The sequence below is a fragment of the Paludibaculum fermentans genome, from assembly GCF_051172195.1.
GTDB lineage: Bacteria > Acidobacteriota > Terriglobia > Bryobacterales > Bryobacteraceae > Paludibaculum > Paludibaculum fermentans_A.
Map to the genome: position 1 here is coordinate 1,215,421 of NZ_JBPJAQ010000001.1, position 57,208 is coordinate 1,272,628.

52 protein-coding genes (2 of these 52 running past the window's edge) are annotated in these 57,208 nt (G+C 62.4%); 27 read left to right on the forward strand and 25 right to left on the reverse strand.

All coding sequences use genetic code 11. The features are described 5' to 3' along the window. The 3 genes in view from ACR9Y2_RS04965 to ACR9Y2_RS04975 are tightly spaced (at most 10 nt apart) and all read right to left on the reverse strand, a layout consistent with a single transcriptional unit that may run on beyond the window. Positions 1–227: the 5' portion of a hypothetical protein gene (locus ACR9Y2_RS04965; RefSeq protein WP_435039952.1), read on the reverse strand. 46 nt of this gene lie to the left of the window's left edge; only the first 227 of its 273 coding nucleotides appear in the window; it begins with the start codon at positions 225–227; the stop codon falls past the left edge of the window. A gap of 10 nt (positions 228–237) precedes the next feature. Then, positions 238–927 carry a ferredoxin--NADP reductase gene (locus ACR9Y2_RS04970; RefSeq protein WP_435039953.1) on the reverse strand — a complete coding sequence of 230 codons (690 nt, stop codon included), beginning with the start codon at positions 925–927 and terminating at the stop codon, positions 238–240. Beyond that, positions 924–1,484, reverse strand: coding sequence for a hypothetical protein (locus tag ACR9Y2_RS04975; RefSeq protein WP_435039954.1), 561 nt, complete (start codon positions 1,482–1,484; stop codon positions 924–926). Before ACR9Y2_RS04975 ends, ACR9Y2_RS04970 begins: the two co-directional genes overlap by 4 nt. Between ACR9Y2_RS04975 and ACR9Y2_RS04980 the strand changes: the two genes are divergently transcribed. Together ACR9Y2_RS04980 and ACR9Y2_RS04985 are read left to right on the forward strand one after the other, a co-directional pair. After that, positions 1,474–1,731 carry a hypothetical protein gene (locus ACR9Y2_RS04980; protein WP_435039955.1) on the forward strand — a complete coding sequence of 86 codons (258 nt, stop codon included), beginning with the start codon at positions 1,474–1,476 and terminating at the stop codon, positions 1,729–1,731. The two genes, ACR9Y2_RS04975 and ACR9Y2_RS04980, sit on opposite strands and share 11 nt — an antisense overlap. Further along, positions 1,728–2,489, forward strand: coding sequence for an aldo/keto reductase (locus ACR9Y2_RS04985; protein ID WP_435039956.1), 762 nt, complete (start codon positions 1,728–1,730; stop codon positions 2,487–2,489). The genes ACR9Y2_RS04980 and ACR9Y2_RS04985 overlap by 4 nt, the downstream gene beginning before the upstream one ends. 28 nt (positions 2,490–2,517) lie before the next feature. Here ACR9Y2_RS04985 and ACR9Y2_RS04990 read toward each other — a convergent pair whose 3' ends face one another. From ACR9Y2_RS04990 to ACR9Y2_RS05025, 8 genes are all read right to left on the reverse strand, one after another. Next, positions 2,518–4,332 carry an ABC transporter ATP-binding protein gene (locus ACR9Y2_RS04990; protein WP_435039957.1) on the reverse strand — a complete coding sequence of 605 codons (1,815 nt, stop codon included), beginning with the start codon at positions 4,330–4,332 and terminating at the stop codon, positions 2,518–2,520. Positions 4,333–4,461: 129 nt separating this feature from the next. Beyond that, a complete protein-coding gene (locus ACR9Y2_RS04995) occupies positions 4,462–5,514 on the reverse strand; it encodes a sensor histidine kinase (RefSeq protein WP_435039958.1) in 1,053 nt (350 codons plus the stop codon). After that, a complete protein-coding gene (locus ACR9Y2_RS05000; RefSeq protein ID WP_435039959.1) occupies positions 5,511–6,185 on the reverse strand; it encodes a response regulator transcription factor in 675 nt (224 codons plus the stop codon). Before ACR9Y2_RS05000 ends, ACR9Y2_RS04995 begins: the two co-directional genes overlap by 4 nt. A gap of 103 nt (positions 6,186–6,288) precedes the next feature. Then, positions 6,289–7,404, reverse strand: coding sequence for a deoxyguanosinetriphosphate triphosphohydrolase family protein (locus tag ACR9Y2_RS05005; RefSeq protein WP_435039960.1), 1,116 nt, complete (start codon positions 7,402–7,404; stop codon positions 6,289–6,291). Positions 7,405–7,413: 9 nt separating this feature from the next. Then, a complete protein-coding gene (locus ACR9Y2_RS05010; protein ID WP_435039961.1) occupies positions 7,414–8,118 on the reverse strand; it encodes a tetratricopeptide repeat protein in 705 nt (234 codons plus the stop codon). An 87-nt stretch (positions 8,119–8,205) separates the two neighbouring features. Further along, positions 8,206–8,874, reverse strand: a complete 669-nt coding sequence (locus ACR9Y2_RS05015) for a response regulator (RefSeq protein ID WP_435039962.1) — start codon at positions 8,872–8,874, stop codon at positions 8,206–8,208. A 35-nt stretch (positions 8,875–8,909) separates the two neighbouring features. Further along, positions 8,910–9,254, reverse strand: a complete 345-nt coding sequence (locus ACR9Y2_RS05020; RefSeq protein ID WP_194447676.1) for an STAS domain-containing protein — start codon at positions 9,252–9,254, stop codon at positions 8,910–8,912. Positions 9,255–9,295: 41 nt separating this feature from the next. Next, entirely contained in the window at positions 9,296–9,739 is a 444-nt protein-coding gene (locus tag ACR9Y2_RS05025; protein ID WP_435039963.1) for an ATP-binding protein, read from the reverse strand. A gap of 350 nt (positions 9,740–10,089) precedes the next feature. Between ACR9Y2_RS05025 and ACR9Y2_RS05030 the strand changes: the two genes are divergently transcribed. The 7 genes from ACR9Y2_RS05030 to ACR9Y2_RS05060 all read left to right on the forward strand — a co-directional run bounded on the left by ACR9Y2_RS05030 (position 10,090) and on the right by ACR9Y2_RS05060 (position 22,469). Continuing rightward, on the forward strand, positions 10,090–13,515 hold the full coding sequence (locus tag ACR9Y2_RS05030; protein ID WP_435039964.1) for a carboxypeptidase regulatory-like domain-containing protein: 3,426 nt from the start codon (positions 10,090–10,092) through the stop codon (positions 13,513–13,515). A 1,615-nt stretch (positions 13,516–15,130) separates the two neighbouring features. Beyond that, positions 15,131–18,565, forward strand: a complete 3,435-nt coding sequence (locus ACR9Y2_RS05035) for a carboxypeptidase regulatory-like domain-containing protein (protein WP_435039965.1) — start codon at positions 15,131–15,133, stop codon at positions 18,563–18,565. 131 nt (positions 18,566–18,696) lie between these two features. Next, positions 18,697–19,578 (forward strand): ATP-binding cassette domain-containing protein, encoded by an 882-nt coding sequence (locus ACR9Y2_RS05040; RefSeq protein ID WP_435039966.1) that lies wholly within the window; start codon positions 18,697–18,699, stop codon positions 19,576–19,578. Beyond that, positions 19,575–20,315, forward strand: coding sequence for an ABC transporter permease (locus tag ACR9Y2_RS05045; protein WP_435039967.1), 741 nt, complete (start codon positions 19,575–19,577; stop codon positions 20,313–20,315). The genes ACR9Y2_RS05040 and ACR9Y2_RS05045 overlap by 4 nt, the downstream gene beginning before the upstream one ends. A 6-nt stretch (positions 20,316–20,321) precedes the next feature. Continuing rightward, the gene (locus ACR9Y2_RS05050) at positions 20,322–21,410 is read left to right on the forward strand and encodes a sensor histidine kinase (protein ID WP_435039968.1); all 1,089 of its coding nucleotides are present in this window, start codon (positions 20,322–20,324) and stop codon (positions 21,408–21,410) included. Beyond that, positions 21,407–22,012: a response regulator gene (locus ACR9Y2_RS05055; RefSeq protein WP_435039969.1), complete on the forward strand. Its 606-nt coding sequence runs from the start codon at positions 21,407–21,409 to the stop codon at positions 22,010–22,012. Before ACR9Y2_RS05050 ends, ACR9Y2_RS05055 begins: the two co-directional genes overlap by 4 nt. A gap of 31 nt (positions 22,013–22,043) precedes the next feature. Beyond that, a complete protein-coding gene (locus ACR9Y2_RS05060; protein WP_435039970.1) occupies positions 22,044–22,469 on the forward strand; it encodes a YybH family protein in 426 nt (141 codons plus the stop codon). Here ACR9Y2_RS05060 and ACR9Y2_RS05065 read toward each other — a convergent pair. Continuing rightward, complete coding sequence (locus ACR9Y2_RS05065; protein WP_435039971.1) at positions 22,466–22,939, reverse strand: hypothetical protein; 474 nt, start codon at positions 22,937–22,939, stop codon at positions 22,466–22,468. The genes ACR9Y2_RS05060 and ACR9Y2_RS05065 overlap by 4 nt on opposite strands. Next, entirely contained in the window at positions 22,936–24,963 is a 2,028-nt protein-coding gene (locus tag ACR9Y2_RS05070; RefSeq protein ID WP_435039972.1) for a M3 family metallopeptidase, read from the reverse strand. The genes ACR9Y2_RS05065 and ACR9Y2_RS05070 overlap by 4 nt, the downstream gene beginning before the upstream one ends. 18 nt (positions 24,964–24,981) lie before the next feature. Here ACR9Y2_RS05070 and ACR9Y2_RS05075 point away from each other — a divergent pair, with 18 nt between their 5' ends. The 4 genes from ACR9Y2_RS05075 (at position 24,982) to ACR9Y2_RS05090 (ending at position 30,155) form a co-directional block, all read left to right on the forward strand. Continuing rightward, positions 24,982–26,307, forward strand: coding sequence for a sensor histidine kinase (locus ACR9Y2_RS05075; protein WP_435039973.1), 1,326 nt, complete (start codon positions 24,982–24,984; stop codon positions 26,305–26,307). Next, positions 26,300–26,947, forward strand: a complete 648-nt coding sequence (locus tag ACR9Y2_RS05080) for a response regulator (RefSeq protein WP_194447665.1) — start codon at positions 26,300–26,302, stop codon at positions 26,945–26,947. Before ACR9Y2_RS05075 ends, ACR9Y2_RS05080 begins: the two co-directional genes overlap by 8 nt. 7 nt (positions 26,948–26,954) lie before the next feature. Further along, positions 26,955–28,613 carry a CRTAC1 family protein gene (locus tag ACR9Y2_RS05085; RefSeq protein WP_435039974.1) on the forward strand — a complete coding sequence of 553 codons (1,659 nt, stop codon included), beginning with the start codon at positions 26,955–26,957 and terminating at the stop codon, positions 28,611–28,613. 408 nt (positions 28,614–29,021) lie between these two features. Then, positions 29,022–30,155, forward strand: a complete 1,134-nt coding sequence (locus tag ACR9Y2_RS05090; protein WP_435039975.1) for a PEP-CTERM sorting domain-containing protein — start codon at positions 29,022–29,024, stop codon at positions 30,153–30,155. A gap of 36 nt (positions 30,156–30,191) precedes the next feature. On the opposite strand, the gene ACR9Y2_RS05095 is transcribed toward ACR9Y2_RS05090, so the two are convergent. Then, positions 30,192–31,109 carry a hypothetical protein gene (locus ACR9Y2_RS05095; protein WP_435039976.1) on the reverse strand — a complete coding sequence of 306 codons (918 nt, stop codon included), beginning with the start codon at positions 31,107–31,109 and terminating at the stop codon, positions 30,192–30,194. Between the two features lie 30 nt (positions 31,110–31,139). Here ACR9Y2_RS05095 and ACR9Y2_RS05100 point away from each other — a divergent pair, with 30 nt between their 5' ends. Beyond that, positions 31,140–32,402, forward strand: coding sequence for a Gfo/Idh/MocA family protein (locus ACR9Y2_RS05100; protein ID WP_435039977.1), 1,263 nt, complete (start codon positions 31,140–31,142; stop codon positions 32,400–32,402). On the opposite strand, the gene holA is transcribed toward ACR9Y2_RS05100, so the two are convergent. Genes holA through ACR9Y2_RS05130 form a run of 6 tightly spaced genes read right to left on the reverse strand, consistent with a single transcriptional unit; the run spans position 32,399 to position 37,710 of the window. Beyond that, positions 32,399–33,472, reverse strand: a complete 1,074-nt coding sequence (gene holA, locus ACR9Y2_RS05105) for a DNA polymerase III subunit delta (RefSeq protein ID WP_435039978.1) — start codon at positions 33,470–33,472, stop codon at positions 32,399–32,401. The genes ACR9Y2_RS05100 and holA overlap by 4 nt on opposite strands. Positions 33,473–33,479: 7 nt before the next feature. Further along, entirely contained in the window at positions 33,480–33,995 is a 516-nt protein-coding gene (gene lptE / locus ACR9Y2_RS05110) for an LPS assembly lipoprotein LptE (RefSeq protein WP_435039979.1), read from the reverse strand. Beyond that, positions 33,992–35,002, reverse strand: coding sequence for an Asd/ArgC dimerization domain-containing protein (locus ACR9Y2_RS05115; RefSeq protein ID WP_435039980.1), 1,011 nt, complete (start codon positions 35,000–35,002; stop codon positions 33,992–33,994). The genes lptE and ACR9Y2_RS05115 overlap by 4 nt, the downstream gene beginning before the upstream one ends. Positions 35,003–35,011: 9 nt before the next feature. Continuing rightward, positions 35,012–35,914, reverse strand: a complete 903-nt coding sequence (pssA, locus tag ACR9Y2_RS05120; RefSeq protein WP_435039981.1) for a CDP-diacylglycerol--serine O-phosphatidyltransferase — start codon at positions 35,912–35,914, stop codon at positions 35,012–35,014. Then, positions 35,911–36,537: a phosphatidylserine decarboxylase gene (locus ACR9Y2_RS05125; protein WP_435039982.1), complete on the reverse strand. Its 627-nt coding sequence runs from the start codon at positions 36,535–36,537 to the stop codon at positions 35,911–35,913. Before ACR9Y2_RS05125 ends, pssA begins: the two co-directional genes overlap by 4 nt. A gap of 18 nt (positions 36,538–36,555) precedes the next feature. Continuing rightward, a complete protein-coding gene (locus ACR9Y2_RS05130) occupies positions 36,556–37,710 on the reverse strand; it encodes a M20 family metallopeptidase (protein WP_435039983.1) in 1,155 nt (384 codons plus the stop codon). 24 nt (positions 37,711–37,734) lie between these two features. Between ACR9Y2_RS05130 and fabZ the strand changes: the two genes are divergently transcribed. From fabZ to ACR9Y2_RS05165, 7 genes are all read left to right on the forward strand, one after another. Continuing rightward, a complete protein-coding gene (gene fabZ / locus ACR9Y2_RS05135) occupies positions 37,735–38,196 on the forward strand; it encodes a 3-hydroxyacyl-ACP dehydratase FabZ (RefSeq protein WP_435039984.1) in 462 nt (153 codons plus the stop codon). A gap of 4 nt (positions 38,197–38,200) precedes the next feature. Beyond that, positions 38,201–38,977 carry an acyl-ACP--UDP-N-acetylglucosamine O-acyltransferase gene (gene lpxA, locus ACR9Y2_RS05140; RefSeq protein WP_435039985.1) on the forward strand — a complete coding sequence of 259 codons (777 nt, stop codon included), beginning with the start codon at positions 38,201–38,203 and terminating at the stop codon, positions 38,975–38,977. Beyond that, positions 38,974–39,789 (forward strand): LpxI family protein, encoded by an 816-nt coding sequence (locus tag ACR9Y2_RS05145; protein WP_435039986.1) that lies wholly within the window; start codon positions 38,974–38,976, stop codon positions 39,787–39,789. Before lpxA ends, ACR9Y2_RS05145 begins: the two co-directional genes overlap by 4 nt. Next, positions 39,786–40,751, forward strand: coding sequence for a Gfo/Idh/MocA family protein (locus ACR9Y2_RS05150; protein WP_435039987.1), 966 nt, complete (start codon positions 39,786–39,788; stop codon positions 40,749–40,751). The genes ACR9Y2_RS05145 and ACR9Y2_RS05150 overlap by 4 nt, the downstream gene beginning before the upstream one ends. A 22-nt stretch (positions 40,752–40,773) precedes the next feature. Then, positions 40,774–41,856, forward strand: coding sequence for an energy transducer TonB family protein (locus ACR9Y2_RS05155; protein WP_435039988.1), 1,083 nt, complete (start codon positions 40,774–40,776; stop codon positions 41,854–41,856). 83 nt (positions 41,857–41,939) lie between these two features. Beyond that, positions 41,940–42,107: a hypothetical protein gene (locus ACR9Y2_RS05160; RefSeq protein WP_435039989.1), complete on the forward strand. Its 168-nt coding sequence runs from the start codon at positions 41,940–41,942 to the stop codon at positions 42,105–42,107. Positions 42,108–42,634: 527 nt separating this feature from the next. After that, on the forward strand, positions 42,635–43,450 hold the full coding sequence (locus tag ACR9Y2_RS05165) for a sigma-70 family RNA polymerase sigma factor (protein WP_435039990.1): 816 nt from the start codon (positions 42,635–42,637) through the stop codon (positions 43,448–43,450). Between the two features lie 76 nt (positions 43,451–43,526). Here the strand turns inward: ACR9Y2_RS05165 and sppA are convergent, their stop codons facing one another. The 4 genes from sppA to ACR9Y2_RS05185 all read right to left on the reverse strand — a co-directional run bounded on the left by sppA (position 43,527) and on the right by ACR9Y2_RS05185 (position 48,736). After that, positions 43,527–45,269, reverse strand: a complete 1,743-nt coding sequence (sppA, locus tag ACR9Y2_RS05170) for a signal peptide peptidase SppA (protein WP_435039991.1) — start codon at positions 45,267–45,269, stop codon at positions 43,527–43,529. Then, positions 45,266–46,135, reverse strand: coding sequence for a sugar phosphate isomerase/epimerase family protein (locus ACR9Y2_RS05175; protein WP_435039992.1), 870 nt, complete (start codon positions 46,133–46,135; stop codon positions 45,266–45,268). The genes sppA and ACR9Y2_RS05175 overlap by 4 nt, the downstream gene beginning before the upstream one ends. A 152-nt stretch (positions 46,136–46,287) precedes the next feature. Beyond that, on the reverse strand, positions 46,288–46,953 hold the full coding sequence (locus ACR9Y2_RS05180) for a response regulator (RefSeq protein ID WP_435039993.1): 666 nt from the start codon (positions 46,951–46,953) through the stop codon (positions 46,288–46,290). 64 nt (positions 46,954–47,017) lie between these two features. Next, complete coding sequence (locus tag ACR9Y2_RS05185; protein ID WP_435039994.1) at positions 47,018–48,736, reverse strand: GAF domain-containing sensor histidine kinase; 1,719 nt, start codon at positions 48,734–48,736, stop codon at positions 47,018–47,020. A 409-nt stretch (positions 48,737–49,145) separates the two neighbouring features. Here ACR9Y2_RS05185 and ACR9Y2_RS05190 point away from each other — a divergent pair, with 409 nt between their 5' ends. Beyond that, positions 49,146–50,567 (forward strand): efflux RND transporter periplasmic adaptor subunit, encoded by a 1,422-nt coding sequence (locus ACR9Y2_RS05190; protein WP_435039995.1) that lies wholly within the window; start codon positions 49,146–49,148, stop codon positions 50,565–50,567. 45 nt (positions 50,568–50,612) lie between these two features. Beyond that, positions 50,613–51,377 carry an ABC transporter ATP-binding protein gene (locus tag ACR9Y2_RS05195; RefSeq protein ID WP_435039996.1) on the forward strand — a complete coding sequence of 255 codons (765 nt, stop codon included), beginning with the start codon at positions 50,613–50,615 and terminating at the stop codon, positions 51,375–51,377. A gap of 31 nt (positions 51,378–51,408) precedes the next feature. Here the strand turns inward: ACR9Y2_RS05195 and ACR9Y2_RS05200 are convergent, their stop codons facing one another. Beyond that, entirely contained in the window at positions 51,409–52,104 is a 696-nt protein-coding gene (locus ACR9Y2_RS05200; RefSeq protein WP_435039997.1) for an arylesterase, read from the reverse strand. A gap of 64 nt (positions 52,105–52,168) precedes the next feature. Here ACR9Y2_RS05200 and ACR9Y2_RS05205 point away from each other — a divergent pair, with 64 nt between their 5' ends. The 4 genes from ACR9Y2_RS05205 to ACR9Y2_RS05220 all read left to right on the forward strand — a co-directional run. Beyond that, positions 52,169–52,867, forward strand: coding sequence for an ABC transporter ATP-binding protein (locus ACR9Y2_RS05205; protein WP_435039998.1), 699 nt, complete (start codon positions 52,169–52,171; stop codon positions 52,865–52,867). Further along, entirely contained in the window at positions 52,867–55,437 is a 2,571-nt protein-coding gene (locus ACR9Y2_RS05210) for an ABC transporter permease (RefSeq protein ID WP_435039999.1), read from the forward strand. Before ACR9Y2_RS05205 ends, ACR9Y2_RS05210 begins: the two co-directional genes overlap by 1 nt. A 112-nt stretch (positions 55,438–55,549) precedes the next feature. Further along, complete coding sequence (locus ACR9Y2_RS05215; protein ID WP_435040000.1) at positions 55,550–56,947, forward strand: aspartate aminotransferase family protein; 1,398 nt, start codon at positions 55,550–55,552, stop codon at positions 56,945–56,947. Between the two features lie 19 nt (positions 56,948–56,966). Then, positions 56,967–57,208: the beginning of a Gfo/Idh/MocA family protein gene (locus tag ACR9Y2_RS05220; RefSeq protein WP_435040001.1), read on the forward strand. Its footprint extends 946 nt past the window's final position; only the first 242 of its 1,188 coding nucleotides appear in the window; it begins with the start codon at positions 56,967–56,969; the stop codon falls past the right edge of the window.

Genomic DNA, 57,208 nt, shown 5'->3' on the forward strand with positions numbered 1-57,208 from the left:
TCCTTTTTGCGGCGTTTGAAGAAGATCTCAGGCGACTTGACCCAGGTGGCGATGAGGACGGCGAAGAGTACGCCGAGGGAGACAAAAGTGGCGATGGAGCCTACGACGAGGTAGTCGGTCTCCGAGTGCGGCTCGGGCAGCAAACGCAGACCGATTGCGACCGTGACTCCGAAGACGATGGCCGCGCCGGTCAGCAGCATCGCCCACCTGGTTGCAGGGGATTCCATGAGATTGATTTTAATCGTATTTCTCGACGATGATCTGCTTCCGGTCAAATCCTTTCGATTTGAGGGCGGCGCGGACGTCGTCGACCATGGCTTTGAGGCCGCAAACGTAGACATCGAGATCGGTGCGTCCGGCGAGTGCTTCGTCGAGATGCGCCTGGACGCGGCCGGTGCGCCCTTCCCAGCCCGGCGCGGGCCGGGTGAGAGTCGGCAAGTATAGGAATCCAGGGCGGTTGGCGGTGAGTTCCTCGAACTCCAGGCGATAAAGGACACCCTCTTCCGAACGGGTGCCGAAGAGGAGCGTGAGGCTGGTGGAGGCGGCGAGCACGGGCGCCCAGCGAAGGAACGAGCGGAAGGGGGCGACGCCGGTACCGGTGGCGACAAAAACAGCGTCACGCAGCGGGGCTTTGGGGACGAAGTAGCCCAGCGGGCCGCTCATCTCAATGGTGTCGTCGGGCTTCATCTCGAACAGCCAGGGCGACAGGCGGCCGTCCTGGACCCGGTTCAGACAGAGTTCAAAGCGGTTGCCTGAGGGGGCGGAGGCGATGGAATAGGCTCGCGTAATGGACTTGCCCAGGACGTCGCGGCTGAAGCTGACGAACTGGCCGGGGGTGAAGTCCAGCGTTTCCAACGGATCGACGGCGAAGGTGAAGTGGCGGACCTCGGGCGCGATCTCAACGGACTCGACGAGACGGGCTTTCAAGCTTGCGCTTCCTCCGGGGGAGGGGGCAGCAGGCCGTAGAGCGATTCGATGAACGCACGGCTTTTGCGGCGCCCGTTATTGGTTTGCCACTCGGTGCGCTGCCAGAAGACCAGGACGCCCAGCAGGTCCTTGTCTCGAACGGTGTGCGAGCCGCCGCGCTCGGCTACATGTTCACGGAACTGGTGCACTTCATTCTGGAAGCGATCGGACAAAGCGGCGGCGATGCCGTTGACGGGCCGGGTCTCGTAGACAAGGCCGCTATCGGCGATCTTGTAGGTGCGGACAAGGGCGTCGAGGGCGTCGCGCATGTCGAAGTCGTTGGCGCCGGGGGTTTCGAGGGCAGAAACGAGCAGGAGCCGGCCGGTGACAATCGCCAGCGGCTGCTGTTCTTCCATGAACTTGGCGGTGAGTTCAATCTCAGGGTGAGGCAGAGTCTTGGGATCGACCTCTGGCGGTTTCTCATGGCTGCGCGCCTCGCGCAGATACTCGCAATCCAGGGGGCAATCGATCGTCTGCTCCCGCTCAGTCCCACAGCAGACCGCGCAGATGTCTTTCATCAAAGCGGGGCAGGACCGGCGCGGGGGCCGCGACTCGCACAAGTGGCAGGTTACGCGTTCCATCCGTCCGATTTATCGTACCATCCGAATGATGAAGAACATCGATGTCTACATCAAGGTCGAAGTCGACCTGGACGAAAGCGAACACCCGCAGCGATTTGCCGAGGAGCTGTGCCGCGTGCTGAAGCGGGTGTATGGCGTTAGGAAAGCGGAAGTCTCGAATCTGCTGGAGCATACAGCCGAATGAGTGTGCCGTGGACAGGGTTGCAGTTCGGGCTGGGCCTGCTGGAAATCGGCCGGGCCTGGGGCTTCAAACCCTCGCCTGTACCGGACGATGAACAGGCGAAGGAATTCCTGAATGGCGCGTATGAAGCTGGCGTCCGGATCTTCGATACAGCGCCATCCTACGCCTGGAGCGAGATCCGGTTTGGCGCGTTTCTGCGGCAGTTGACGGCGGAGCAGCGTGATTCGCTGGTGGTGGCCACGAAGTTCGGAGAATCCTGGGACTTCGAGACAAATCAGCCGGTGCTCGACCACAGCTACGACGCGCTGAGGACCAGCCTGGATGAGAGTTTCCGGCGGCTGGGACGGATCGACATCCTGCAGGTGCACCGGAGCACTCCGGAGGTGCTGCGGGCGCCGGGCACGATCAAGGCCCTGGAAGCGGCCAAGGCCGCGGGGGTTCAGGTGGTGGGCGCCAGCGTGAAGGACCTGGAGTCGGTGGAGATCGCCTGCACGAACGAGTTGTTCCAGATCCTGCAGATCCCCTACAACCGGCGGAACCAGGCGATGCGGCCGGCGATTGCACGGGCTCGTGAGACGGGCCGGTTGCTGTTTACCAACCGGCCGTTCGGCGAAGGCGAACTATTGCAGGCGGAGGACCGGAATCAGGCGATTCGCGAATGTTTCGCGGCCATCCAGGCGACTCCGTTTGACGGGGCGATTCTGGCCGGCACGAGGTCGGTGGAGCACCTGAAGCAGAACCTGGCGGGATTTCGAGGGTAGCAGCGGCGATCCGCCGGACGGGCCGCCCTCAATCGGCCGCAACGGGGGCCAGGATGCTGGCTGGCGGCAGCCTGCGGACTTCTGAGTGTTCGGGTGGTATGGCCACGGCACTGTCCGGAAACTGCATCGAATACAGGCGCGCGTAGAGGCCATCGAGGGCCATGAGTTGGCGGTGGGTGCCGAGTTCCACGATGCGGCCGCCATCCATGACGGCGATGCGATGGGCCACCTTGATGGTGCTGAGGCGGTGGGCGATGATCACGGTGGTGCGGCCCTGCATGAGGTGGTTGAGGGCCTGCTGCACGAGGCCTTCCGAATCGTTGTCGAGCGAGCTGGTGGCCTCGTCCAGCAGCAGGATGCGCGGGTTCTTGAGAAGGGCGCGCGCCACGGCGATGCGCTGGCGCTGGCCTCCGCTGAGCTTGGCTCCGCGTTCGCCGACCACCGTTTCGTACTGCCGGGGGAATTCCATGATGAAGCCGTGGGCGTTGGCGGAGCGGGCGGCGGCGATCATCTCCTCTTCCGTGGCGTCGAGCCGTCCGTAGAGAATGTTCTCGCGGATTGTGCCGCCAAAGAGCATGGTCTCCTGCGGCACCAGGGCCATCTGCTCGCGCAGGCTGTGCTGCGTGACGGAGCGCAGGTCCCGGCCATCGAGCTGGACGCTGCCGCCTGCCGGATCGTAGAAGCGCGGGATGAGATTGAACAGCGTGCTCTTGCCGGCTCCGCTGGGGCCGACCAGGGCCAGAATCTCGCCGGGCGGGATGTCGAGGGTGATGCCCTTGATGACGGGCACGTTGGGTTCGTAGTGGAACGTCACGTTGTCGAAGCGGAGGTGGCCTTGCGTGCCGGACAGGGTGACGGCGCCCGGCGCGTCCTGCACGGTGGGGTGGAGATCGAGGATTTCGAAGACGCGCTGGACACCGCCGATGGCGGCGCGGAACTGGGCGTAGAGGCCGGCGAGGCCGCCGAGACTGCCGGCGATCATGAGGCCGTACATCAGGAAGCCGTTGATCATGGCCAGGGAGAGGCGTCCGGCGATCACCTCGCGGCCGCCGTACCACATGATGGCGGCGATGGTGCCGAAGCCGAGGAACATCATCACCGAAGAGAAGGAAGAGTGGAGGAAGGCCATGCGCAGGGAGGCGGATAGAGCTTGCCGGGCAGCGGCCCCGTAGCGTGTGGTCTCGTGTTGTTCGCGGCCGAAGCTCTTCACGACGCGGATGCCCTGCAGTGCCTCTTCGGCCACGGTGGTGGACTCGGCCAGATGATCCTGCAGGCCCGTGCTGGACTTCTGGATTCGCCGTCCAAACACCGCCACGAGCAGGACGAGCGGCGGGACCAGCGCCAGGATGAACAAGGTCAACTGAACGTTGATGGAGAGAACGATGACGAGGGCTCCGATGAGGGAGACGCTTTGGCTGAGCAGCGAGGTGATGTTGCTGGTCAGCACGGTCCGCATCTGGGTCACGTCACTGGAGAGGCGCGAGACGATTTCGCCGACGCGGCGTCCGGCGTAGAAGTCGAGCGACTGGCGGTGCAAGTGGGTGTAGAGCGTGGTGCGCAGGTCGCAGACGATGTTCTCGCCGATGACGGCCAGCATGATGGACTGGAGGAACGAGAGCGCAGCCTGGGTGAGAAAAATGGCCAGCAGCATGAGGGCCAGCCCGTTGAGGGAAGAGAGGTTGTGGGTGCGTGTGGCGGAGTCGAGCAGGCGGACGATCACCATGGGGAACGCGAGGCCCAGCGCGGACGAACCCAGCAGGGCCAGGATCGCCACCGCCATGCGTCCACGGTAGGGTTTCAGGTAAGCGAGCAGGCGTTTCCAGGGCAGTGATGAGAGCTGCACGGGCGGCTCGTTTTCTGGGGAGGCAGCGAAGCGGTGGGAACGGTGTACGCCTGGTGGATGCAGCATGTTGGGTCTCCGCGGACCAGATTAGCGGCGGCACATCAACTGAATTTAAACAAGGCTGGGATGTTACACGGCGGGCAGGGTGACGCTGAATTCCGTGCCGGCGCCGGGCTGGCTGCGCACTGTGATCGCACCGTTGTGAATCTCAACGACGCGTTTGGCGATGGCGAGGCCCAGGCCATTGCCTCCGGCGGAGTGGCGGCGGGAGGGATCGGCTTTGTAGAAGCGCTCGAAGACGCGCGGAAGGTCTTCCTCCGCGATGCCAATCCCGGTGTCGGCGACACGCACTTCCCAGAGACTGCCCTGACGGTGAAGGCCGACGCGCACGGTGCCGCCGGGCGGCGTGAACTTGATGCTGTTGTGGATCAGGTTGATCCAGACCTGGCTGAGCAAGTCCTCGTCGGCTGTGATGGCAGCCTCGTCGAGCGCCACTTCCATCTCGATGTCCTTAGCGGTCCACTGCGTTTCGCAGGCCAGGATCAGGTTCCGGAGCTGTACATCGAGGCGGTAGGACGTAGTGGTCAGGCTGGTCTGCTCCGAATCGAGAGAAGCGAGCTTGAGCAGGTTCTCACTGAGCCTGGACAACCGGAGGCTTTCGGCTTCGATGATCTCGAGGTAGTGGAGACGGTCCTCCGCACTGACATTGTCCCGCTGCAAGGCCGCTGCGAAGCCGCGGATGGAGGTGAGGGGCGACTGGATTTCGTGCGACACGTTGGACACGAACTCCTGCCGCAACTTCTCCATTTCGTCGAGCCGTGTCGCCATGTGGTTCACGCTCTGGACCAACTCGCCGACCACTCCGTGCGAGCGCAGGTTCTCGTCCAGGCGTGTGGTGAAGTCGCCGGTGGCGATTCGCCCCAACGCTTCGGTAATGACAGTCAAGGGGTTCTTCGTCCGGTGGCGCCGATGGATCACCAAGCCGATGAAGGCCACGATGGCCAGCATCAGGATCATGCCGAGGAAGGCATTGATCAGCAAGGCCAGCACCGCGTGCGGCTGCCAGCCGGTGCGGGTATAGACAAAGCCGGTGATGTAGAACGCCAGGCACAGCACGAGCGCAAAGAAGGCCAGGGAGGCGACGCTGCGGAACCAGTGGCGGAGTCCCAGCCGGTTTCTCATGAAGCTGCCTCCAGGCGGTAGCCGAGTCCGCGGATAGTGCGGATGCGGAAGGGGGACCCGGCCTCGGGAAAGCGTTCCCGGAGGCGGTTGATGTGGACGTCGAGGGTGCGTTCATTGCCCTCGAAGTCGTAGCCCCAGATGTCTTCGATCAGTTTCGAGCGGGATAGAGTTTTACCGGCGTAGCTCGCCAGTTCAAACAGGAGCTCGAACTCCTTGAGCGGGAGATTGAGCGGCTGACCCGAGAGTGCCGCCTCGTGGGTCTTGCGGTCCATGGTGAGGCTGCCGATCTGCACGGTCTGGGAGCTGGCGACCCGGTAGCGCTTCAGCAGGGCCTTCACGCGGGCGACGAGTTCGACCGGTTCGAACGGTTTGACGAGGTAGTCGTCGGTGCCGAGCTGGAAGCCTTTGAGCTTCTGGCTGGTTTCCCCCTTCGCCGTGATGATGAGCAGGGGAAAGTCACCGGCCAGACGCAGGCGGCGGCAGAGCTCCCACCCATCCATGTTGGGCATCATAACGTCCAGGATGACCATGTCGGCTTTCACGGTCTCGAGCCTGGCGAGGGCTTCACAGCCATCGGAGGCTTCGAAGACGTCGAGGCCCTCCGGTTCCAGGAAGATCCTGACCAGCTCACGGATATGCGGATCGTCGTCAACAACCAGGATTTTGCTCATCGGAGGGGAACCAGCGGCACAGCCGGGCGCCTGGTATCAGGAATAGCGCAGTCAGGTAAACGGAGTGTAAACAGGGGTCCAGGGCGGGCGCTGCACCGAGGCCTCAGGCCAGCAGGCGGGCTGCGGTGCGGCGGAAGAAGCCATCGGTCATACCGGCGATGTAGTCGCAGACGACGCGGTGGGCTGGCATCAGTCCGATGCGTTCGGCATGACCCTCCGGCATTTCGCAGGGGTGGTCGAGGAAGAACTGGAAAAGACGCTCAATGCCATCGCAGGCGCGGATGCGTTCGTCGACCAGGGCGGGCGTCGAGTAGACGTGGTCGTAGAGGAACTTCTTCAAACCTCGATTGGTGTCGGCGGCGGCCGGGGTCATGGTGACCAGGCGGTGTGGGTGGCGGCGCACGTCCTGGACGGAATCAGCCCCGCTCGACTGCACAGCCTGTGCAGTCCCCTCGATGAGGCCGGAGACAAGGAGGTCGATCAGGCGGCGCAGGACTTCCTGGAAGCGGACTTTTTCCGGGGCGCCCGGGAACTGGAATTGGATCTCCGCGGCCAGTTCAGCATAGTGCGGCAGGGCGGCGCCGATGTCGTCCATGTTGAAGAGCCCGGCGGCGTGGCCGTCATCCAGGTCGGCGCTGTTGTAGGCGACTTCATCGGCCAGATCAATGAGCTGCGCCTCGAGCGGCGGCCGCAAACCGGGGAGATACTCGTCGAATTCAACACGTTCGCCGGGTGCAAAGTCGCGGGAGTGCTTGACCATTCCCTCGCGCACTTCGAAGGTGAGGTTGAGGCCGGGGAAGCGGGCATAGCGGACTTCGAAACTCTCGACGATGTGGAGGGCGTGGACGTTGTGGTCGAAGGAGTCGCCGAACGCGCTCATGCAGCGATCGAGAGCTTCTTCTCCGGCATGGGCAAAGGGGGGATGGCCTATGTCGTGGGCGAGGGCGAGGGCTTCAGTGAAGTCTTCAGCCAAGCCCAGGGAAATGGCCAGCGTACGGGCGATTTGGGAGACTTCGATGGTGTGTGTGAGGCGATTGCGAAAGTGGTCGCTGAGGCGTCCGCCAAAGACCTGGGTTTTGTCTTCCAAGCGGCGGAAGGCCCGGGCGTGGACAATACGGTCGCGGTCGCGCTGGAACTCGTTGCGGTAGCGATGCGGCGCCTCGGGATACCGGCGGCCCCGCAGGGCATCAATCGGGTATCTTAGCCGCTCCAGGCTCACCCTTCCAGCTTACTTCCCCGAAGAGATTTCGGCGATAGCTTGGATGGCGATGCGGCTGATGGGGCCGTTGACGGTGCGCAGCGGCTCAAGCAGTTTCTTGGCCTCTTCCGGTTTGCTCTTCCCGATGATGCGAGCCAGGACCAAAGTGGCCTGATCCTTGGCGACGAACATGGTGGGGTTGTCGATGAGCCCGCGGAGAAGCTTCTCGGCGTCGGCCTGCCGGCCGGTGCCGGCGTACAACTGGGCCAGGGACAGTTTGGCCAGCGAGGCGTATTCGGCGCCGCCCTCATCGGCCGCGCGCTTCAGATACCGCTCAGCTTCGTCGAGTTTGGCCGCGTCCGCGGCATTCAACCCGAGCATATAAATCGCGGCGGCGGCCTCGTCGGAGCCGGAGTACTTGGTCGCGAGATCGTTGAGTTCCTTGCTCAGCGCCTTGTCCTTGTCGGCCTGTGCGGTGAATGACTTCACACCGTCGCGAGGCGTGGGCATAATGGGCGCGTTGTAGGTCTCAACAGCGTGCATCAGGGCAACCTGGCGCTCAGCCTTCCGGCTCTGGTAGAAGAACCAGCCACCCGCCGCGAGCACGATGACAGCCAGCGCGATGCCGCCGTAGCGGATCGCCTCAGAGCGGTGCGCCTCAACGAAATGTACAGTTTGACCGACTTCTTCGACGAACTTGTCGGTCTTCAAATCATGTCTGGTGACGCGGTCCACAGAATACTCCAGTAAGCAAAACTCTTATTTTAGCACGCAGGTCCAAACCCGCTGGGATCTGGGCGGGCAGGCAGAGTCCAAACGAGCTCAGGCGGGGATGATCTGGTGCTGGATTGCAAACTTGACCAAACCGGGGATATCGTGGATATCCAATTTTTTCATCAGGTTAGAGCGATAGGTATCGACGGTCTTCGGACTGAGCTGGAGGCGGGCGGCAATTTCCTTGGCGCGCACGCCTTCCACGAGAAGTGAGAAGACCTGGAATTCCCTGGCGCTCAGGCGGGAGATGGGATCCTCGACCAAGCCGCGTTTCTCGGGGGCGAAGAGGCTCTGGACGTCGACGGCGGGCGACACGTAGATGCCGCCTTCGATGACCTGTTCCAGGCAATCGACGAGTTGGGCGCCGGTACTGGTTTTGAGCAGGTAGCCCTGAGCCCCGGCCCGCAGCACTTCGAGGACGGTTTTGCGGTCGCGGCGCATGGCGAGGATCACGCAGCGGGTGGGCGGGGGCCGGACGCTGTCGCCGGGCTCAGTCAGGCGCTTGGCAATTTCGAGGGAATGCAGTTGAGGGATCTGGAGATCGACCAGGATGGCGTCGGGGGTCTTTTCCTGAACAAGTTTCCAGGCCTGCTCGCCATCCGAGGTGCAGCCAACAACCTGAAAACGGCCGGAGAGCTCGCACAGCGCGGCGATGCCGTCGCGAAACAGCGCGAGCTCCTCGGCGATAATGACACTGCGGATCTTGGCGGCAGGCATTGCCGGATTCGGCTCAGCGAGGGCCTGTGCCTTGGCTAGTTAAAGCTCGCCAATCCCTTTGCTTCGTCGTCGAACACTTCGAAAATCGTATACAGCTTGGTGATCTGCAGCAGATCGTGGATGCGTTTGGTCAGGTTCAGGAGCTTCAGATTTCCACCGGCGTTGGAGACGGTGGTGAAGCCGCTCACGAGTTCGCCGATTCCGGAGCTGTCGATGTAGCTCACGTCCGCGAGGTTGAGCAGCACCTTTTTGTGCCCCTTGGTTGTCAGATCCTTGATGGAGTCACGGAAGGTGGAGGATCCCTCACCCAACGTAATTCGGCCGGCGGCGTCGATGACAGTCACATCACCAACCTGGCGCGTGGTCAGTTTTACACTCACTTCTCTAATACCCCCTCGTCAATTGGAGTCCCAAACAGCAACTAAGTTCCCGGAGGAATCGATTTTCGGAGCACAACCCGGGTACCGCCGTGCTCCCCCTTCTCAATCACGAACTCGTCCACGAAGGAACGGATGATCATGATCCCGCGGCCTGATTGGCTAAGCAAGTTTTCTTCCGCCAGCGGATCGGCCTGACGTTCGGGCTGGAAGCCCGTTCCCTCGTCCTCAATCAGGACCTGGATGGAGGATTCCGTACGGCTGAGTACGAAGTGCACGCGCTTATTCGCGCTGTAACGGTTGCCATGGACAATTGCGTTGACCATGGCCTCCCTGACAGCATAGCCGACCTGATACGCGTCGTCTTCGGGCAAGCCGACCTGCTCGGCGACGACCTTGGCCCGTTCCTCGCTGGAATCGACACTGTCCAGGCTCGATTCGAGGTACTCGTCCACGATCACGGTGTTTGGATTCTCCAGGTTGCTCATAGCGTTCTCGTGGAGTGGCTGGGAAATCGCTAAGGTATGCCAGCGGCGCAGCGAAAGTCAAGCGACACCGGAAAGGGCGAATCGGAAGCGGTTCATAGACGTCCAGATTTGATGGTGAGTTGACGCAGTTGTCTCGATCCACCTGAACGGGCCTACTGGCATGAAGCGGACGGCGCGGCTGAGCGGGCGAACAAACAGAATGAAACGGTCAATTTAGGTTTGAGTTACAGATCTCAGCATATCCTTTGATATCTATCTTTCGATATGATAGCGGTTGCACCTCCCTTATGGAGCGGTGCTCAAGGATATACTAAGCAAGCTTCAATTTCGTCTTCTGGAGGTTAGCTTATATGAACCATGTGCGTTCTGTGGCAGTGGTGACACTGCTTCTTTGCGTTCTCAGTTTGGGCGCATTCGCACAATCGGACAACTCCACCGCAAACGGTGTTGTCCGTGATCCATCTTCGGCAGTAGTACCTAACGCCAAGATCACCCTCAAGAACCAAGCCAACGGCCTGACTCGTGAAGTCAAGACCAACGAGTCCGGCAATTTCGTCATCCCGACCATTCCTTCCGGCATGTACACCCTCACCGTCGAGGCGGCCGGATTCAAGAAGTACGAATCCAAGGACAACAAGGTCGACCCCAACCTGCCCGCCAGTTTTGATGTGGCGTTGCAAGTGGGTCAGGCTTCGGAAGTCGTCGAAGTAACCGCCACGGCGGCTGCCCTGCAGACGGAATCCGGCGCTGTCGGCCGCATTGTGGAAGGCAAGCAGATCAGCGATTTGCAGTTGAATGGCCGCAACCCCGTGTTTCTCGCCCTGTTGAAGCCAGGCGTGCGCGGCGGTTCACTGGCCGGGTTCAGCTTTGCAATGGACACCGCCGGTCTCAGCATCAATGGTTCGCGCACGCAGGACAACCTGATCACCTATGACGGTGCGGTTGCAGTTCGTACGCGTTCCAACGGTACGTCGATCGGTTCCGCCGATCTCGACACCACTGCTGAAGTGCAGATCATGACCGCGTCGTTCACGGCCGAATACGGCCGCGCCGCCGGTGGCCAGATCCGCGTGGTCAGCAAGAGCGGCACGAGCCAGTTCCATGGTTCGGCCTACGAGTATTTCCGCAACTCCGCTTTGGACGCCAACACCTGGTCCCGGAACCGGAACACTGCTACGAACTTCGTGGCTCCGTTCCGCTACAACCAGTTCGGCTACAACGTCGCGGGCCCGGTATTCATTCCCGGGAAGCTGAACAAGGATCGCAGCAAGCTGTTCTTCACCTGGTCGCAGGAATGGACCAAGTACCGCCGCGACGACACGACCCTCAAGGTTGTGCCCACGGCCAAAATGAAAGCTGGGGACTACAGTGAGTTGTTGGCTCCCACTTCGTTCTTCAATACGGCCCAGATCATCAAGGATCCGGCCAACGGGAACGCTCCCTTCGCCGGCAACATCATCCCGAAGAACCGCCAGAGCGTGAACGGAATGGCGCTGCTCGCCGTTTATCCGGCTGCCAATCTTGCCGTGCCCCAGGGCGCGAACAACTGGTTTGGCGTCGGCGGTCACCCGACCGACCAGCGCAAAGACAGCATCGGCATCGACTTCCTGCCCACGCAGAGGGATTCGATCAAGTTCCGCGCCATGCTGTACCACTACCTGGACGTTTCGCCCTTCCCGACCGGTTTCGCCCTCGCCCAGCAGACCTTCGACCGTCCGAATCAGACGTCTTCGCTGAACTGGACACACAGCTTCAGCCCGACCCTGATCAACGAGACCCTGATCACGGCCAGCCGCGACCAGGTGTTCATCCGCATGACGGACACGGCGGCCTTCAACCGTACGACTTACGGCATCAACTATCCGTATGTCTACCCCGCCGGCAAGGATCGTCCGAACAAGCTGCCGGCCGTGGCTATCCCCGGCTTCAGCGAGTACACGGGCACTCCTTACCCCTCGAACTCCACTGGCCCGATCTACTCGATCAGCAACAACATCACGAAGATTCTGAACAACCACACGATCAAAGCGGGTTTCGCGTTTGAGCGTGCGGGTCAGAACGACTACGACCAGATCAACGTCAACGGCGTTCCTGGCGGCACCAACAACCAGAACGGCCGCTTCGAGTTCAGCAACACGCGTACCGGTGGCTCCGGCGTGGGCCTCGGCGACACTGCTCTCGGCCTGTTCAACAACTACGCCGAAATCGGCACCCGCAGCTTCACCCCCTACCGCGGCAACATGTACGAATGGTTCGTTCAGGATTCCTGGAAGGTCACCGACAAGTTGAAGTTGGAACTGGGCGTCCGCCACACGATCGTGCAGCCTTACTACTCTCTGTGGGGCAACATGACCGTGTTCGATCCCAAGTATTACGACAAGACCAAGGCTGTCACTGTTAATACCGCGAACGGCAATCCGATCGCGGGCAGCGGTGATCCTTACAACGGCATCGTGATCCCGGGCAGCAGCTGGCCGGATTCCGCCAAGGGCCGCGTGCCTGCAGCGACCGACCCCTCCCTGCAGTATCTGTTCCGTGGCGGCCAGGAGCCGAAGTACTACTCCAACATCGACTACGGCAACTTCCAGCCCCGCATTGGTATCGCTTACTCGTTGAACCCCAAGACCGTGATCCGCGGCGGCGCCGGCAAGTACACGACGCGCCTCGGCGTCAGCGACTCGGTGTTCCTCGGCGGCAACCCCCCGTTGCAGCCCATCGCTTCGATTCCGACCGGCCTGGTGGACAATCCGGGCGGCGGCTCCCTGGCGAGCTTCCCGATCAGCGTCACGACGCAGGCCAAAGTGTTCCACATGCCGCAGTCCTACACGTGGAACCTGACTGTTGAGCGCGAAATCGGCTTCAATACGGTTGTTGACGCTTCCTATGTTGGCCGTCGCGGCCTCTACGGGCAACGCGAAAAGAACATCAACCAGACGGCGCTCGGCGCGGTGTATGCCAACCCGACCATCAACGTCAACGCCCTGCGTCCCTACCTCGGCTATGGTCCGATTCGCGAGACCTTCAACGACGCCAACATGAAGTACAACAGCCTTCAGTTCGGCATCAACCGCAGGTTCTCGAACGGCCTCAGCTATGGCTTGGGCTACACGCTCAGCAAGTGCATGGACGACGGCAGCGCGCAGCGCGACATCGTGCCCAACGCCTACGACGTCCACAACCTGTGGGGCGCCTGCACCAATGACACGCGTCACATCTGGGTAATCAACTACATCTACCAGCTCCCGTTCTTCAAGAACTCCGGCCGCGCCCTCAAGGCGATCGCCGGCGGCTGGCAGGTTAGCGGCGTGACCCAGTTCCAGACCGGCACTCCCCTGACCGTGGCGACTGGCGACGATTTCGCCGGCGTCGGCCCCGGTTCCGGCAGCCAGATCTGGAACGTTGTGGGTGACCCGCAACTCGGCAACGGCGAGAAGAAGTTCGCCGCCGCGGCCAGCGACTCCTCCTTCTGGTTCCGCACGAAGGACGCCAGCGGCGCTTCGATCTTCGCAAAGCCCGCCAACGGCACGTTTGTGTCCGGCTACTTCCGCAGCCTCATCTACAACCCGGGCTTCCAGAACTGGAACCTCGGCTTGTTCAAGACGTTCGCTGTGACCGAGCACCAGAGCCTGCTGCTCCGGTTTGAAGCGTTCAACTGGATCAACCACCCCAACTGGGGCGGCGCCGACAGCAACCCGAACAGCGGGACCTTCGGTAAGATCACCGGCAAGAACGACGACCGCCGCAATCTGCAGTTGAGCATGCGGTACACCTTCTAACCGGAAGTCAAACCAAACTGAAAGGGCCGGAGCCAACGCTCCGGCCCTTTTTCTCGTGTATGGCTATCCTCTGGTGTACAAGGTGGCTGATTTCAAGGCGAATTGTATTCCTTGAGGCGTCTCAGCGTGGGCTTCGACAGTGGCGAAGCCGTTTTCATTGGAGAGCCCGAGGATGGCCGGCCAAAGCCGAGCTCGTGGGGTGGGGATGGCCGGATCCTGTCGATACTGCTCGGGTGTGGGCGAGCGTTGTCCATAGCAGCGTTGGCGGCCCGGCCCGTGATGGACCTGCTCGGAGGCAGGCAAGGCGTAGAAGCTGGCGTCGTTGCGAATGCGGCCGATGAGAGTTGTCCGACCTGGCAGATTGCGGAAAACCGCACGGCAGGTGAAGGTCCCATCGACACAAACCACCAGTGGGCGTGCATGACCTCCGGGATGAGAATCGAGGTCGCAGCGTAACTAGACACACAGAAACACAAGGGATCGTTCTGAGAGCGGCGATCGAAGAGCGGGTCAGCAAGAAAAGCCCCCCTGATCTGGTCAGAGGGCCAAACGCGAGGAAGAGGGCCGGAACCAACGCTCCGGCCCTCTCTGTTGGCCGACGGCCGCAACGCGCACAAAACTCCAGTTCGCGATGCTTCAATTCGTCTTCTGAAGATCAGCGGCGCACAGCACAGACTCTAGCCGGCCAGCACTTGGGCGGCAGTTCACACACCTTCTCCGCCTCTTTTCCTGTCCTGATGGTCACACCTCCACCTGGGATGCCGGTCGCACCTCCTCGAGTTCCTGGTTTCCCAACCAAACTCCGCTAGACAGACTCCAAAGGGGTGCGAATCACACTCGGGTGGCGAGAACTCCCGGCTCGTCCAACCGCGACAGCGCGAACGGCACCACCGAGACCATCATGTTGGAAGTTTGCTACAAAAAACAAGGGGTAACTGTAATCCAACATAAAAATACATTATCAATGTAATTGGAATGTTAAGAACGTAAACCACTCAAGCTCATGAGCATCGCCCGCTCTTCTATTCTCAACGTGTTCGAGAGCTGTGGCATGCACAGAATCAATTAACACAAATATATATTGATAGATTCTGCAGGCAGCAACAGCTTGTGGAAACCAGCAGCAAGTGCATTAGCGCCTGATGCCGAGCGTTCTCACTGTCAGGCGCTCTTGAACGAAGAGAGTACGTTCAGGAGTCATGGCATTCCTACTCCTCGGCAAACTGCTTCAATGTGCACTCTTCAGTCAGACAACTCGACCGCCCGTGGAGTTGCCTGAGATCCCTCGCCTACTGCTGTTCTTAACGCGTAAGTTGCTCTGAAGACTCAAGCTAAGGGTCTGGCACTCGAATCGAATACGAACAAATCAAGTAACTTTTCTATTCACACTATTTCGTCATATATGTATACCGTAACCATCGAACTAGCAACCTTCACGTAATCCCGAAGCAGCTTGGCCGGATCCCATGTTTCAATTCAACCCACTGGCCACCAAGCGTAAAGAATGATAGAATCCCTTCAAATAGTTCTGATTAGGGGGAACAGTGTGAGTCTCACCAGGCAACGTCTGTATGTCTGGACCACTGTTAGCGCTAATTACCAAGGAGTACATTGCATGAAGCTTCAGGCTCTACGTAGAGCAACAAATGCGTTCACGCTACTGCTTTTAGTGGCGGCAGGAGTGTTCGCTCAGTCCGACAACTCAACAATCTCCGGCATCGTCAAGGATCCGACGGGTGCCGTTGTCACCAACGCTAAGGTGACTGTCAAGAACGAGGGCACCGCCTTCGAGCGTCAAACCACTACCAATGAGAGCGGTTTCTATACTGTCACCAATATCCAACCCGGCTTCTACGAGGTCATCGTTGAGGCGACTGGCTTCAAGAAGAGCTCCAAAACCCACAACAAACTGGAAGCCGCACTTCCGATGCAGGTCAATCTCGACCTCAGCGTTGGCCAACTAAGCGAATCAGTCACGGTCGAAGCAAACGCCGCTCAGCTCAATACGGAGTCGGCCGCCGTCGGCAAGACGGTGGAACAGGCCCAGATTCAGAATCTGGCCTTGAATGGGCGCAATCCCCTATTCCTCGCCGTCCTCAAGCCCGGCGTCCGCCGCGGCTCCCCCATGAACGGGTTTTCGTATGGACTGGATTCCGGCGGCCTCACGATCAACGGCGGCCGCAGCCAGGATTCTCTCATCACGTTCGATGGCGCTGTCGGTATCCGAACACGTGCCAACGGCACTTCCATCGGCACGGCCGATCTCGACACCGTGCAGGAAGTCCAGGTACTCACAGCCAACTACTCGGCTGAGTACGGCCGTTCCTCGGCTGGTCAGATCCGCATGGTCACCAAGTCGGGCACCAAGCAGTTTCACGGCACCGCTTACGACTACTTCCGGAACAGCGCGCTGGACTCCAACACATGGAGTCGCAACCGCCGCGCTTCCACGAACTTTGTTGCCCCACTGAAGTACAACCAGTTCGGGTTCAACGTCAATGGCCCGGTGATGATCCCCAAGGTGTTCAACCAGAACAGAGAAAAGCTCTTCTTCCTGTTCAGCCAGGAGTATGTGCGCCGCCGTTTTGAGGACACCCTCGCCCAGCGGGTTCCCACGCTGGCCATGCGTGGTGGCGATTTCAGCGAGTTGCTGCAATCCAACATCTTCTATTCGGGCAGTCGCGTCATCAACGATCCCACCACAGGCACCCCGTTTGCGGGTAACATCATCCCCGCCAATCGCTTGAGTGCCAACGGCACCTCTTTCCTGAAGACCTACTACGCGCCCAACGGCAGTTTCGGCACCAACAACTGGATGATCGTCCGTCCAGGCTGGCAGAATCAGCGCAAGGATACCGTCGCGATCGACTACAACCCCGCCGCCAACCAGTTCGTCAAATTCCGCTTGGCCAACTACAGCTATACGGGCCTCGACACCAACCGCAGCGGTTTCGACTACGCCATCACTAATTGGGACCGTCCCAACCAGACCGCCAGCCTGGCGCACACCTGGACCCTGAGTCCCACGATGATCAACGAGTTCCTGGTCTCCGGCTCGGTGGACCGCGTCCGCATCGGCCTTGACCAGACCGGCCAACGCTTCCTGCGCTCCCGCTCGGGCATCAACTACCCCTACCTCTTCCCGGAGAAGAAGGAGATCTACGACAAAGTCCCGACCATTGAAATCCCGAACGTCGGCACCATCGACGGCGGTCCGTATCCATCGAGCTCCGCCGGTCCCATCTACCAGATCTCGAACAACGTGACGAAGATTGTCAGCAACCACACGTTCAAGTTTGGCGCTCTGTGGGAACGTTCCGGCCAGAACGACTTTGACCAGATCAACGTCAGCGGCGTCCCCGGCGGCACCAACAACCAGAATGGCCGCTTCATCTTCCAGGACACCCGCTCCGGCGCAAACAGCACCGGCACCGGCCTGGCCAACGCCGCCATGGGTCTGTTCTCGACCTACGCCGAAATCGGCCCCCGCGCCTTCACTCCCTACCGCAGCCATATGGCTGAGTTCTTCGGTCAGGATTCCTGGCGCGTCAATAGCAAGTTGAAGATCGAAATCGGCTTCCGCGCGACCTGGCAGAACGGCTACTACAAGTCGTTGTGGGGCAACATCGCGATCTTCGACGCCAAGAAGTACGACCCCTCCAAGGCTGCTGTCATCGACCGCACCACCGGTTACGTGCTTTCCGGCAACCGCTACAACGGTGTCGTCATCCCCGGCTCTTCGTTCCCCGATGCCGCCAAGGGCCGCGTCCCGGCCATCGACTCCGGTCTCTACAACAACCTGCTGACCGGCGGCTCCCCATACCCTTCCGCCAACCAGTGGAACTGGATGCCCCGTCTCGGCATCGCTTACTCAGCCACCAGCAAGGATGTCATCCGCATGGGCTTCGGCGGCTTCGCCTCCCGGCCCGGCGTTTATGACAACGCCTTCCTCGGCGGCAATCCGCCCTTCCAGCCGATGGTCTCCATCACCAACGGCGTCGCTGACAACCCTGGCGGCGGCTCCAACAACGCGTTCCCGCAGTTCTTCCAGACTGTGGATCCGGCATATAAGATCCCGATCAGCTACAACTGGAACGGCACCTACCAGCGGCAACTCACCCCCGACACCACCGTCGAAGTGGGCTATATCGGCACCACCGGCCTCTTCCTGGCCCGCACTCGAGACGTGAACCAGTTGAAGACTGGCACCACCTTCCTCTCGGAGAACGCAGGCGCGAACGTGAACTACTTGCGCCCCTACAAGGGCTTCGCAGACATCACCATGACCGAGCACTCCGGCCGTTCCACGTATCACGCCCTGCAGTTCGAGCTCAATCGCCGTTTCACCAAGGGCCTGATGTATGGATTCGCCTATACCTACGGCAAAGCGATGGACAACAACTCCGGACTTCGCGACCTGTTCATCGATTACTTCAATCCGGGGTTAAACTGGGGCAAGTCTGCCAACGACGTGCGCCACACCGTGGTCAGCAACATCGTCTATGAATTGCCGTTCTTCAACAAAGCCAACTCCAAACTGGTCAAGTCCATCGCCGGCGGCTGGCAGGCTTCGGGCGTCATCCAGTTCCAGACCGGCGCGCCGTTCACCATCGCCCGAACCGACGACTACCTCGGGACCGGCGCGGCCAACGACAAGCCCTGGAGCCTTACCGGCGACACCGACCGCCCGCTGAAGTTCGCCAACGAGAATACGTCCGGCAATTACACCGGCATCACGGACTACTGGTTCAACCCCAAGCCGAACGGCACACTGTGGGCCTATAAGCCTGCCAACGGTACGCTGCCGAACCAGAACCGCAACTCCATCTCCTTCAACAACGTCGGCTTCCAGAACTGGAACCTGGCGCTGTTCAAGGCCTTCCGCATCACCGAAAGCCAGAGCGTTCAGTTCCGCTTTGAAGCCTTCAATCTCCCGAACCACCCGAACTGGAGCGGCGTCGACACCAACCCGACTTCCACTTCCTTCGGTATGGTCACCGGCAAGAGCAGCGAGCGCAACATTCAGATGAGCCTCCGCTACAGCTTCTAAGCCTGGCGCTCATTCGAAACCCAAAAGGGCCGGGGCCAACGCTCCGGCCCTTTTTGCGTTCTGACATTTGTCACCTGCCGCGGGTGACACTCGACACTGGCCGGGCCGCACCACGTGCCGCACGATGGGTCATGATCATTGCGGAACTTCGGAATGTCAGGAAGCGATTCGGCCCGGTAGCGGCGCTGGATGGCTTCGATCTCCAAATCGAACAGGGACAACTGCTGGCGCTGCTGGGGCGGAACGGCGCAGGCAAGACCACCGCCGCCAGGCTGCTGCTGGGCCTGACTTCAGCTGACGAAGGGGCGGCGCGTGTCTTCGGGCACGACCCCCGCCAGCAGGTCGGCCGGGTGCGCACCGGCACCATGCTGCAGGCGGGACAGGTACCCGAAATGCTGCGCGTGGCCGAGCACATCGAGCTCTTCTCCAGCTACTACCACAAGCCTCTTACTGTTGGGGACGCAGTCAAGGCAGCCGGCCTGGAGGGCCTGGAGCGGCGTATGTACGGCTCGCTCTCCGGAGGCCAGAAACAACGGGTATTGTTCGCACTCGCTATCTGCGGCCGGCCAGACCTGCTGCTGCTGGACGAACCGACGGTTGGCCTGGATGTGGACAGCCGCCGCGGACTCTGGAGCCATATCCGCGGTTTCGTCGCCGGGGGAGGCAGCGTCCTGTTGACGACCCACTATCTGGAGGAAGCCGACGCCCTGGCTGACCATGTGACCGTCATCGACAAAGGCCGCTGCCTCGCTGAAGGCTCTCCGGCCGAGATCAAACGCTCCATCTGCGCCCGCCGCATCACCTGCGTCACTGAGCTTGCCGACGACCGGCTGCGCGCGTTGGAAGGCGTGCAATCGGTGACCCGCGCCGGCGGACGCGTCACCCTCACCGCTGTAGACAGCGACACCGTACTGCACAGGTTGATGACAGCCGATCCCCGTGTTCGCGACGTGGAAATCCGGGGTGCCGGCCTGGAAGAGGCATTTCTTGCATTGACGGAGGTGGCCCAATGAATACCTACTGGCTGGAAGCCAAGTTCCAATTCCTATCCCTGCTGCGCACGCCGCGCTTTGCTGTGCCCACACTGATGCTGCCGCCGCTGTTCTACCTGTTCTTCGGCATCCTCATGAACACGGGCCGCGTCCCACCGGTGAGCCTGGCGCAGTCGATCCTCGTCGGCTATGCCGTCTTCGGGGCGCTGGCCGCCTCGATGTGGGGCGTGGCCGTCACCCTGTCCACGGAACGCAACCTGGGTTGGCTGGAAGTGAAGCGGGCCAGCCCCATGCCGCTGGGCTCCTACTTTGCGTCCAAGATTGCCGCCTCCATGGCCTTCTCCCTCACCATTCTGCTGCTGCTCGGGCTGCTCGCCCAGTATCTGGGGCATGTCGGGCTCGGTGCCGCGCAGTGGCTGCAACTGGCCATCTGCGTCGTCGTAGCCAGTATTCCCTTGTGCGGCATGGGCCTGCTGGTGGGCACCCTCACCAGCGCCAGTGCGACGCCGGCCGTGGTTAACCTGATCAGCATGCCCATGGCAATCTGCTCGGGCTTGTGGATCCCCATCGACTTTCTACCCGCCGGGATGCAGCAGGCAGCTGTATTCCTGCCCACCTATCACGCCTTGCAGATCGGTCGTACAATCGTGGGCAGACGCGCCGCATGGCCCATCGGGTGGCATCTGGCGGTCCTGCTGGGTTTCGCGCTGTTGTTCCTGGCGCTCACCGCCGGAGCCTGGCGCCGCCAGCGTCGATAGCGAACCATGCCGAGGTCACTCAAACCGCCGTTTCTACCGCCGGACTCACCGGAGGGCTGGATGCCCTATCTGTGGCTGGTGTACTCTCTGCCCTTCCTGCTCACCCCGGCCTTCGGCGGCAATGGCCTGTGGGATTGGATCACCACGCTCTCGGCCTACACAGTTTTCCTGGCTGCCTATTTCCGCGGCTACTGGGTGCGCGGCCGGCAACTGCCCGCCATCATCGGTGTCTTCTGCCTGTTGGCCATCGTGTTTGCAAAAGGGAATCCGTCGGCATTGGTGTTCTTCGTTTACGCCGCCTCGTTCACGCCGGAATTGGGGGAGCCTCGCAAGGGCTGGCTGGGCCTGGGCCTCGTGATGGCCATCGAACTGGCAACCGTCACCCTGCTCGGGATGCACTGGCATCGATGGGCGGCGCCCGCGATTTTCACGCCGCTGGTCGGGTTGATGGTGATGCACTACAGCCAGCGGCGGCGGCTGACCCTGCGCCTGATTCAGACCCAGGGCGAGTTGGCGCGGATGGCCCAGATTGCCGAACGGGAACGCATCGCCCGCGATTTGCACGACCTGCTGGGACACACCCTGTCGGTCATCGTGCTTAAGTCTGAGCTGGCCTCGCGGTTGGCCGAGATCGATACGCAACGGGCGATCAGCGAGATCCGGGATGTCGAACGGATCTCACGGGAAGCGCTGGCTGAGGTGCGCGCGGCGGTCCGGGGTTACCGTTCAGCCGGCCTGATGGCGGAAGTGGAGAGCGCCCGGCAGGCATTGCGCTCAGCGGGTATCGAACTGGAATGCGATTTGGGCAGTGGACCGCTGCCCGCCGCCCAGGAAGGCGTGCTGGCGCTGGCCATCCGGGAAGCCTGCACCAATGTGGTGCGGCACGCCAGGGCTACGCGCTGCCGCATGGCCCTGCGCCGCGGGCCCCGCCAGTACGAACTGGAGATCGCCGACGACGGGCAGGGCGGCACGGCGAGTGAAGGCGCCGGGCTCAGCGGTATGCGGGAACGTGTCGAGGCGCTGGGCGGCACCCTGGAGCACGACGGCTCCAGCGGCATGCGCCTGCTGCTCCGTTTGCCCCTGGAGGCCGTTTGAAGATCCGGGTACTCATCGCGGAAGACCAGGCCATGGTGCTGGGCGCATTGGCGGCGCTGCTCTCCACCGAGAAGGACCTGGAAGTCACCGGGCAGGCGCGCGACGGCGCCGAAGCCCTGTCCCTGCTCGACACCGCCCAGCCCGATGTTGTGCTCTCCGATATCGAGATGCCGAATATGACCGGGCTCGAGCTCGCCGCCGAGATCCGCCGCCAGAAGCGCTCCACAAAAGTGATCATCCTGACAACCTTTGCGCGGCCGGGCTACCTGCGGCGTGCACTGGAAGCCGGGGTCAGCGGTTACCTATTGAAGGATTCGCCGGCCGCCACGCTGGCCGAAGCGATCCGCCGCGTGCACACCGGTGGCCGCGCCATCGACCCCGAGCTGGCCGCCGAAGCCTGGACGGAACAGGATCTGCTCACCGAGCGCGAGCGGCAGGTCCTCCGCCTGGCCGGCGACGGCAGTTCGTCCTCCGATATCGCCTTGAAGCTGAGCCTTTCAGAGGGCACCGTGCGCAACTATCTGTCCGAGGCCATCAGTAAGTTGGGCGCCGCCAACCGCGTGGATGCGGCCCGCATCGCACGCCAGCGCGGCTGGCTGTGACATCCCTCCCACTGGAACGTCAGAGGTAGTCATGAAGCTTTTTGTACTCTCCCTGTTGTTGTGCGCGGCGCCGCTGCTGGCAGCCGATCTGCCCCAACAACTAATGGACGCCGATCGCGCCTTTGACGCCGCCACACTGGCCCAGGGGCTCGATGGCTGGATGAGTTTCTTCGCAGGCGATGCCCGGCTGAACCAGCGGCCCACTGAGCTTGTCGGCAAAGCGGCGCTGCGGGAGTTCTATGCGAAGATGTTCGCGCGCAGGGAGTTTACCCTCCGCTGGCAGCCCATCCATGCCGAGGCTTCCAAGGACGGCACACTCGGCTTCACCTACGGCGTGAGCCAGATGAGCTTCCGGGACGACAAAGGGGAGCTCGTGAAACACGAAGGCCGCTATCTCACCGTCTGGCGTAAGCAGCGCGACGGCACCTGGAAGGTCACAACGGACATCGGCAGCTAGGACGGTTCCTTCATCATCGCCGCGAAATAGACCGCGGCTAACGACGTATTGAGCAGGTGCAGCATGGGCTGCCACTCCGGGGCGCCCGGCAACGCCGCAACCACCATCAGCGGCCCGTCCGTGGGTGCGAACTCGCCCGGCCCCAGCCCGAGACTCTGCTGCAGTCCACCCAGCACACCTTGCCCCGCTTCGCTCTTCGGATCGCAAGCCATCACCGCGAGAGTGGCCGGCTGGCCGGATTCGTAGAGGGTCGCGAAGGCCACCGAGCCGGTCGCCGAAGCCCATTCCAACTCCACCGACCCGCGCTTCAGAAAGGGCAGGGGCGACCGGAACTGCGCCGGCATCGTGGAGAGAAACTCACGCATCAGGCCGACCACTTTCACCGCCTGCTCCAGCGTCGGAACCGTGTCGAACATACCCTGCTCGACACGCCCGTCCTCGACGTTGATGATCCGCACCTCAAAGGTCATACGAGGCCCAGCCTCGTCAGCAGCGCGCCGGGATCCGGATCGCGCCCCATGAACCCGCGAAACAGGACAGCCGGATCCTCACTATCGCCGCGGGACAGGATGTTGTCGCGGAACGACCGGCCGGTCTCCCGGGAGAACAGGCCCTCGTGTTTGAAGCGCGTGAACGCGTCGGCGTCCAGCACTTCAGCCCACTTGTAACTGTAGTAGCCCGCACCGTAGCCGGTGGGGTCCGCGAACAGGTGCGTAAACCCGGCCAGCATCGCGTAGTCTTCCGGGAACGGCGCCGGCGCGAAGGCGGCCAGCAGACGGTTGCCGTACTTCACCGGGTCTCCATCCATCTCCGGCCTGTAGTCGATGTGCAGAGCGAGATCCACCGTGGCAAAGCCCAGTTGGCGCATCTGAGCATTAGCCGCCCTGAACGTGCGTGCGGCCCGCATCTTTGTCAGCAGCTCGTCGGGAATCGTCTCGCCCGTCTGCCAGTGGCGCGCGAACATGTCCAGCGACTCGCGCTCCCAGCACCAGTTCTCCATAATCTGGCTGGGCAGCTCGACGAAGTCCCATGCCACGTTGGTTCCGGAAAGGCTCTTCACTTCCACCCGGCTCAGGCTGTGATGCAGCAGGTGGCCAAATTCGTGGAAAACAGTCTCCACCTCGCGGTGCGTCAGCAAGGCAGGCGCATCCCCCAGAGGGGGCGTCACGTTTCCACACATCAGCCCGATGTGCGGGCGCCATTCACGGCCGGCCCAACTGCCGGTCATGAAGGCGTCCATCCAGGCCCCACCGCGCTTTGTGTCGCGCGGGAACCAGTCGGCGTAGAACGAACCCAGCAGCGAGCCATCCTCGTCGCGGATCTCGTAATACTTCACTTCCGGATGCCAGACCGGCACCTTCGGCCCCTCGACAACAGTGATGCCATACAGGCGGTGCACCACATCGAACATGCCGGCCACAACCTTCTCCAGGGAGAAGTAAGGCCGCAGGTCCTCTTCCTCGAACGCGTACTGCGCCGCGCGCTGCTTCTCGGCATAGTAGGCGACATCCCACGGCTCCAGCGCGGTGATTGCTCCGCCCGAGAGTTCTTTGGCGAATGCCAGCAGCGCGTCGTTTTCGTGGTGGAAGGCCGCCTCGGTCTTGGACCGCAGATCCCGCACGAACGCCTGGGCGGTGGCGCCGTTTTTCGCCATCCGCTCCACCAGGTTGAAGTCGGCAAAGGTAGAGAAGCCCAGCAGGCGTGCCTTGGCCCGGCGCAGATCCAGGATCTTGGCGATCAGCTCGCTGTTCTGCTCCGCCGCGCGGCGGCTGTATGCCCGATAGAACTTTTCACGAATCTCGCGGGCGTCGAGATAGGTCATCACCGCCAGGTAGCTGGGCGCCTGCAGGGAGAACCGCCAGCCCTGCTTGCCGCGTGCCTCCGCCGCCTGCCGCGCACCCGCCACCGCCGACGCCGGCAGCCCGGCGAGCCGCGCTTCGTCCTCGATGAAATATTCAAAGGCGGCCGTGGCGTCCAGAACATTCTGGGCGAATTTCGTAGTGATGACGGCGAGCTCGATGTCCAGGGCCTCCAGCTTGCGCTTGCCCTCCTCATCCAACTCCGCGCCATGACGCCGGAACGCTTCTACCGTCTTCTTCAGAAACCGGGCCCGCACACCCTGCAACTCCTTTGCATCGCCGGTGGCCGCATAGCCCTGCAATGCCTTCCACAAACCCTCGTGCAGCGGGATGGAGGAGTAGAACGCGCTCACCTCGGGCTGGACTTCGTTCCACGCCGCCCGCAGCTCCGCGGTCATGACGACACCTTCCAGGTGCCGCACCACGCTCACGGCCACATCCAGCGGCTCAGCCGCCATATCCAGCGCGGCCATCGTATTCTCGTAAGTCCGCGGTCCGGGCAGGGACGCCAGATCGTCCAGCTGCGCGCGTGCCTGTTGGATGAGTGCCTCGATCGCCGGCTTCACATGTTCCGGTCGAACTTCATCAAAAGGGAGGGGCAGGCGTATGCCCAGCAGGGGGTTTGCTTCGCTCACATACACTAGGATAGCGATATGCCGGCGCGGACACCCACTGTCATCCAATTGGTCGGCCTCGGCGTCACGCTGGGGGCAGTGGCTGTCTTTTCGATCTTTACTCTGCAACAGTTGGATGGCCTGCGCCGGTTGGAGTCCGATAGCGTCGATCGCAGCCGCCGGGACTCCCTGCAACTCATTCGCATTCAGAACAATCTGACGCAACTCGGCCTCGCGCTGCGGGACATGGCGGAGGGTACCGAACCCTACCCCATCACCGGCTACAAACCGGAGTTCGACCGCATGCGCGGCGACCTGCAGGACGCCCTCTCCGTGGAGGCGCAACTCATGCCCGCCACCCGTACCCCCGCCCAGCAGGAGATGCTCAACACCACCTTCTCCCGGTTTTGGGGCGAGGTGGAGCACCTCTGGACCGTGGCCGCCCAGGGCCAGACCAACGAGGCGCGGGCCCTCATCCGCACCCGGTTGGAATCCGAACGCTCCACCATGACCACCGTCATTGCCCGGCTCCTCGTCCAGAACAGCGAGGCCGAAGGCGCGGCCGTCCAACAGATTACGGCCATCTACGGGCGTGTCGAGAAGAACCTCTACATGCTGCTCGCCGCCGTCGTCGCCGCCATCTCCATCACCAGCGCGCTGGTGATCCGCCACGACCGCCGCGTCTTCGCGCAGCTCGCCCAACTTTCAGAGGAGCGAAAAGAACTGGCCGGCCAGGTTATTTCGGTGCAGGAGGATGTTTTCCGCAATCTCGCCCGCGAGCTGCACGACGAGTTCGGCCAAGTGTTGACCGCCGTCGGCGTGATGCTGCAACGGGTGGAGAAGAAACTCCCCGAAGCCTCGAAGCAGCGCGAGGATATCCACGAGGTGCGCGAGATCGCCAACCAAACCCTGGAACGCGTGCGCAGCATGTCACAAATGCTCCATCCGCCCGTCCTCGACGACTACGGCCTGGAGAACAGCATCGAATGGTATCTGCGCCAATTTGAGAAGCAGACCGCCTTTCAGGTGCACTATGAGAAGATCGGCATAGGCCCGTGGATTGGCGACACCGTCGCGATTCACGTCTACAGGATCTTGCAGGAGGCCTTGAACAACGTCGTGCGCCACTCCGGAACTACCGAGGCCTGGGTGAAGGTTGTATATTCGCCTGCTTCGCTGTGTCTCGATGTGGAGGATCACGGCGCTGGGCTGGAAGGCAAGCCCGCCCGCAAGGGCCTGGGGCTCATCGGCATGCGCGAACGCGCCGAGCTGTTGGGCGGGCAGATCGAGTTTCAACGGCCGGCAGAGGGCGGAACCCGTGTGAAGCTGGTTGTACCGCTGCCCGCGGGAGGTGTGCATGAGTGAGGCGATCACAGTTTTGCTCGCCGATGATCATTCCCTGGTGCGGAAGGGCTTCCGGCGCATGCTGGAAGACGATGAAGCCGTCCAGGTTGTGGGTGAGGCTGCCAATGGTCCGCAGGCCATCGAAATGGCTCTGCGGTTGAAGCCGGCTGTCATCGTGATGGATCTGGCTATGCCCGAACTCGACGGCATCCAGGCTACAGCGCAGATCCTGAAACAACTGCCGAACACCGGGATCCTCATCCTTTCGATGTATTCCGAGGACACCTACGTGCGCAACGCTTTCGCCGCCGGCGCACGCGGCTACCTGCTGAAGAACGCGTTGGAAGTGGATCTCCCTTACGCCATCAAAGAGGTAGCGGCCGGCCGCACCGTCGTCGCACCGGGTCTCAACCTGCCCACCCAGGAACCGGCCAGTGAGGAAAGCAAGCTCACCCAGCGCGAACGTGAGGTGCTGCGCTACATCGTGCAGGGCAAATCCAATAAGGAGATCGCCGGCATTCTTGGGCTCAGCGTCAACACGGTGAGCGTCCATCGCGCCAACCTCATGCAGGCGCTCGGCATCCACCGCACGGCGGATCTCGTCGTTTATGCCATCCGCAAGGGCCTGGTCGCCCTGCCGGAACCCCCTGGACCGGAGTGAGGCAGGCGTGCGACGGCGCGATTTCCTGGGCGCCCTGGCCGCCATGGCCCCGCCCAATAACAATTCTGACCCGGGCTTTCGCCTCCGCGACGTAACCCGCGCCGCCGGCCTCGATTTCGTCCACAACTCCGGCGCCTTCGGCAAAAAATATCTGCCGGAGACCATGGGGCCGGGCTGTGCCTTCCTGGACTACGACAACGACGGCTGGCAGGACATCCTGCTGGTGAATTCCATGGACTGGCCCGGCCATAAACGCCGCCGCTCCACGTTGAAGCTCTATCGCAACAACCGCAACGGCACGTTCACCGACGTCACTCGCGCCGCCGGCCTCGAGGTGGAACTCTACGGCCTGGGTGTCGCCGTCGGCGATTTCAATAACGACGGTTTCGTCGATCTCTACATCACCTGCGTCGGCCAGAGCCGCCTCTTCCAGAACACCGGCCGCGGCACTTTTGTCGACGTCACCGCCCGCGCCGGGCTCGGCGGCCATGACGGCTTCTCCACCTCCGCCATGTGGTTCGACTACGACCGTGATGGCCACCTCGACCTCTTCGTAACAAATTACGTGCGCTGGTCGGAGAACAGTGACGTCTTCTGCTCCTTCGACGGCAGGCAAAAGTCCTATTGCACGCCCGAGGCGTATCGCGGAGCCACCTGCTGGCTCTTCCGCAATCGCGGCGACGGCACCTTTGAGGACGCCACCGCCAAAGCCGGGCTGCTCGACACTTCTTCCAAATCGCTCGGCGTCGCCGCCTTGTCCTACGACAACGACGGCTGGCCCGACCTGTTTGTCGCCAACGATACGCAGCCCAATAAGCTCTATCGGAACCAGCGCAACGGCACCTTCAGCGAGGTCGGCGTGAAAGCCGGACTCGCGTTCAGTGAGGACGGCCGCGCCCGCGCCGGCATGGGCGTCGATATCGCCTATCTCGAGGACTCCGGCCTGGCCTCCATCGTCGTCACCAACTTCGATAACGAGATGCTGGGCCTCTACCGCGCCACCAAGTCCGGAGCCTTCGTCGATCAGGCGCCGAAAACCAATATGGGCCTCGCCACCCGTCGCTCCCTGGGCTTCGGCTGTTTCTTTTTCGACGCCAACCTCGACGGCCAGCTCGACCTCCTGGTGGTGAACGGCCACATCGACGAGACCATCTCCCGCGCCCGCCACGACGTCACCTACGCCCAGTCGCCCCACTTGTTCCTGAATGAGGGCAACGGCAGCTTCCGCGACGTCGCCGGCCTGATCGGTCCCGAATTCTCCACGCCCAAAGTCGCCCGCGGAGCCGCTTTCGGAGACATCCACAACGACGGCGCCCAGGACGTGCTCATCACCACCAACAACGGGCCCGCCTTCCTCTACCGCAACGAACAGTCCAACGGCAACCGCTGGATCCGCATCAAACTCACCGGCACAAAGTCGAACCGCGACGCGATCGGAGCCCTGGTGAAGTACGAAGCCGGCGACCTGAAGGGATCCCGTACTGTGAAATCGGGTTCCAGCTACCTATCCCAGTCCGAGACGGCACTAACCCTGGGACTAGGCCGCCGTGAGAGGGTGGATAGGCTCCAGGTCCTATGGCCGAGCGGACTGACGGAAGAGTACCATGGCTTAATGGCAGGCCGCCGCTACCACATCATCGAAGCTAAGGGCATTTCGCAGCAATAACTTAGCTAGCGCATCGCGAAATTTTCGCCCCCGGGTCTCACAAGTACTTACCAGCTTCCTCCAGTACCATAAGGTCTTTCTTTCCCTGGTCCCCACCGTTACTCTGGTTCCAGTCGAGGGGGCAACTAAACCCCACGACAGAGTCGACGCCGCTACCCCGTAGGGCCAGTGGACGAAGGCCGGAAGAAACGAGAGTACGGAGTGAACTCAAAAGTACTACCGCGGAGACCCCGCAGGCGCCGGTGGGACTGGGCAAGCGCCCGGCCGCTGGTCCTACTGCCGGCCGTCGCCATTGTAGTCGTCGCCGGAAGTCTGACGATACAGCAGCGCCGTGCCCCGGCCGCTGGCTCGCCTACAGAAACCGGCAATTTCTCGCTCTTGGAGCAGTTGTGGATGCAGCGGCAGGAAATGCCTGACCGTCTGGTTTTCCCCTACTCCGTTGTGCCTGGCGGCGTGGAGACACCGGAGGAGGTTCTCTCCGCCGCCCAGCGCGACCCTTTGGTAGCCGCTCACTACCGCGGCTTCGACTTTAAGCGGGCTATGGTCACGACCTTGCACGAGCCGCGCCTGGCCTATGTCTCCTACCGCCTGAATAACAGGATCTACTGGACCAAAAAGAAACTGACGATCGCGGCCGGCGAACGCGTGATCACGGACGGCAGAAACTACATCCGCGGCCGCTGCGGCAACCGCCTGATCGACGCGCCCCAAACCCAGTTCAGCCTCCTGGAGCCGCCGGAAGACGTCCTGAATTCGCCCGAACTCCCCATCCTGGCGCTGACGACGCCCTATCCGGGACCGCCGCAGATGGCTCCTCCCGTCGAAACGCCAACCGAAGTCCCGCCCGGGACCGTGCCACCCGACTTCTATCCGCCAGGACCTTATCCGCCCGGTCCCACCGGCGGCGGCTTCATCATCCCGCCCGTGCCTTGCTGCGGTGGCTTTGTCATTCCGCCGCCCCCCGGCACCGTTCCGCCGCCCACCACCCCGCCGGTGATCGTTCCGCCGCCCGTGACGCCGCCACCCGTGAACCCTCCGCCGGTCACGCCGCCTCCGGTGACACCGCCGCCCACAACGCCGCCGGTCAACCCGCCACCGGTCAATCCACCTCCGGTGAACCCACCACCGGTGAACCCTCCGCCAGTCAACCCGCCGCCGGTGAATCCGCCGCCGGTGACGCCGCCACCCGTGAATCCACCTCCGGTGAACCCGCCGCCGGTGAATCCACCACCGGTCAATCCACCTCCAGTGAACCCTCCGCCGGTGACGCCGCCACCCGTGAATCCGCCGCCGGTCAATCCGCCGCCGGTGACACCACCTCCGGTTACGCCACCGCCGGTCAATCCACCGGTTGGTCCGCCGCCCGTGACGCCGCCTCCGGTGGGACCTCCGCCGGTCGGTCCGCCGCCGGTCGAGCCACCACCGGTAGGACCACCGCCCGTGATTCCGCCGCCCAGCCCGGTTCCTGAACCGGCCACATTCGGCCTGGTAGCGGGCGGGTTAGCGGCCCTGGCCTGGTCCATACGCCGCCACCGGAAGTAATTTCCCGATTTTCCGAACGCAGCCCGGTCCCCAGTACTAACGACGGGACCGGGCCTTTTTTCGATCCTGCAGAACTCGTTGAGTCCATGAGCTTTTGCGGGTGGAGAACTGGCCCGCGGCGGCCCGCAGGTAGGGCCGGAACTGCACCATCCACCACTGCGTCAACCCTTGGGTCCGAATCGACTCCAGAGTGTCGCTGTAGTGCTGCAGTATGTTCTCCGCCACCATATCGCCCGTAGTCCGGGCGGCTACCATCGAACTTTTACCCAACCACGCCATATTGGCGGGCAGCCGCGTCACCGCATCCAGGGCCAGCAGGGCCGAAAGCTCGAATACACCCCGCTGCTCCTTCCGCGCGGTCGACTGCAAGTCATTCCAGCTCCGCTCCAACAGTTCAATTCCAGGAAATCGTGACGGCGCCAAACCGCGCGCGCTCTGCTGCAAAGCCGCCCACTCGCTGCGCAGCGTAGCCGTGTCCAGCGGCGGCGTATTCAAAGTCTCCGCCGCGCGGCCGGCCGTCTCTTCCAGCGCATCCAGAATCTGATCCATGGTGTGCGGGTTCGTCTCGGGGCGGATCAACCCCTCCTGTTTCAGGCTCTCGGCGATCTCCGTGATCAGGCTGCGGCCCGCCCCGCTCAGGTCAGCCAACGCCGCCAGTACCCAAACCGGCGAGGCGCGGAACGTCAGGATTCCGATCATTTCGATCCCGTTGCCCGCCGTCCGCCGCATCAGGAAACCCTCGGCCAACTTCCCTTCCGCCGGAAACACACCTTCCACTTCCCCCACCTGCTCAATCAGAAAACGCAGTGTCGCTTCCACCAGCGACCGGTACAGGCGCGTGCGGCGCAAGGCGACAGGCAGCGCTGCCTCGCCAAGCTGATTCACCAGCCCGCCGGCCAGCGCGGTGGCTGAACGGAGAATCCGTTCAGGCAGCGACAGTATATAGTCCCGCACGGTGATATGTTAGCTGTTTCAGGAGTGGCCATGACCATCATCAATCGCCGTGATTTTCTGGGTGCGGCTGCCGCTGCCTCCACCGTGCTGGCGCAGGAGAAGAAACTGAAGCTCGGCCTGATCGGCTGCGGCTGGTTCGGAGGAGTCGATTCCAGCGCCGCCATCGCGGCCGGTGGAGTCGAGTTCATCGGCCTGTGCGATCTCGATTCCGCGCATCTGGACGAGATGAGCGCCGCCATCGAGAAACAACAGGGCTCCAAGCCGAAAGGCTTCAAGAACTATAAGGATCTGTTGGCCATGGATGGCCTGGATGGGCTCGTCATCGCCACACCGCCCCACTGGCACGCCATGCCGTTCATCGCCGCCTGCGAGCGAAAGCTGCCCATCTATTGCGAAAAGCCGCTGGCCTACGATATCCGCGAAGGCCGCGCCATGGCCAATGCCTGGAAGAAGGCCGGCAATATCGTTCAGATCGGCTTCCAGCGCCGCCAGAGCGAGGCCTACCAGTCCGTAATGGAGTACATCGCCTCCGGCGCGCCCGGCCCCATCATCCAGGTCGACGTCAACATCCACTACACCGCCCAACCGCTCGACAACAAGCCGCAGGACCCGCCGGCCACTCTCGATTGGGACCTGTGGTGCGGCCCCGCGCCCAAACTGCCTTACTCCCCCAACATCGGCCACAAGTCCTGGCGCCTGGAGGAGACCACGGGCAATGGCCACATGGTCGATTGGGGCATCCATTTGATCGACGCCACCCGCAAAATGCTGGCGGAAACCATGCCCAAACGCATTACCGCGGTCGGCGGGCTCTACGAATACAAGGGCCGCATCACCACACCCGACACCCTCACCGCTCATTTCGAGTTCGACAAATGCCCGGTCGTCTGGCGCCATCGCCTGTGGGGCGCCGTGGAACGCGATCCGGAATTCTCGAATGGCGTGACCTTCTTCGGTGAGAAAGAGACGATTTTCGTCACCGACGGCCGCTGGATCGTGATGCCCAAGGGACGCAACGCGCAGCGCCGCGTCACCGAGGTCAAATCCGCCAATGAACTCAGCCAGCGTCACGTCACGGAATGGCTGAAGGCCGTTCGCTCCGGCACGCAGCCCTCCGTCTCACCCGACGAAGCCTTCCGTTCCACGGCCACGGTGCAATTGGGCATGATCTCTTACAAGACCGGCCGCACTCTGAATTGGGATATGGCTTCAGAAAAGATACTGAACGACCCGGCCGCCAACAAGCTGCTGGCCAGGGCCTATCGCGCCCCGTTCAAGCACCCCGGCGTTTAGCGCGTGAGGCGCAGCACGAACTCTTCCATCACGATGCGGTCGTCGACGCGCGAACTCTTCATGTCGCGATCGGCCCGGAAGACGAGTTGCAGCGCCTCTTCCAGCTTCTCTTTCGTGAATTTCGAACTGGCTGTGTGAATCTGGTCGGCGCGCGACCGCCACATCGGCGTGCCCTGCCGCTGGAAAAAACTCTGCACTTCGCTGGAGGAGCGCAGCCCCTGTTCGCGCGCAGCCAGCGCCAACCGGAAGATGCCCCCCAGGAACGTCAGCGCCAGCGGCAGGTATTCGCCCTCCCGCACCAGCGTATCCAGCAGCTGCATCGCCTCCACCCTGCTGCGGCGGGCCAGCGCGTTCACCAGGTTGAAAACCGTGGTCTCCTGCGCATTCGGCACCATGTTGGCGATGTCGGCTGCCGTCACCTTGCCGCCGTTGACCTCGGCGAACAGAGCCAACTTCTCCACCTCGTTCGCCAGCCGCGAGGCATCGGCCGCGGTGGCTTCCACCAGCAGGTCGATTTCGTTCGACCCCAGCCGCAACCCGCGCTCCGCCGCCTGCGACTGCACAAACGCGCGTGCGTCCTGCGGCGTGAATTTGACGAATTCCACCACGGCGCGGATCGCCCCGTAGTACTTCGCCAGACGGTCCATTTTGGTCTTGTCTTCGCCGTCGAAGTCCCACTTACGGGCGTCAAAGACAAGCACGACACCTGGCGTTGGATCCTTGCAATAGGCCGCCAGCGCCTCCGGACCAACCGCCGACTTGCCGGAACCCTCATCGTCCTCACTGGCCGCGGCACGTCCGCGCGGCAGCGCCGATTCCGCCGACGCCACCCAGATCACCCGATTGCGTGCGAACAGCGACATCGAGCGGGCATCGTCCAGGACTTCACTAATCGAGAGTTCGTCCAGGTCGTGACGGGCATAGCCCTCTTCACGATCCTCCTCACTCAGCACCTTCTCCAGCAGGGCCTTGCGGCACGGCGCCCGCCGGTAGCCTTCCGGACCCACAAACAGATACACCGGCTCCGGCTCCTGTTTCGACAACGTGCGTAGGAACTGTTCCGGCGTCATAGCTTGTCTAGAAAGCCTCCAACACGCTGCTCACCACCTGGCGCGCCACTTCCAGGCTCAGCCGCTGCAGCGCCACCGAGCTCTCGTCGAAATACTGCAACTGGTCGGTCGCCACCTCATACCGCTGGCGGAACTCCATGTTGTCGCGCTTGTAGATCACCTTGCCGGTCTTTCGTTCAGTGAGTGAAATGTTCATGATCACCGACACCTGGATGCCGGCCGCGCGCCCCGTTTTCTGATCGAAAATGGTGGGCGCCGTATAGTAATTCACCACCGCGCCGGTCAACACAGCGTCCGCCTGATCCACATTGGGAATGACGCGATAACGCGTGCGCGACAGAAACTCACGGCCGATGGCGCCCGGCAGTTGCTCAGTGAGCTTATACCGCGTAGTCGAGTTGCCGAAGGCTGGAATCGCAATGGATTGCAGCGTTGCCGGCAGCATGTCGCCGTGGCCGCCCACATGATAACCACAGCCGCTTAGTCCGGCCGCAGCCGCCAGGACGAGAAGCCCAGCCCTCATCGGGCCTCCTTCTTCGACAGCAGCCCCGCCGTCAGCAGTGCCGTCTCGGCGCGCGTACGCATGTTGTCCAGCGCCAGCCAAAGCCAGATTCCACGGGCATTGCCGCGATCTTCCGCTATGTCGCTGACTGTGAGGCCACTCTGTCCGGCTACACCCATGTTGGAGCCAGGCTCCAGATCGGCGCCGCGGACATCCAAACCGGCGTCCTTCAGCCAGCCGCTAATCTCGTCCACCGTGGGCCGCGATTCAAATTCCAGCCAGGTGTTCAGGCAATAACCGTGAAATACGGGCGCCTGCACCACGCGCAGGGAAGGCAGCGGCACGGCCAGCGGACCCAGCAGGGAAGCGAGATGGCGCTCAATGCGGTGCTCCGCCACGTCCAGGCTCACTTTCGCTTCGGCGCCCAGGCGCGGCAGCAGGTTGAAACTCACCTGCGCATCAAACAGGTCGCGCGGCATCTGCTGGAAGTTGAACAAAGTGAGAGTCTGCTGGTGCAGCTCGTCGACGCCCTCTTTGCCGCGCTCACTGGCCGGCTCGAGGACGGTCACCACCGCGCTCCGCAGTGGACGTTGCGCGTGCAGCAGCGACATCAGGCGCGCCAGCGCAATGGACGCAGGATGAGCCAGCGAGTGGATCGTGTATTCCTGGGCCGCCACCGGTGCCCGTTCCAGGATGGGCGCCCGCAGGATGGCCTCGGGCAGGTCTTCGAAATCACAGACAGCATCGACAATGGCGGGCCGCTGCGGCTGCGCATGGGCAAGAGCGAGTGCCCGTTGATGCGCCTCCATCGTTCCGGCCATCAGCACCACGTCGGCCTCTTCGACCGTATTCTTGTCCAGCGGCTGCATCACGAGGAGATCCTCCTCGCCCGGCGCCAGCACGATATCGTCGGGATGGGCGCTGGCCAGGCTCAGCGTCACTGGCAGCTTGCCTTCCTCGACAAGTTCACGAATCTCCTTGCCGAGCAGCGTTTCGCCGCCCAGCAGAAGCCACTTGGGCTTAGTCATGGATGTCACCTAACTGGCCTGATGTTCGGGATGCGCAGGCGGAGGCGAAGGTTTGAACCAGCGCCGGATCAGTCCGCCCAACCGCACCAGAATGCCGCTGGACACATAGACAGTGGCCAATACCAGCAGCGCGGGTTTCGAGAAGTTCCAGAACAGGTAGATCACCATGCAGAGCACGATCACGCTCTTCGGACTGCGCGGACTGACCAGGCTGAAGTCCTTGAAGCTGCGATAGCGCCAGGTGCTCACCATCAGGAACGCGAGCAATGCCATCAACGCGGACCACGCGGTGATAATCGGCCACCCCCGCAGAGGCACCGAGTCGACGGCGTAGATCACCGCGGCCACCATGCCGGCCGCGGCGGGAATCGGCAAACCAACGAAATACTTGCGGTCCGGGCGGCCCGGATTGCGCGGCACCGGATTCACCGTAATGTTGAACCGCGCCAACCGCATCGAGCCACAGCATACGAACATGAACAAAATGAAATAGCCCGCCTGCATCAGGTACTTACGGATCTCCGGCGGCGTGTACGGGTCGAGGAACTGGTAGCCCCACACAAAGGCCAGCACCGCCGGAGCGATGCCGAAGCTGATGACATCGGCCAGCGAATCCAGTTCACGGCCGAAGTCGCTGGTGGTGTTGGTCAGCCGCGCAATGCGGCCGTCCAATCCATCGAAGAACACCGAGAGACCGATGACCATCGCGGCCGTCTCCCAGGCTCGGTTCGGGCCGTAATTGCCCGCCGCGGCCCACAGCGCGCCTTCCACTGACTTCAGAATCGCCAGATACCCCATAAAGAGGTTGCCGGCGGTGAACAACGTGGGCAGCGCGTAGGCGGCACGCCGCGGCCGGCGATCCGGCGAATTCGGATCGATCAGTCTTTCACGGAGATTCAAGCGCGGAGTCATGATTTGTTCCTACCGGCGCCGATATGAGCCAGCACGCTGGAGCCGGCGGAGACCCGCTGGCCCTCACGCACATCAATCTCCCATTCGGGTCCAAAAGTCACATCGACGCGAGAGCCGAACTTGATCAGGCCTACGCGCTCACCTGCGGTCACAAAATCACCAGGCTTCTTCGTACAGACAATGCGGCGCGCAATCAGCCCCGCGATCTGCGAGAAGGTCACCAGGGTGCGATGCCCGCCCACGCTGCCGTCGATCGTAATCGTGTTCATCTCGTTATCGACCGAAGCTTCCTCTTTGCTCGCCACCAGGAACTTGCCGGCCTTATAGTGAACGTCAATCACTTTGCCGGCAATCGGCGCCCGGTTCACATGGACGTCGAAAACGTTCAAAAAGACGCTCACCCGCGTCGACTCAGGCCCGCGCCGGATCAGCACCACTTTGCCGTCGCCCGGCGATACAGCCACCGGACCCGGCGGCACCTGCCTTTCGGGATCCCGGAAGAACCAGAGACAAAACAAAGCCAGGATGTAGAACGGGACGCCCGCCCAGCCCTTGGTGAAGTAGCCGAGCAGGGCTCCGGCGCCCGTCAGAAATAATGCGTAATAGATTCCGGTGACTACCATGCGTGAACCGCGATCTTCTTATTGTCCCAAATGCCGGACAAGAAGGGCGAGCAGGGCCGTTCGATCAGCAATCCGGTCCACCAGGATGCTCTCGTTCGCCGCGTGCGCTCCTTCCCCCACCCCGCCAATGCCGTCCAGCGTAGGGACGCCTAAGCCAGCCGTGAAGTTGCCATCCGATCCGCCGCCCGTCGCCGACTCTTCCAGCTTCAAGCCAAGGTGCTTGCCCGCCAGCTCCGAAGCCGCTTTGAACAAGGCGGCCACGCCTTTCGTTCGCTCCATCGGCGGACGGTTCAGTCCGCCGCTGACTTCCAGGCTGCACCGCTTATCCACCGCTTTCAGCCTCTGGAACTTGCGGTCGAGCCCGGCATAATCCGCCAGCCTCGCGATGCGGATATCCACCTCCACCCGCGCCTCGGCCGCGATGACATTCGTCCGCGTACCACCCGCGATAACCCCCGGGTTCACAGTCAGCCCCTTGGGCAGGTTGGTGAATCCGGCTATCTTTTCGATCTGCCGGGCCAGTTCCACAATGGCGCTCGCCCCGGCCGCGAAATCGACTCCGGCATGCGACGCTTTGCCCCGCACCGTCACCGTGTAATCGCCTACGCCCTTGCGCGCGGTCTTGAGCTTGCCGCCCAGACCAGTGCCCGGTTCCGCCACCAGTACGGCGGAACTCTCTTTCGCCAGGTTCTCGGTGAGCGGGCGGGAAACCTCGCTGCCCACCTCTTCGTCCGACACGACCCACAGCGCCACTTGGCGGGAAACCGGCAGGTCCAACGCCTGCAGCAGCTTCATGGCTGAAAGAAAGAAGGCCAGGCCGGATTTCATATCCAGCACCCCCGGCCCCCACAAACGGCCGTCCGCTTCCTTCCACGGCATCGTCTTCAAAGTGCCCATGGGCCAGACCGTATCGCTGTGGCCGACCCCCAGGATGCGCCCGGGCTTCTTCTTCCTCGGACCCGGCAAATCGAATGTCAACAATAGGTTACGGCCAAAGCGCCCACCCGGGAAGGTCTTCACCCGGGCCAGGCCCTCGACTCGCGCCGCCACCAGGTCCACAAACCGGTTGACCGCGGCGGCATCATCGCTGGGCGACTCGCACTCCACCAAGTCTTTGAGAAAATTGACGATTGCAGGCTGTTGCGCCAGTACATGAGGAAGGATTGCGTCCATCGTTTGTTAGAATAACTGTTTCCGATGGCAGTCCTAGAAAACATCGACATCCGCGACATCCTCCCCCACCGCTATCCCATGTTGCTGGTGGACCGGATCGTCGAATTTGGTGAAGACTATATCGTCGGCATCAAAAACGTCACCGCCAACGAGCCGTTCTTCCTCGGGCATTTTCCGGATTTTCCGGTCATGCCCGGCGTGCTCATCATCGAAGCCATGGCCCAGGTTGGCGGCACGCTGGTGCTGAAAGACCTGCCAGACCGCAAGTCAAAACTCGTCCTCTTCGCGTCCATCGAAGAGGCCAAGTTTCGCAAACCCGTGCTGCCAGGCGACACTCTGCGCCTGGAGCTGAAGACCCTGAAACGCAAGTCCACCGTCGTCAAGATGCAAGGCACCGCAACCGTCGACGGCCAGGTGGTCGCCGAGGCGATCGTCATGTGTAAGGTGATCGACCGGCCCGGCAGCGCCGCAGCTCCACAGGCCTAGACTCATGGCGATTCACCCGACCGCGATCATCGATCCCGCGGCTCGGATCCACCCGGACGCCGACATCGGCCCATTCTGCGTCATCGGCGCCGAAGTCGAAATCGGAGCCCGCACCCGGCTGATGGCTAACCTCTATATAGAGGGGCCCACCTGGATCGGGGAAGATAACATATTCTTCCCCTACGGCAGCGTCGGGGTCGCGTCCCAGGATCTGAAGTACCACGGCGAGCGCACCGAAACCCGCATCGGAGCCCGCAACAGGATCCGCGAATTCGTGACCATCCACCGCGGCACCGAAGGCGGCGGCTCACTCACCGCCATCGGCGACGACAATCTGCTGATGGCCTATTCGCACATCGCCCACGACGCCCAGATCGGCAGCCATATCATTCTCGGCAATGCGGTTACGCTCGCCGGGCATGTCACCATCGGCGACTGGGCCATCGTCGAGGCCTTCTCCGGCGTCCACCAGTTCTGCCGCATCGGCCGCCACTCCTTCACCGGCGGCTATAGCGTGGTCACCCAGGATGTCCTGCCCTATTCGCAGACGGTCACTCCACGGCAGTCGAAGGTCTATGGCGAGAATAAGATCGGACTCCAACGCCGCGGCTTTACCGCCGATTCCATCGCCGGGCTGCACAAGGCCTTCCGCCTGCTCATGAGCGACAAGTTGAACACCTCCCAGGCTTTAGAGCAGATCCAGGCGGAAGTTTCGCCGTGTGCCGAGGTGGACGAGCTGGTCGAGTTCATTCGCACCGCCAAGCGTGGTTTCATCAAGTGAGATACGGGCTCATCGCCGGCTCCAGCCGCTTCCCCATCCTCGCCCTGCAGACCGCCCGCCAGCTCGGGCACGAAGTAGTAGTCATCGCCCTAAAGGACAACGCCCCGCCGGAAGTGGAAGCCCTGGTCGACCGCTGCTACTGGATCACGATCGCCGAACTCGGTAAGTTGATCGACATCCTCCAGAAGGAGAAGATCACCCAGGTGATCATGGCCGGCCAGGTCCGGCACACCTCGCTTTTCAGCACCTTACGCCCCGACTGGCGGCTGGCCAAGCTGCTCTTTTCCCTGCCCTCGCGCAACACCGACGCCCTAATCGGCGGAGTCCAGAAGGAGCTCGAGAAAGAGGGGATCACGCTGGCGGATTCCACCCTGCTCCTCAAGCCGCTGCTGGCCGCCGAGGGCCAGATTTCGAAGCGCAAACTGACCGAGGACGAACGGAAAGACATCCACTACGGCCGGCGCGTGGCCGGCGCTCTCTCCGGTTTCGACATCGGCCAAAGCGTCGCCATCTCGGAGCGAGCCTGCGTCGCCGTCGAAGCCATGGAAGGCACCGATGCCATGCTGCGCCGGGCGGCTTCCCTGGTCAACGGCCGCGCATTGCGGCTCATCAAGGCGTCCAACCGCCGCAAACATCTTCTGTTCGACGTGCCCGTGGCCGGGCCGGGCACCATTCTCGCCATGGCCGAGACCGGAACCACCGCGCTCGCCGTGGACGCCGGCCGAACCCTGCTGCTGGACAAGGACGAGATGCTCGCCCTGGCCGCCCAGCACGACATCTCGATCGTCGGCTACCAGCCGGAGGAATCATGAGCGAACCAGCAGTCCTCGTCGCCGTCGCCGGCGCAGGAGCCTTTGGAAAGAATCACTTGCGCGTCATCCGCGAATCCCACGTGGAGCTCGCCGGGGTCTACGACCTCGACCCGGAACGCGCCCAGGCCGCCGCGAAGGAGTTCGGCTGCCGTGCCTACGACTCCCTGCAGGACCTCGCCGGCCACGCCCAGGCCGCCATCGTCGCCGTCCCCACTTCAGCCCATTGCAAGGTTGCCTGCCAGTTGCTCGATGCCGGGCTCGACGTCCTGGTCGAGAAACCCATCGCCTCGTCCCTCGAAGAGGCGCACCAGATGATCGTGACCGCCCGTCAGCGCGGCCGCATCCTGCAAGTTGGTCACCTGGAACGGTTTAACCCGGCCGTCACAGCGGCCAAGTCGCTGGTGACCGTGCCGCTGTTCTTCGAAATCCACCGCCTCAGCGTCTTCTCACCGCGCAGCCTGGATGTGGACGTAGTCCTCGACTTGATGATCCATGATCTCGACATCCTGCTAGCCATGACCGGCACCATGCCCAGCGAGATCCGCGCCGCCGGCATCCCCGTGCTCTCCGGCAAGGCCGATATCGCCAACGTCCGCCTGGAGTTCCCCAGCGGCTGCATCGCCAACCTGACCGCCTCGCGCGTCTCGACCGAACGCGTGCGCAAGCTGCGCTTCTTCCAGCCCAGACAGTATGTGTCCGTAGACTATGCGAAGCAGGAGTGCTTCGCCATCGGCGTCGACGACAACCGCCAGGTCAAGCTGATGCCCCAAATGGTGACGAAACAAGAGCCCCTGAAGCGTCAGTTCGCGTCCTTCCTCGACTGCATCGTCACTCGCGCCAAGCCCGAGGTGGACGGAGAAGCAGCTGCCCTCGCCCTGGAACTCGCTCGAATGATTGAGACGAAGATCGAAGAACATGGCGCGGTAGTAGCCCGTTCGCTCTCATCCACGTCTATCAAGTAAGAGTCCGCTCTTTCCCGGTTCCATGCTCGAATCATTTCAACGGTACTGGCACGGCGACCAGGGGCAGCTACAACTGCTTCTGGACTACGGCGACCAGGAGCAAACCCGGCGCCGCCGCCTGGCTGTGTGCGGGGCCGTGCTCTACCAGTTGGCGGTGATCCTCTTTGCCTTGAATGCGCCGGGTGGGGCGATGCAATTTCATTCCGGGGCGGAGGTCCATGTGGATGTGCGTCGCTCCACTCCGCTGATCGCACCCAGGAACCTGCCCGAGTTCAAGGTGACGCAGAAGGAAGAGCAGCGCAAGAAGCCGGCCACGGAAGTCGACATGGCCGCGCTGATGCCGAAAAAAGCCGTCGTCCAGCCGCAGAGCACCCCACCGGGTAAGCCGTTCACGCCACCGCCCGGTCCGGTCGCCGTGCCGGTTCCACGGCCTCAAGCCGCGGACCCGCCGAAGATTGAGGTGGCCGAGCAACAGGCCCCGCCCAATCTCCCGGCCGGCTTGGCCCCGAAGATCCCCACCACGCCCCCGCCAGTCGCCGAGCCGCCCAAAACGAATCCGTTCGAAAGAGTAGGCGGGCCGCAACCCGGCGTCAGCGCCGCCCAGGGTGTAGGCCGTGTGGCCATCGCTCCACCCAAGACCGGAGTGGATGAGGCGATCCGGGCCGTTGCCCAGGGCGGCGGCGGACGCGGTGTCATGGTCGGCGACGTCGGCGGCGGCGGCATGGGGAGCCTGAGCGAGGGACGGATCCAGAATCCCGCGCCGGGCCGCAACGGCAGCACCCTGGAGTTGCTCAGCGATCCGAAAGGCATCGACTTCAGGCCCTACCTTATTCAGGTCCTCGCCGCGGTCAAGCGCAATTGGCAGGCGGTGCTACCCGAGAGCGCCCGGCTGGGGCGGCAGGGCCGGACAGCCATACAGTTCTCAATCAATAGGATTGGTGGTGTACCGAAACTAGTCATTGCGTTCCCTTCTGGTACGGAAGCACTAGATCGAGCGGCAGTTGCGGGTATCAGTGCCTCCAACCCGTTTCCACCCCTGCCAGCCGAATTCACGGGGACCGAAATCCGGCTCCAGTTGGTTTTCACGTACAACCTCCCCAGATGAGAGCACTAGACGCCATCGAGTGTGACAGATTGAGACGGTCTCGGATCAGTGACACTTAATGAGACAATTAAGGTGTTTTAAGAATGATACCCATCCGCAAACGCTTTAAGTGGGCCTTAGCCGCCTATGGAGCGATAGGACTAGCAGCGTGGTTTACGCTGGATGGCCAGTTTCGACTCATCGTCCTGATTCTGTTAGCCGTATTCGCAATCAAGAGCTGGGTCGCCGTCCGTCGCGACGAACTCAGCTAAGGCTTCTTCCCAACCACCCCCGAATCCCTCCTAGTCCCATATAAGTACATTCTGTCTGGCACCCTGAGGGGTGTCGTCTAGTGGGAAATCCTCAGAAACACGGTACGATCGGCCACAGGTCGAGGTAGTAGCGAATATTCCTCGGTTTGAAGACGGGATATTTGTTCCGGAATGGAACTGGCTGTTTCATGTTGAGGGCATCAACGGTCGTGTTGGCATCCAGGAAGGCCAGAGCGAAATCAGAAGCGTCTCATTCCAGCGCGGAGCTTCCCAACGGGCTCTTCGAGGGTGAGGCGGCGGAATTTCGCGAGAGCCTAAGGAATCTTGGGTTTGCAGCCGATAATCAGGGGTACTGCAGTGAAACCCTGAGTAGCAGCCAGAGTGGTCGCCCGATTGCATATGTAAGTATGTCGGGCGATGACATCCTAAACCGGACGAGCCCGAAGGTCCAGAAAAAACACGGAAAAACCTCCAATAGAGAGGCTCAAGTGGGACCGATTTTTGGCGAGAAGGTGAAGGAGAAGGTCATGGCTGCGAGAGCGACTGCTGTGGTTTTGGCGAAAGATTCCGGCCCCGAACCCGTGAGGAGAAAATCCGCGAGACCTGTACTCATCAGGGAATCGCGGTTGGAGCGGCGGGATCGCGTTGTAATGGAACATCTTCCTCTGGTGAAAGCGATTGCGGTTCGCGTTCACGAGAGCTTGCCCGTACACGTTGAGTTGGATGACCTGGTGCACGCCGGTATTCTTGGCCTGTTCGATGCAGCCACGAAGTACAACCCCGAGAAGAAGGTCGTGTTCTCCAGCTATGCGAAGCACCGCATCAAGGGTGCGATTCTGGACAGCCTTCGGCAGTTGGACTGGGCCTCTCGCGATCTCCGCCGCCGCCATAAGCAAGTTGAACAAGTCACCCGCGATCTCTGCGCCACCCTCCAACGCCAGCCCACTGAAGACGAGCTCGCCGCCAAGATGGGCGTCGAAGTCTCCCGTTGGCGCCAGATGGCTCTCGACCTTCGCAATGTCGGTCTCGTCTCCGCCTCCACCCGCGCCCCTGAGAATGAAGACCTGCCCGCCCCGGAATTCCCCAGCAAGCCCGAAACCCAACCAGACTCCATGTGCGCCCGTGAGCAGATGAAAGAAAAGCTGGAAATCGCCATGGCTGTGCTGCCCGAACGCTACAAGAAGGTCGTCGTCCTCTACTACACCAACGAGATGACGATGAAGGAGATCGGCGGGGTCCTCGGCATCAACGAGAGCCGCGTTTCGCAGATCCACAAGTCCGCCCTCGAGAAGATGGCCGTCGTGCTGCAGAGCAGCGGCATCAGTTCCAGCCACGCCTTCTAGGCAACTCGCAGCTTCAAAACAAAGACCGCGGCCGTTTCACCGGGCCGCGGTCTTTTAGTCTCTAGTGGATAGCAGCTTAACGGATCTGGATGCTAAAGGGCATCACGCGTAGCACGCCACCCTGCAGCCAGGGCGCCACGCCGGCCGGCAGCTGCCTCAACAACATCGAAGCTTCTCCTTCGCCGCCGCCCCAACCACTTTCGGCCCCATCCTTCTTCGTGAACAGCTCGTCCCACCAGGTCCGGCGGGCCGGGTAAGGAACCAGCCGGATCCCGTCGGTCTCAGACAGGTCAGCCTTTTTCTTCAGGAGGGCAACCGCTCGGTCCAGCCCGCCCAGTTCATCGACAAGTCCCTGCTGTTGGGCATGCACGCCCAGCCAGACCCGGCCTTGCGCGACCGGATCGATCTCCGACGGTTTCTTGTGCCGGCCTTCGCCCACTTTCTTGAGAAATCCGTCATAGATGAACTGCAACGACTCGCGCAGCTTGGCGCGGCCTTCCGGGGTCAACGACTGGAAGTCTGAGTCGATATCGGCGAAGCGCCCCCGCTTCAGAATCTCCTTCGAGACACCGATCTTCGCGTACAACCCCTTGAGGTTGACCTTTCCGTAGATCACACCGATGGAACCAGTCAGGGTTCCGGGGTAAGCCACCACCGGGTCGCCGCTCATCGCGATGTAGTAACCGCCGGAAGCCGCCACATCCGACATCGAGATCACCATCGGCTTCTTCCTGGAAAGCTTCTTCACCTCATCCAGGATTTCGTCGGACGCAATCGCATCGCCGCCCGGCGAATCGATACGCAGGATTACGCCGCGGATCGTCGGATCATTCCCGATCTGGCGCAGCTGCCGGCCCATCGTCTGGGGATTGATGCCGCGCTCATCGCCCAGCAGGCTGGCGATGGGTCCGCGCACGATGTCGCCCTGGGCCACGAGATACGCGATGTTCTTCACTTTGCGGCCGCCGGATTCGGGCATCGTTTTCAGATAGTCGCGCGCCGAGATCGACTGGCTTTCACTCAAATGAGCCGCCGACGCCAGCTGCTGCTGGACCGTCGACTCGTAGTTCAGCTCGTCCACCAGGCCGCGGCTCTTGGCATTCGGCGCCAGAAACGGACCATCATCCAACAGGGTGCGCACCTGTTCCGGAGTCATGTGGCGCGATTGGCCGATGGTGGAACACAACCGGAAGTACAGCTCATCCAGAACCGCATTCAGCGATTCCTTCGTCTCCGGGCTCATTGAACTGCGCGAATAGCTGTCGCCGGCGTCCTTGTACTTGCCGATGTGCTCGACTTCCACTTCGACGCCCAGCTTATCCAGCGTTCCTTTGTAGTAAGCGGCCTCGACACGCAGGCCCTTTAAGTCGACTAAGTCCTCTGGAGAGAGGTAGATCCGGTCGGCCGCCGTGGCCGCGTAGTATTCCTTGGTACCCGGGGACGTGAGCCAGGCGTAGACCGGTTTTCCGGACTTGCGCACAAGCTCGAGCCCCTGCCGGATCTCTTCTACTTTGCCCCAGCCGACGGATAGCCCGCGCGGCTTGAACAGAACGCCCTTGATCTTGGGATCCCGGGCGGCGCGGCGCAGCACGCTCCACACCTCGGCCACCGTCAGAGGGGATTTGTCCTCCAACGCCGGGAGCGGGACACCCACCTCCGGAGCCTCCGGCAGATCGCCTTCCAGTCGCAGCGAGAGCCAGGCCTCTTTCGGTGGTTCCGGAGGCCTGCGCGCAAACTTCACCGCCGCAAACGTCAGGACGATGCCCGTGACCACGGCGATCACGAGCCCGGCGAGAATCCCAAGCAGGAATTTCTTCATGCGTTTTCCAGAATCAAATCGACGCGCTTACTCACATCCTTCAGATATTCGCCATCGCCGCCGGACAGCTCCACTGTCGCAACACCTTTATAACCAATGTCTTCCAAGCTCTTGTAGATCTCTTTCCAGTTGATCTCGCCATCCCGCAGGTTGACGAACTCCGCCTGCCGTTTGGCGAACTTGAAATCCTTCAGGTGTACTTTAGCGATGCGCGGGCCCAGCGTCCGGATCCAATCCTGCGGATAACCGTAGAGGACGACATTCCCCACATCAAAGTAGGCTTTTACCCACGGGCTCTTGAACTGGTCGACATAGTTCGCGAACTCGATGGGGCTGAGCAGGAACTTGTTCCATACCTCTTCCACCGCAATGATCACCTTGCTCTTGGCGGCCAGCGGGATCAACTTCTTGATCTCCGCGGTCGATCGATCCCAGGCCTGCTTGTAGCTGACTTCGGGATTCACCACGGCCGGGACAAGTAGAACGGTCTCGGCGCCCCAGAGCTTCGCGTTCGCGATGCTGGTCTCCATCCCTTTCACGCTTTTGGCGACCACGGCCGGATCGGGGCTGGACAGCGGGTACTGCCAGTGGTCCCGGTTCATGACGGAGTGGATGGGCAACTTGACCTTGTCGCTGGCCGCCTTGATCTCCTCCGCGGTGGCGGGGTTGTCCTCAGTGCCGCACTCCATCGCCTCAAATCCACAATCCTTGGCAAGGGTGAATTTGTCTGCGATGGTCAGCGACTTGGGCAGCATCCCCAGCAGGATCGCCTTACGGATGGGCAGGCGTTTGGAGCCTGATTGCGCATGGAGGGAAGTGGCCGCGGCAGCCGCGGCGGTGATGGAAATGAGTTCTCTTCTGTTCATAAAAAAAGCCCGCGCTTCGCGGTACCAGCTCGAAGTCGATTGTACATCTCCTCGAAGCTCGGAATCCGCAAAGACGCGGGCCACGGCGCGCGAGCGCCGCTCTGCCTGTTGAACACCGCCCGGGTTGCCCCCGGCGATATTCCCTCCTCCCCTCAGGCCAAATTGGGGATTTTGATGATCTTCTTCTGGATGGCGTATTGCACCAACTGGGCCTTGTTGTGAATGTCCAGTTTGCGCATCAGGTTGAACTTGTGGGCTTCCACGGTTTTCACGCTGAGGTTGAGATCGCACGCGATCTCCTTCACCGAGTTGCCTTCAGCCAGCAGCTTCAGCACTTCGCGTTCACGCGTCGTGAGCGTGGCAAAGCGCGGCAGGCGATTGGCCGATTTGATGCGGGACCGGAAATCGTCGACCAACTGGGACAACATTCTCGGGCTGAGGTAGCTGCCGCCGCGGCAAACATCGCGGATGGCGGACGTAAGCTGATTGGCCGGGCTGTCCTTCAGGACATAGCCGTTGGCGCCAACTTCCATGCCCTCAACGAGATAGTCCTCGTCGTCGTACATGGTAAGCACCAGCACCTTAATCTCAGGCCGGTTCTTCTTCATCTGGCGGGTGGCTTCGAAACTGCTCAGGCCAGGCATGCCGATATCCATCAGAACAAGGTCCGGACGCAACTCCGCCGCTTTGTCCACGGCGTCGCTGCCATTGGCGGCTTCCCCGATGACTTCCATGTCAGGTTCGTTTGAGATGAGCTGCCGGATGCCCTGACGGAAGAGGGTATGATCGTCGGCCAACAAGATTCGGATCTTCGCCATAAGTCAACTCCAAGAGCCTTTAAGTTCGGCGGGCCACACCGCATTTCGCGGAGGCCATCGCCGGCTAACCAACCTGTACAGTTCGTTTTAACCGCTCTGCCCCATCGTTTCGTGGGGGCAGTGGAAGGACCACCCGGATCATCGTCCCGTGCCGGTCAATACCAATCCTTCCGGTATGCGCTTTTTCCCGTCGCTGGTTGAGGTCCGACCAACCGGCCGATTCCGCGGTTTTCGCCTTGCGGAGACTGCGCACTTCCAGCGCGCCTCCCAACAGAGCCACTCGCTCTCTAAGGCCCGATAAACCGAAGCAATCCCGGCGGGAGAAAGCCTCTTCCACGTCGAAGCCGATACCATCGTCCTCGACTTGCATTCTCAGACATCCATCGGCGGAATCTACGGAAAGGTTTACGCGGGCGGCCAGAGAATACTTAGCGATGTTGTTGAAAATCTCCTGGACCAACCGGTAGAGGATGATGGACATCTTCTTAGGGAGGTCCAGTCTCCGAGGTAATTGCAACCTTACCTCCGCCGAGTGAAGATTGCGGAACCGCCCAATCAGCTGACGCAGCGCCGGAGCCAGCCCCATCTGGTCGAGAATCGCCGGACTCAGCGCGGCAATCAGGCGTCGGATCTCGATGATCGTGTGCTCCGTCATCTCCCGCACTTCGCCCATGCGCTTCCGCCAGGGTGCAAATTCCGGCGGCAGCTCCTGCTCCAGCATCTCCAGCTGCAGGCGCACGCACAGCAGCGATTGGCCCGCCTCGTCGTGCAGCTCCCGGCTGATGCGCCGGCGCTCCGACTCTTCCACTTCCACCATGTGCTCAGCCAGCCGCCGGACCTGCTCCTCACGCCGGGCAAGATCTTCCAGCAACCGCGCCTTTTCGGCTGCCAGCCAGCAGCGCTCCGCCGCCGCCGAGAGCAGTTCCACTTCCCGCGGCATCCATTCGTAGGATTTCCGGAAGGCAAACTGTAATACCCCGCGCAGCTTGCCTTCGGCGCACAGCGGCACGGACCAACAGGTGTGGAACGACCGGTGCCACTTCTTATCCAGCACCATGGGTCGCGTATCAGTCCCGATTTCGATGCAGCGCGGCCGCGCCAGGTCTCGCCGTACCTTAGGGGTAGTGCACAAGGAGACGATCTGCGCCTCGCCGGGCAACGCGCCCCGGGAGATCCAGCTCTCCTCGCCATCTTCCAGCAGGTAAAGCCTGCCGTCGTCAGCGCCCGTATACGTGAGCAGGGCCGCCAGGAACCGCGGCAACATCTCGTCCAGGGTGCGTGATTCCACTTCCACCCGGAATAACTCGTAGAATGCCTGGCTCTCGCCCTCACGCACCTGGTAGAACGCGCTGTTCAGGCTCAGGATCACCAGGAAGTGCAGTTGGTTGCGGACCCAGCCCAGGTTGGCGGCCTGGTCGGCACAGCGCTTCAGCAGCTCTGCACTCAACAGCTTGTCGTACTCACCCAGGGCCGAAACGACCGAAGATGGGGTAAGGCCCAGCTTCGCCAGCCTTCGCCCCCGGTATTGGACCTTCTCCAGGAAGCGGCTCAGCGGCTCGCCGGCGGCCAGGCACTGCGCAGCGGCGCCTGGAGTGATAGAGGCCAGGGACTCCCTTTGGCTGGGGTCCAGTTTCTGCTTCTTCAGCTGGACCAGGAACTTACGCTCCAACCCCGCCAGATGCGGCGCCAGCAGTTCAGCCATCCACTGCAGGTGGGCCTGCAACTGGTGACTGAGCCCAGCTGCGGCCTCGGCCAGCACTTCGGGATGTTCAACTGCCCGCACAAGAGTCCTATCGGTTCTACGGATCCCTTACTTTAGGGATCAGGGAAATGCTTAGGGCGGGCGGACAAAAGTGCGGTGGGGGGACCCGGACTCCTCCGAGCGTACGGAACACTCTCTACGGGCCGCAGCCGCCACCGCCTTCCTACTGTAAGGTCTACACCGAGGTACTTCAATCGCATCAATACTGGTACTGCTGGTGCCAAGCCCCCCGATGAGGAATTTCTTCGGCTTCCGCGTGAGTAAGGAATATTCATCCCATTCGGCCCGTCTATAATGTTAGTGGTCGCAAACCCGCTGACGCGAGAAGATTCGGGCGCCATGCCGATCACCACCAAAGTCAACTCGGGCATTAAAGAAGAGAACAAATTGGCGACGGTTAGCGTCTTTATTCGACAGGAGCTGTGAACTCGTGAAGAGCAAGTGGAAGTGGATCTTAGGAGTGGGTGCCGTTCTCGTGGTCGGCGGTGGCACGGTTGCCAGCGTCAAAATGAGCCAGCGCGGAATCGTTTCCGTGCAGACGGGCAAAGCGGCAAAACAGGACCTGACGAGTCTGGTGACTGCGTCGGGCGAAATCAAGCCCAGGAACTACGTCAACATTGGCGCGAACGTCATGGGCCGAATTGTCGACATCAACGTCAAGGAAGGCGATCGAGTCCACCACGACCAGGTGCTGGCGCGGCTCGAATCCGTCCAGGCGCAGGCCGACGTCCAGGCCCAGCAGGCTGGATTGAACTCCGCCCTCGCTGACTCGTCCGCCTCTGAAGCCGGACTGAAGGCCATGGACGAGAACCTGCATACTTCCCAGGCAGGCATCGACCGCTCGAAATCTGAACTGGAACGAGCCCGTCTGGACTATGAACGCGCCCGCCAACTGTTTAACGAGAAACTGGTGGCCAAGGCGGAGTTCGATTCCAAGAAGGCCGCCTACGACTCGGCCGCCGCTACGTTGCGGGAATCCGAGGCCAGGCTCAGCCAGATGAAGGCACAGCGCGAGCAGACCGCCGCCCAGTTGTCCGGCAGCCAGCGCCGTGTCTCTCAGTCGCGCGCCACCCTCAGCCGCTTCTCCGACGTCCTGCAGAAGCATAACGCCGTCTCCCCCATCGACGGCATTGTCACCAACCTGCCTGTCCGCGTCGGTGAAACCGTGGTGCCCGGCGTCCAGAACTCCGCCGCGTCGCTCATTATGACCATCGCCGACATGAGCCTGATCACAGCCGAGGTGAAGGTGGATGAGACCGACATCGTCAATGTGAAACTCGACCAGCAGGCCGACGTGACCATCGACGCCATCCCGAACCAGACTTTCAAAGGTCACGTGATCGAGATCGGCAACACGGCCATCCTGCGCTCCACCGGCCTGGCCGCCAGCCAGAGCGCCGTCTCCAGCCAGGAGGCGAAAGACTTCAAAGTGGTGATCGCCCTCGACACTCCGCCCACGGAAATCCGCCCCGGTTTGTCCTGTACCGCCAAGGTAATCACCGCTACGCGACAGAAAGCATTGGCGATCCCGATCCAGGCGCTGACTGTACGCCAACGTGGGGATCTCGAGCCCGAAGCGAAACAGGGTAACGTTCAGGCCGCAACCAACGCCGATCCTGATAAGCAGAAAAAGATGAAGGAAGAACTGCAAGGCGTATTCGTCGTCAAAAACGGCGCCGCCGAGTTCCGCGAGGTGAAGACCGGCATCACCGGCGCGACCGACATCGAAGTGGTGAGCGGGTTAAAGGAAGGCGAAGAGATCATCACCGGCAGCTACAAGATCATCCGGACCCTGCGCAATCAGGCGAAGGTCAAGGTCGACAACAAGGCTCCAGTCAAGGCCGAGCCGTAAAGCAGGCCGGAGCGCCGAACGGAACAAAGAAAGAACGAGATCCCAATGGCTAGTGCAATTGTGAAGGAAAAGAATGCCCGCGGCGCGGAGCTGAAGCAGAACAACATCGTTATCCGGACGTACGACCTCTGGAAAACCTACATCATGGGCGACCAGGAGATCCACGCCGTTTCGGGTTGCGATGTCGAGATCAAGCGCGGCGAGTATGTCGCCATCATGGGACCCTCCGGCTCCGGCAAGTCCACTCTGATGAACCTCATCGGCTGCCTGGATACGCCGACCAAAGGCGACTATTTCATCAACGGCAACCTGGTGAGCGATATGTCGGACGACGAACTCGCCCGCATCCGCAACAAGGAAATCGGCTTCGTCTTCCAAACGTTCAACCTGCTGCCGCGCGCCACCGCGCTGCACAACGTCGAACTGCCGCTGATCTACTCCGGCATCCCGGCCGAAGAGCGCTTGGAGCGCGCCAAGCACGCGCTGCGCATCACTGACCTCGAACGGCGCATGTATCACAAGCCGAACGAGCTCTCCGGCGGTCAGCGCCAGCGCGTCGCCATCGCCCGCGCCCTGGTCAACGACCCCTCCATCCTGCTGGCCGACGAACCCACCGGCAACCTGGACTCCGCCACCAGCGTGGAAATCATGGCGCTGTTTGAACGGCTCCACACCCAGGGCAACACCATCGTCCTGGTCACCCACGAGCGCGACATCGCCGAGTACGCCCACCGCATCATCACCATTCGTGACGGCAAGGTGTCTCGCGATGAGATCAACCCGCATCCGGCGGCCACCCTCAACCGCTAGTTCGATCCAGGGCCGGCCTCAACCACCGGCCCTACTTCTTCAGCAACGGCTCCAGATACTTCAGCACCGTCCCCGCCACCTTCTCAGTACCCTTTGCCGTCGGGTGCATCCCGTCCCTCTGCATCAGTTCCGGCCTGGTCGCCACACCTTCCAGAAAGAAGGGGATCATTGTCAGCCTGTGGCTTTTGGTGAGCTCTTGGAACACCTTCTCGAAGTTCCTGATGTAATCCTGCCCGTAGTTGCGGGGCAGCGTCATGCCACACAAGACCACCTTCGCGCCCGCCTTCTGGAACGCGTCGACCATCTCGGTCAGGTTCGCCGCGGTCGACTCCACCGGCAGGCCGCGCAACCCGTCGTTCGCGCCCAGTTCCAGGATGACCACCGCTGGCTTCAGGCGCACTGCTTCAGCCACCCGGGTCACGCCGCCGTCCGTCGTATCGCCGCTGATCCCCTGGTTCACCACGCGGTAGTGATAACCCTTCGCGTCCAACTGCTTCTGCAGGAAGTCGGCGTAGCTCAGCCCCGGCTCCAGGCCGTACCCGGCTGTGAGGCTATCGCCAAACGCAACAATCACCGGCCGCGTATCAGTCTCCACGGGCTCCGGCGCCGGCTTGGCTGCCGCGGCAGGCGCGGGTTCGGCCGCGGGCTCCGGTTGGGGCTCCGGTTTCGAACAGGCAGCCATCAGCAAGGCTACCCCCACCCAGCAGATTCTCCATCGGAAACTCATCCCAGATCGGATTTTCAAGAATGAAAGGCCCTCAACTGCAATCATAAGGGAAGTACCTGCAAGCATGGCAAAATCCATCCTTTCCCTCCGCGGCGTCACGAAGTCCATCGACACCGGAACGCACCGCGTCCAGATCCTGCGCGGCATCGAATTGGATATCCAGGAAGGCGAGTTCGTGGCCATCATGGGCGCCTCGGGCTCAGGCAAATCCACCCTGCTGGGCCTGCTGGCGGGCCTCGACGCTCCCACCACGGGCACCATTCATCTCGATGGGGAAGAGATCTCCCACCTCGGCGAAGACGCGCTGGCTGACCTGCGCGGCCGCAAGATCGGGTTCGTCTTCCAGAGCTATCAACTCATCCCCACCCTTACCGCCGAGGAAAACGTCCTACTGCCCGCCGAACTCGCCGGCGACGTCTCCAGCGGAGCCATGGCCCGCGCCCGCCTTCTTCTCGACACCGTCGGCCTCGAAGACCGCCGCGAGCACTACCCCGTCCAGCTCTCCGGCGGCGAACAACAGCGCGTCGCCCTGGCCCGCGCCTTCATGCGCCAGCCCCCGCTGCTGCTCGCCGATGAACCCACCGGCAATCTCGACTCCGTCAACGGCCGCCAGGTGCTCGACCTGCTTCTCTCGATGAACCGCCAGGAAGGGGCCACCCTCGTCCTGGTCACCCACGACCGCGACCTCGCCACCTACGCCACCCGCATCATCACCCTCAAGGACGGCGCCGTCGTCTCCGACGAACGCAAGGACGCCGCCTGATGTTCCAAACCGCTGCCTGGCGCATGGCGTGGCGCGAAGCCCGTGCCTCCGCCCCCAAATTCATCTTCGTCATCTTCGGCGTGGCCGCCGGAGTGGGCGCCCTCACCGGAGTCCGCGGTTTCTCCGCCGCTTTCCACGAAGCGCTGCGCCGCGAAGCCCGCACCCTCATGGCGGCCGATCTCACCATTCGCCAGTTCATGCCCTTTACCCCGGCGCAGGACTCCGAGATCCAGTCCTGGCTCAAACGCGGCGCCCAGCTCACGCGCATCACTGAAACCGTCTCCATGCTCAGCGCCGAGGGCGCCACCCCCGCATTGGTCTCGGTCAAGGCTGTCGATCCTCAGGTCTACCCCTACTACGGCAAAGTCCGGCTCGATCCGGACCAACCGCTCTCCAAGGCCCTCACGCCCGACACCATCGCCGTCTCCGACGACCTGCTGCTGCGCCTGAACCTCTCCGTCGGCTCCACGGTCAAGCTCGGCGAAGCCCAGTTCCGCGTCTGCGGCGTCGTCCGCATGGAGCCCGACCGCATGACCGGCTCCCTCAACGTCGGCCCGCGTATCATGATCACGCGCGAAGGCCTCGACCGCACCGGCCTCATGACCTTCGGCTCGCGTGCCTCCCATCGCTTCCTCTTTAAACTGCCGGCCCAGGGCATCCAGGTGGCGCAGATGTTCGACGCCCTCAAGAAGGCCTTCCCGGAATCGATGGTGGTGGATTACCGCGACACCAATCCCCTCATCACACGCGCGCTCGACCGCTCGACGACCTTCCTGAGTCTCGTCTCCCTCATTGCCCTGATTGTCGGCGCCCTCGGTGTCGCCACGGCGATCTATTCCCACATCCAGCAGCGCCTGGACACCATCGCGATCCTGAAATGCCTGGGCGCGCGGTCGTCCCAGATCATCCGCATCTACACGCTGCAGACCCTGCTGCTGGGGCTCACCGGAGGCCTCGCCGGCGTGGCCGTGGGCGGCATCGTACAGCGCCTCTTTCCCCTCCTGCTGGCCCGCTACTTCCAGTTCCAGAGCATTCCCTGGAACCCGTCCTTCGCCCTCGAAGGCATCCTCGCCGGAGTCCTAGTCACCCTGCTGTTCACCATCCCGCCGCTGCTGGCGGTCCGCCAGGTGAAGCCGGCCCTCATCTTCCGCCGCGAAATGGCCGAGGTGAAACCGAAATTGCTCAAGCGCCTGGCCATGCAGTGGCCCGCCCTGCTCAGCGGTGTGCTGATCCTGGCCGGACTCGGCGGCGTGGCTGCCTGGCTGGCCGAATCCGTAAAGATGGGCTCGTACTTCGTCGGCGGCCTGGCCGTCGCCCTGCTGCTGCTCGCCCTGGTCGCCTGGCTCCTCCTTCGCGGCCTGAAGCTCTTCCTCCGCTGGACCCCGGTCCGCCTGCCCGTCGCCCTGCGGCACGGCATGGCCAACCTCTACCGTCCCGGCAACCACGCCACCAGCGTCCTGGTTGCCCTCGGCATCGGTGTGATGTTCACCCTCACCATCTATCTGGTGCAGAAGTCCCTATTGGTCGAGGTCGTCGGAGCCGCGCCCAAAGGCTCGCCCAACGTGCTGATGATCAACATCACCAGCCGCGACCAGGAAGCCGTGAAGCAGTTCCTCGACAGCCGCACCGACCTCACCGCCAAGCCGACCCTGACCCCTCTCATCGCCGCGCGCCTGGTCTCCATCAACGGCACAGCCATTGAGGACCTGAACATTCCACAGCAGGGCCCGCAGGCCACGGACAACCAGGGCCGCCCGCGCCGCCGCCGCAGCTTCACCACCCAGGTCACCTGGTCGGAGAATAAACTCCCCGACGTCATCATCCGCAAAGGCGCCTGGTGGCAGCCCGGAGAAAAGACGCCCGCCGCCTCGGTCTCGGAACGCACCGCCACGAATCTCAGGATCGAACCGGGCATGACGCTCCACTGGAGTTCCGTAGGCCGGGAATTCGACGTGAAGGTCGTCTCCGTACACCGTGTCGAAGCCGTCCGCTTCGGCGGCGAACCCGACTTCGTCTTCAACCGCGTTGCGTTGGAGGGCCTGCCCACCCAGTGGTTCGGTGCCGTCCGCCTGCCGCCCACCAAGGTCTCCACGTTCCAGCGTGACGCTTACAAGCAGTTCCCGACGGTGACGGTTATCAACGCCGCCGACGTGATGAACATCGTGCAGGAAGTGGTCGACCAGGTCGCCCTGGTCATCCGCTTCATCTCGGCTTTCGCCATCCTGGCCGGAGCCATCATCCTGGCCTCGACGGTCGCCGGCACCCGCCTGCGCCGCACCCGCGAATCCGCCGTCCTCAAAACCATCGGAGCCCGCCGCAACGTCCTGGTATCGATCTTCTCCGTCGAGTTCGCGATCCTGGGCGCGGTAGCCGGCCTGATGGGCGGAGCCATGGCCACCATCTTCGCCCGGGTACTGCTCCTTCGCCTGCTGGACGCCCGCTTCCAGTTCGAACTGCTGCCCAACGCGGCAACCATAGCCCTGACCACGCTCTTGGCCGTAGTAGCCGGCTGGGCCGCATCCATCCGAATCCTGAACCAGCGCCCGCTCGAAGTGCTGCGCGACGAGTAGCCGTTCCCTCGTCGCCAGCCCCTCGGGGCCGCCCCCCTCAAACCCTCCACCTTTCTGTCACCCCACGAATCGCAATTTGCACCCCCGCGCTTCATTCCTCACAATAGATCTCATGAGTGACCCTTCCTTTACACCGCGCCCCGTCCCCGCCGTGGAGACCTCGTTCCGTCGCATCCACACCCAGTTCCCGGTGCCGGAGTCACTCCCGATCCTTCAAAAACTCCACGACTTTGAACTGCGCGCCATGGCCGGCCAACCACCCGTCGTCTGGGACCGCGCCGAAGGCTTCCAAGTTTACGATGCCTGGGGCAACATGTGGCTCGACTGGTCGTCCGGCGTCCTCATCACCAACGCCGGCCACGGCCGCAAAGAGATCGCCGACGCCATCTGCGCCCAGGCCCAGCACACGCTGCTCACGAATTATTGCTTCCCCTCGGCCATTCGCGCCGAACTCTGCGAACGCCTCGTCGGCCTCATGCCTGAGCCGTTGAAGAAGATCTTCCTGCTCACCACCGGCTCCGAGACCGTCGAGTTCGCTGTCAAGATCGCCCGCATCCACGGCCACAGGATCGGCGGCCGCTCCAAGAACGTCATCGTCTCGTTCGAGAAAGCCTTCCACGGCCGCACCCTGGGCTCCCAGCAGGTAGGCGGCATCCCGGTCCTCAAGGAATGGATCGGCAACCTCGATCCCGGCTTCGTCCAGGTCCCGTTCCCCGACGGCTACTGGACCGAGGACACCAGCTTTGAACTCTTCGAGCGCACCCTCGCCGAGAACGGTGTCGCCCCCAGCCAGGTCTGCGCCGTCATCCTCGAAACCTACCAGGGCGGCACCGCCGCCTTCGCCCCGCCGCAGTACATCAAGACCCTGCGCCAGTGGTGCGACGGCCACCGCGCCCTGCTCGTCTTTGACGAAGTCCAGGCCGGCTTCGGCCGCACCGGCACGCTCTGGGGCTTCGAGCACTACGGAGTCCTGCCCGACCTCACCACCTGGGGCAAAGGCATCTCCAGCTCACTCCCCATCTCCGCCATCGTCGGCAAGCCGGAACTCATGGATCTGCCGAACCCCGGCTCCGCATCCTCCACTCATACCGGCAACCCCATCTGCTGCGCCGCCGCGCTGGCCAACGTCGACCTCATCGTGAAAGAGAACCTGCCTCACAACGCCGCCGTCGTCGGTGAGGTTCTGCAGGAAGGCCTGCGCCGCGTCAAAGCCCGCTTCCCGCAGGCCGCTTACCTGGCCGGCAAAGGCCTGGTCGCCGGCCTGGCCTGCGTCAAGGCCCACAAACAACCAGATGGAGAACTCGCCCACGCCGTCGTCTGGCGCTGCATCGAAAAAGGCCTGCTGATGTTCTCGCCCGTCGGCCCCGCCGGCTGCACCATCAAGATCGCTCCGCCGCTCACCATCACGGCCGAAGCGGTGCGCGAAGGCTGCGCGGTGCTCGAAGAAGCGTTCGGTGAAGTGCTCGCCGAGCGCGCCGCCGCCTCCGCCGACGCCGTTGTCCAGGCTTAAGGATCCACGGAGCCGTACCATGCAAATCGCGATTATCGGCGGCGGCATGATCGCCCACGACCAGATCCTGCCTTCCGTCTACCAGATGCAGCGGATGGGGCTCGTTGGACCCGTTGAGGTCTGCGCCCGTCACGCCGCCACCCTCGACAAACTCGCCGCGGCCGAGCCCATCCTGCGCGCCTTTCCCGGCCACTCGTTCCGGCCCCGCCTGGAGCCCTACTCCGAAGTCATCGCCGGACTCCCGCCTTACCAGCTCGTCGT

Excerpts from the sequence above, each read along its gene's own strand:
- fabZ (WP_435039984.1), top strand. The coding sequence starts at position 37,735 with ATGGCAGTCCTAGAAAACATCGACATCCGCGACATCCTCCCCCACCGC.
- ACR9Y2_RS05000 (WP_435039959.1), bottom strand. The coding sequence starts at position 6,185 with ATGAGCAAAATCCTGGTTGTTGACGACGATCCGCATATCCGTGAGCTG.
- ACR9Y2_RS04980 (WP_435039955.1), top strand. The coding sequence starts at position 1,474 with ATGTCTTTCATCAAAGCGGGGCAGGACCGGCGCGGGGGCCGCGACTCG.
- ACR9Y2_RS05035 (WP_435039965.1), top strand. The coding sequence starts at position 15,131 with ATGAAGCTTCAGGCTCTACGTAGAGCAACAAATGCGTTCACGCTACTG.
- ACR9Y2_RS05215 (WP_435040000.1), top strand. The coding sequence starts at position 55,550 with ATGAGTGACCCTTCCTTTACACCGCGCCCCGTCCCCGCCGTGGAGACC.
- lpxA (WP_435039985.1), top strand. The coding sequence starts at position 38,201 with ATGGCGATTCACCCGACCGCGATCATCGATCCCGCGGCTCGGATCCAC.
- ACR9Y2_RS05115 (WP_435039980.1), bottom strand. The coding sequence starts at position 35,002 with ATGACTAAGCCCAAGTGGCTTCTGCTGGGCGGCGAAACGCTGCTCGGC.
- ACR9Y2_RS05015 (WP_435039962.1), bottom strand. The coding sequence starts at position 8,874 with ATGCCTGCCGCCAAGATCCGCAGTGTCATTATCGCCGAGGAGCTCGCG.
- ACR9Y2_RS05150 (WP_435039987.1), top strand. The coding sequence starts at position 39,786 with ATGAGCGAACCAGCAGTCCTCGTCGCCGTCGCCGGCGCAGGAGCCTTT.
- holA (WP_435039978.1), bottom strand. The coding sequence starts at position 33,472 with ATGACGCCGGAACAGTTCCTACGCACGTTGTCGAAACAGGAGCCGGAG.
- ACR9Y2_RS05205 (WP_435039998.1), top strand. The coding sequence starts at position 52,169 with ATGGCAAAATCCATCCTTTCCCTCCGCGGCGTCACGAAGTCCATCGAC.
- ACR9Y2_RS04975 (WP_435039954.1), bottom strand. The coding sequence starts at position 1,484 with ATGAAAGACATCTGCGCGGTCTGCTGTGGGACTGAGCGGGAGCAGACG.
- ACR9Y2_RS05200 (WP_435039997.1), bottom strand. The coding sequence starts at position 52,104 with ATGAGTTTCCGATGGAGAATCTGCTGGGTGGGGGTAGCCTTGCTGATG.
- sppA (WP_435039991.1), bottom strand. The coding sequence starts at position 45,269 with ATGAAGAAATTCCTGCTTGGGATTCTCGCCGGGCTCGTGATCGCCGTG.
- ACR9Y2_RS05030 (WP_435039964.1), top strand. The coding sequence starts at position 10,090 with ATGAACCATGTGCGTTCTGTGGCAGTGGTGACACTGCTTCTTTGCGTT.
- lptE (WP_435039979.1), bottom strand. The coding sequence starts at position 33,995 with ATGAGGGCTGGGCTTCTCGTCCTGGCGGCTGCGGCCGGACTAAGCGGC.
- ACR9Y2_RS05100 (WP_435039977.1), top strand. The coding sequence starts at position 31,140 with ATGACCATCATCAATCGCCGTGATTTTCTGGGTGCGGCTGCCGCTGCC.
- ACR9Y2_RS05025 (WP_435039963.1), bottom strand. The coding sequence starts at position 9,739 with ATGAGCAACCTGGAGAATCCAAACACCGTGATCGTGGACGAGTACCTC.
- ACR9Y2_RS05050 (WP_435039968.1), top strand. The coding sequence starts at position 20,322 with ATGCCGAGGTCACTCAAACCGCCGTTTCTACCGCCGGACTCACCGGAG.
- ACR9Y2_RS05075 (WP_435039973.1), top strand. The coding sequence starts at position 24,982 with ATGCCGGCGCGGACACCCACTGTCATCCAATTGGTCGGCCTCGGCGTC.
- ACR9Y2_RS04985 (WP_435039956.1), top strand. The coding sequence starts at position 1,728 with ATGAGTGTGCCGTGGACAGGGTTGCAGTTCGGGCTGGGCCTGCTGGAA.
- ACR9Y2_RS05160 (WP_435039989.1), top strand. The coding sequence starts at position 41,940 with ATGATACCCATCCGCAAACGCTTTAAGTGGGCCTTAGCCGCCTATGGA.
- ACR9Y2_RS05130 (WP_435039983.1), bottom strand. The coding sequence starts at position 37,710 with ATGGACGCAATCCTTCCTCATGTACTGGCGCAACAGCCTGCAATCGTC.
- pssA (WP_435039981.1), bottom strand. The coding sequence starts at position 35,914 with ATGACTCCGCGCTTGAATCTCCGTGAAAGACTGATCGATCCGAATTCG.
- ACR9Y2_RS05080 (WP_194447665.1), top strand. The coding sequence starts at position 26,300 with ATGAGTGAGGCGATCACAGTTTTGCTCGCCGATGATCATTCCCTGGTG.
- ACR9Y2_RS05060 (WP_435039970.1), top strand. The coding sequence starts at position 22,044 with ATGAAGCTTTTTGTACTCTCCCTGTTGTTGTGCGCGGCGCCGCTGCTG.
- ACR9Y2_RS05195 (WP_435039996.1), top strand. The coding sequence starts at position 50,613 with ATGGCTAGTGCAATTGTGAAGGAAAAGAATGCCCGCGGCGCGGAGCTG.
- ACR9Y2_RS05210 (WP_435039999.1), top strand. The coding sequence starts at position 52,867 with ATGTTCCAAACCGCTGCCTGGCGCATGGCGTGGCGCGAAGCCCGTGCC.
- ACR9Y2_RS05165 (WP_435039990.1), top strand. The coding sequence starts at position 42,635 with ATGGCTGCGAGAGCGACTGCTGTGGTTTTGGCGAAAGATTCCGGCCCC.
- ACR9Y2_RS05065 (WP_435039971.1), bottom strand. The coding sequence starts at position 22,939 with ATGACCTTTGAGGTGCGGATCATCAACGTCGAGGACGGGCGTGTCGAG.
- ACR9Y2_RS05125 (WP_435039982.1), bottom strand. The coding sequence starts at position 36,537 with ATGGTAGTCACCGGAATCTATTACGCATTATTTCTGACGGGCGCCGGA.
- ACR9Y2_RS05155 (WP_435039988.1), top strand. The coding sequence starts at position 40,774 with ATGCTCGAATCATTTCAACGGTACTGGCACGGCGACCAGGGGCAGCTA.
- ACR9Y2_RS04995 (WP_435039958.1), bottom strand. The coding sequence starts at position 5,514 with ATGAGAAACCGGCTGGGACTCCGCCACTGGTTCCGCAGCGTCGCCTCC.
- ACR9Y2_RS05180 (WP_435039993.1), bottom strand. The coding sequence starts at position 46,953 with ATGGCGAAGATCCGAATCTTGTTGGCCGACGATCATACCCTCTTCCGT.
- ACR9Y2_RS05040 (WP_435039966.1), top strand. The coding sequence starts at position 18,697 with ATGATCATTGCGGAACTTCGGAATGTCAGGAAGCGATTCGGCCCGGTA.
- ACR9Y2_RS05090 (WP_435039975.1), top strand. The coding sequence starts at position 29,022 with ATGCCTGACCGTCTGGTTTTCCCCTACTCCGTTGTGCCTGGCGGCGTG.
- ACR9Y2_RS05045 (WP_435039967.1), top strand. The coding sequence starts at position 19,575 with ATGAATACCTACTGGCTGGAAGCCAAGTTCCAATTCCTATCCCTGCTG.
- ACR9Y2_RS05175 (WP_435039992.1), bottom strand. The coding sequence starts at position 46,135 with ATGAACAGAAGAGAACTCATTTCCATCACCGCCGCGGCTGCCGCGGCC.